Below are 56,921 nucleotides of genomic sequence, written 5' to 3'. Positions count from 1 at the left end.
GCTTCAGTTTCAGCTTCGCCACTGTTAGTACCTTGTTGCCAACGCTCAACTAGCGGATGATTATTATAAAGGGCTAACCAACGTTGACAGACGTCTTTGTTACTCCAACCTAAAGCGGCTTCTTCATCCACATAGACCACAAGATGGTAATGGTTCGACATCACAGCATAAGCGGCCACATCAATGGCAAATATATTGGTTAAGAAACGAATTCTATCGACCATCCATTGGCGACGATGTTCAAAGCTTTGTTTGCTATAAGCATCCTCACCACACAGGTAAGCGCGGCGCACACAACGAGAGATTAGGTGATAGTAACGGGTGTCTTGTAATGAAACTTGCTGACGGCGAGATTGTGTCATAATCAAACTCCTTACGTGTTTACTTTATAAACATAGTCAGGAATTCTTATTTATTCAAGAAAGTATAAAGTATGGGTGTCCTACTCTATCTACTACTCTATCTCTATGGGTGTCCTACTCTATGCTCCTATCTTCTAAAGTATGGGTGTCCTACTCTATCTCCATGGGTGTCTCCTACTCTATCTCCATGGGTGTCCTACTCTATTACTCTCTATCTATACTCTATCTTAGTCTCTTATCAGATATTATGCAGTGCATTAGCATTATTTTTTAATAATGCGGAGGAGGTGGCTCTATTTCTTCTTTACCTGAATTTAGTGCACCTGAATCTTTTAGTCTATTAGCAACTAATTGAATTTGCTCTCTTAGCTCAGAAATTTGTGTTTGATGAGCGGTTAATTCGGCGCTTAGTTGTTCAATAACATCGTCTTGAAAAAGGTTTCGAGTTTCAAGCGCATTGATACGTTCTTCAAGAATTTGGATAGCATTTTCTTCTGATTTGTTAGCTGTCATTTAATTGCTTTCTTTAGGGAGTTGCCAAAGCTCAGCATATCCTGAAGAGCTTTCGGTTAATAAGGTGTTATTATCGCTAAATGCCAGGCTATAAACAACTGCTCCTGTCGGTATTTTTGCTTCTTTTGGCGTAACGTGCCACGAAGCAGTGCGTTCTCCGGTGTCAACATTCCAAACGCTCACCTTACTGCTGGCTGCGCCCGTTACTAAGGTTTTTCCGTCAGGAGAAAATTGTATAGAGCTAAATACTTCTTGGCGTTTAGTGCCTTTGAGTGTTGATATCAATTTACCTGTTTTTAAATCCCAAATATGGGCTGACTTCATACTGTCGGCAGAAAAAGCAAAACGACCTTGTGGATCTAATGCTACTTTCGATACTCGCGATGTATGGTTAAATTGATAAATAACTTGTCCTGATACAGTATCCCAAATGTAAGCCGTAAAATCATTACCGCCAGACATGGCTATTCTTCCGTTAGGTGTCATATCTACAGAATTTATTTTTTCTTTATGGCCTAAAAATTCTAATCGTCTGCCAGTATCAACAGTAACATGAAGAACCGTGCCATTGCCTTTACCTATAAGTAAATAATCACCATTATTACTAATGCTGATATCACGAATAGTAGATTCTCTTACTTTCCAATACCCTTCAGACTTGCCTGTTTTGATATTCCACAGAGCAAAATTTTCTCTGCTTGCAGTTAATGCATGGCTATTATTATCACTAATATCAATGGTCAGGACTAAATTGTCACTACTGTCCTGTTGTTGAGCCCATTGGTAGGTGAGGGCATTTTTTTCTAAATCCCAAACACTAATTCCATGATAAATTGAAGAGGTTACACTCCATTTGCCGTCATTAGAAATATCTGCCGCATAACTTCCCTCAACAGCATGTAGGTATCGAGCTATCGGCTTATCCACAGAAGGTGTACAGCCCTGCATAAATAGAAGAGAAAGTGAGCATGCAGCCAGTACTTTTATCGTCGTTAAGCGATGTTTTATATTTTTTGAAAAGTTAAGCAACATATTAATACTTTTTTATTGGCGCATTTCTCGTTAGTATAAGGCGTTTTTTAAAATTGTTTAACCTTATCTTGGATTTAATTCTTCAATAGATGGTGTAAACAAAAGACAATAGATGGATTGGGGGATTCTCCAATTGTGATGTTTTTACGGAGAAATAAATGAAATTTTTTAAACCCACTTTAGTTGCTGTTGCATTATTAGCTGTAGCTGGTTGTCAAGAAGGCGCTAAAGAAGAAGCTAAAGCACCTGTATTAGAAGCAGAAGTTCAAAAACAAGCCTACGGTTTAGGTGCGTCAATCGGCATGTATATGCAACGTAATCTAGAAGAGCATGAAAGATTAGGTTTAGCTTTAGAGAAAGAATTAATCGTAAGAGGTTTTGTTGATAGCATTAATGATAAATCAGTAATGGAACAAGAAGAAATTACAACATTATTGACTAAGCTAGATGAAACAATGAAAGCTAAGCAGCAAGAAATTGCGGTTCAAGAAGCTGAGGCAAGTTTAGCGACTGGTCAAAAATTCTTAGAAGATAATGCTAAGAAAGAAGGCGTAATGGTAACCGAGTCAGGTATTCAATATGTTGTATTAGTTGAAGGTGAAGGTGATAAGCCTGCTGCTACTGATACTGTTAAAGTACATTACAAAGGTACTTTCTTAAATGGTGAAACATTTGATAGTTCTTATGACCGTGGTGAGCCTGCTGTATTCCCACTGAATCGTGTTATTAGAGGCTGGACTGAAGGCGTACAATTAATGTCAGTTGGTTCTAAATTCAAATTTACTATTCCTTCTGATTTAGCTTACGGCCCGAATGGTAATCCACCACGCATTCCAGGTAACTCAGTATTAGAGTTTGAAATTGAATTGTTAGAAATTCAAAAAAGTGAGCCAGCACCACAAGTAGGCACAGCACCTGCTGATAAATAGAAAATAAATGTTAGTTTCATGGTTACAGGCTTAGCTTAAGTTAGCAGTAACCAGCATAACTACTATTGAATGAAAAGCCACCGATCATTAATTAACGATCAGTGGCTTTTTTTATGTTCGAAGGAAGATAATATCAAGCTGCCATCAATGTTAAACTGCGTGTATACTCCTTTTTATTTAAAGCGCCTAGATTTACATGAACACACTTCTTATTATTGGTTATGTTTGGCCTGAGCCAAATTCTTCTGCGGCAGGTAGTCGTATGCTGCAACTTATCTTCTTTTTTCAGCAGCAAGGCTATCAAGTCGTATTTGCTAGCCCTGCGCAACGTACCGATCATATGGTTGATCTCATGGCACTTAATGTTGAGTGTGTTGATATTAAGCTTAACTGTGCGAGTTTTGATGATTTCATTGGCTCACTTGCGCCTGACGTTGTGATGTTCGACCGCTTTATGATGGAAGAGCAGTTTGGCTGGCGTGTTATCGAACAATGTCCGCAGGCCTTAAGAGTTTTAGACACAGAAGATCTTTTTTGTTTACGCCATGCAAGACACGATGCGCATAAAAAAAATAGCGAGATGACAGACACTGACTTATTAACATCTGATTTAGCTAAGCGAGAAGTTGCGGCTATTTTTCGTTGCGATGTTACCTTAATGATTTCACCGAAAGAAATTGAATTGTTAGGGGATTTATTCAAGGTAGATAAGAGTTTATTGCACTACGTACCTTTTGTTTTTAGTGATGAGCAATTTATGCTGAACAACCCAAGTTACGAACAACGACAAGCTTTTATTTCTATTGGAAACTTTCGTCATCCACCGAATTGGGACTCAGTACTTTGGTTAAAACAACAAATATGGCCATTAATTCGCAAACAGCTACCTAAGGCGGAGCTTCATATATGTGGCGCTTACCCACCTCCTAAAGCGACCGATTTACATGATGTAAAAACAGGTTTTTTGGTTAAAGGTTGGGTTGATGACGCGATAAAATCCATGCAATCAGCGAAGGTCTGTTTAGCGCCTTTGCGTTTTGGTGCTGGTATAAAAGGTAAGTTAGCAGAAGCAATGTTGTGTTCAACGCCTTCAGTTACCACCAATATTGGTATTGAAGGGATGGAAACTCAGTTACCTTGGGCAGGAGCGGTTGCAAACGATGCACAAAGTATTGCTGATGCAGCAGTAAAGCTTTATCAAGAAGCAGACACTTGGCAATGCGCGAGTGAATTAGGCAAACAGAATGCACAATTGTTATTTGACCAAGAACAGCATTTCTCAACACTTTCAGCTTGCTTAACAAACTTGCTACAGAATTTAGAACAACACCGACAACGTAATTTTATTGGTAGTATGCTTAACCATCACCATCATAAAAGCACTAAGTATATGTCTCAATGGATTGAAGAAAAGAACAAGCCTCAATAAACAAAGAAAAGAGCAACTATAATGAAGCCGCCAATACGTTTGTTAAGCGCTGTGCGGCTTGTAGTATTCTTTGCTCCATAATTGGCTGATATTGGCTTAGGTAATCAGGCGATAAGGTTATTTTACCTTGAGGCTTTCGACATACGCTCTGGTTATCTTTGTGGCAATAGTTAAAAGTCGACTTTGTCGTTATTTGAAAAGATTCGTTAGCCCATTGCCAAACTTGTTCCTTTTGCCAATTTGGTTGAGGGCTTTTGTTCCATTGGCTCCTTAATGAGGACAGCCACTTTGTTCTAGTTTCTTTTCCTTTATATAAAATACAATGATCCCAATAACTATGCAGGTTATTGCATTTAGCATCAGTATCAGCAAAGGCGATTTTGTTACCGCCTAAATCATCCTTGAAACTAATATGTAAAGGTTGATGTATATCACCTAACCAATGCCCTAAAAACAATAAAGTTTGTGCTTGCTGCCATGTATAAGGGCTTTGAGTATGTGCTAAGGCTTGTTGGTGTTGTAAAATTGCTTGAGGCAAGCAATTTTGCTGACATTCATCTGTATTAACTTTATTTTGTGAACGAGGGACATTCATATAATGCCAGGAACTATAAGCTTTAAACTTTTTTAAATGTCTAATTGTATCAGCCCAAGTACAAGCATTAGCAAAAGTTATGGCGCTATTCGCTTTTTGCTGATTAAAATTATTAATAAGTTTTTTATGTTTAGCAGGAATAGTCTTGAGTAAGCCGGCTATTTTGTTTTGTTGTGTTTTTGGCAAATGTTCAAATGCTAATTGGCAAACAAGTTGATGGCCAAGTTTACCTAAAGCAAAGCTTGGCTTGCTAAATAAAATAGCGAGAATAACTATAGTGAACGCAATATATTTGGCCATCATTAAATTTGCTTATTACTGAGCTAGTTACTGAGCGAAAATTTGCATTTCACTGCCAATCTGTTTGCGCATATCCATTAATTTTATTGCAGTACTATGCTGTTTTTTATCTTCTTCTGTTTTCGGAATCCACTGTGGTACAGTTTCAGATTGTCCATTTTGATCAACGGCAACCATAATAACAATACAATTGGTCGTTAAGTGTCGGTTTAACGATTTAGGATCACAGGCATTTACCTCTAAGGCAATATGCATAGATGAATTACCTGTGTATATAACTTTAGCTTCTACTTCTACCAAGCTACCCACATGAATTGGTGAAATAAAACGGATGCCACCGGCATAAGCAGTAACACAATAACGACCACTCCAACCTGCTGCACAAGCATAAGCCGCTAAATCTATCCACTTCATTACCGCACCACCATGGACTTTACCACCAAAATTTACATCTTGTGGTTCAGCTAAAAATCTTAAAGTTATATCACGTTGTGGGCTATTCATTATTCTTCTCTAGTTTCGTAAATTAAAGGAAAGTGCTATGAAGGCGATTTTATACTATTGAAAGGAATAATGAATAATTATTTGAACTATAAATTTTCAGCTATACATTTTATAGCACAAATAAAAAAGCCTTTCTCGAAGAGAAAGGCTTGAAATGCTCGCATTATGGTCTTGTTAATCAAGCTTCTTATTAATTATGCTCAGAAGTATTTTTATTATTAATCAGTGCTTCTTTGTTTGCGCAGGTATTTTATAGCAAAGCATTTTCATCACTGCAACAACTTTAATAGAGCATAAACTCGACGATAAATTTCGTATAAAGCATAACTAATGCTTTTTAGTGATTAAGTGATTGATTGTTATTCATATTAATAATGTCTAGCGAAATGTAACTAAATTGAAATATTTTTCATGGGATGAATGTTAAGCGTAAATGAATTGATTTGTCGCATAGATTCAAAATACCACGAGTGCTAGAATACGCGCATAATTTACTTGTTATTCCTATTTTGGGGAGTTCAAGTAAGTAAACAATGAATAAATTAGAGGGTTTATTGGTGACTGAATTAAAAAATGATAATTATTTACGTGCGCTTTTAAAGCAGCCAGTAGATTACACACCTGTTTGGATGATGAGACAAGCAGGACGTTATTTACCTGAATACCGAGCAGTACGTAAAGATGCTGGCGATTTTATGTCAGTTTGTCGCGATGCTGACTTAGCTTGTGAAGTTACTATTCAGCCGTTGCGTCGCTTTCCACTTGATGCAGCTATTTTATTCAGCGACATATTAACAATTCCTGACGCCATGGGTTTGGGCCTATATTTCGAAACAGGCGAAGGACCTAAGTTTGAACGTCCTATTACTTGTAAAGCTGATGTTGAAAAAATCGGCGTACCTGATCCTGAAGGTGAATTACAATACGTAATGAATGCCGTTCGTACTATTAAAAAAGAACTAAATGGTAGCGTGCCGTTAATTGGTTTTTCTGGCAGCCCTTGGACGTTGGCAACTTACATGATTGAAGGTGGTAGCTCAAAAGCTTTTACTAAAATCAAAAAAATGATGTTTTCTGAACCACAAACACTGCATTTATTACTTGATAAGTTAGCCGACTCTGTTATTTCATATTTGAATGCACAAATTGCTGCTGGCGCACAATCAGTAATGGTGTTTGATACATGGGGTGGCGTATTGTCACCACGTGATTACAAAGAATTTTCATTACAATATATGCATAAAATCGTTGACGGTTTAACGCGTTATAATGATGGCCGTCAAGTGCCGGTAACTTTGTTTACTAAAAATGGTGGTATGTGGTTAGAAGATATCGCTGCGACAGGTTGTGATGCGGTAGGACTTGATTGGACTATTGATATAGAAAAAGCAAAAGCACGTGTTGGTGATAAAGTTGCTTTACAAGGCAATATGGACCCTTCTATGTTGTATGCACCATTACCGCGTATTGAACAGGAAGTATCTAAAATATTAGCAGGCTTTGGTGAAGGCGGTACCGGTCATGTATTTAACTTAGGCCATGGTATTCACCCTGATGTGAATCCAGATCATGCAGGACACTTTATTGAGTCGGTGCATCGTTTAAGTAAGCCATACCACGGGTAACTTATCTTGTTGCGAATTTTGTAGCTATATTGGCTACTCTTATATGAAGCACAAAAAATGAAGCACAAAAAAAAGTAGCAAACTCTATCGAGGTTGCTACTTTTTTTATTTTAGATTAGTTATTTACTCAATCGAACTTAGATTGATTCGTCATCATCTATTTCGTAAGCACTAAAGTCGGTAATTCCTTTTTCTTCTAAAATACGACGAACACTAGCGGGTAACTTTTCCTCATTATCTTTAGCGAGATCTTCATCATCAGGTAGAGGCTGCCCAGTAAAAGCATGTAAGAATGCTTCGCACAATAATTCGCTATTAGTCGCATGGCGTAAATTATTTACTTGGCGTCTAGTTCGCTCATCAGTTAATACTTTTAAGACACGCAAAGGAATTGAGACTGTAATTTTTTTTACTTGCTCACTCTTTTTACCATGTTCGGCATAGGGATTAATATATTCGTCATTCCACTCAGCCATGTAAATTCCTCTGTAGCTATTAATGTAAATGGTTAATTATTATTTTTATATGACTATAAAAACGCATTTAACGGTATTATTTAATTAACACTTAATGAAAACTTGATTAAGCTTAATTGAAAGATAGAAGCATATACTTATTTCTTCTTAATCATGCAATTCTACTGGTTGCAGAAATCCAGTCAAGTAGAAGTTTAGATGTCTAAAAATTCTTGACCTAAATAGTCAAAACGTTTAGAGTTATAGACGTCCAAACATCCAAAACATTAAGTATATAAGTTTATGGTGTTAGTTAATGAAAATAAGGAATAAAAATGTCGAATACTAAAATTAAAAACATTACTACTTCGGCAGTGCAGGCGGGTATTAATACCGATAAACAACATGGTGCTGTTGTTGCCCCTATTCACTTATCTAGCACTTATTCATTAAAAAGCTTTAATGAAAAACGTGAATTTGATTATTCTCGCACTGGTAACCCAACCCGAGCAACCTTCGCTCGAGCTATCGCTACATTAGAGCAAGGTAAAGTGGGTATTGCGACAAGTACTGGCATGTCGTCAGTATTATTAATTTGTCAGCTGCTATCTGTTGATGATCTTGTTGTTATTCCTCATGACTGTTACGGAGGAAGCTTTCGACTATTTACCCATTTAGCAAAACGTGGTCAATTTAAGTTAATTGTTGTTGATCAAAATAACCAACAGGCGTTAGCAGAAGCATTAGCACAAAAACCTAAATTAGTACTAATTGAAAGCCCAAGTAATCCACTATTACGTTTAGTTGATATTGAAGAAGTAGCTAAGGCTAGTCACGAAGTAGGTGCTTTAGTTGCTGTCGACAACACTTTTTTATCTCCTGCTTTACAACAACCATTAACATTGGGTGCAGATATTGTTTTTCACTCTACTACTAAGTATATCAACGGGCACAGTGATGTTGTTGGCGGTGTTTTAGTGGCTAAAGAACAGGCTTTAGGTGATGAGTTAGCTTGGTGGGCAAATTGTATTGGTATTACTGGCAGTGCATTTGATAGTTTTCTTGCTGTACGCGGCCTAAAAACTTTACCAATTCGCATAAAGCAGCATCAAGAAAATGCTGAGCAAGTTGCTGAATTTCTAAAAAATCATCCTGCGATAGAGTCAGTTTATTATCCAGGCTTTACAGATCATCCAGGACACGAAATTGCTAAGAAACAGCAAGCAGGCTTTGGCGCTATGCTAAGTTTTGATGTTAAAGGTGGTGTTGAGTCGGTGAAAAAATTATTCGCTAATCTCAAATTGTTCACTTTAGCGCAATCATTAGGTGGTGTTGAAAGTTTAATTTGTCATCCGCCAACAATGACTCATGCCGGTATGGCCGAAAGCGCAAGACTAGCTGCTGGCATTACCGACTCTTTAGTAAGAATTTCCGTTGGTATCGAAGATATTAATGACATTTTGGGCGATTTAGCGCATGGCTTAGCACAAAGCCAAACGCGTTAATAAATAATAATTTTGTAGAAGAATAAATGACAGAATCACAAAGACCTCAAAATAAATTAGCTAAACATGCTGTTAACGTTCATAAGTTTGGTGGTAGCTCTTTAGCTAATGCGCAGTGCATAGAGCGCGTTGTTGATATTATCCGACAAAATTGCCAACTCAATGACATCGTTGTTGTGTCTGCTAACGGTAAAACCACCGATAGTTTGTTTGCCATATTAGCGCACACAGACAGTGCTGACCTGACAGCAGCGTTGAGCGAGTTAGAGCAACAACAACTGTTACTTATCAATGCCTTATTAAATGAAAAAAGTTCCAAGCAGCTTACCCAACTATTATCTACCGATATAGTTCAGTTAAGAACTTGGCTGTCGAATGATATCATTCAGCACAGAAATGATATTTTAGCTTACGGTGAATTGTGGTCTGCACGTTTATTATCAGCGTTATTAAATGAAAAAATTTGCCCAAGTAACTCGGTTGATGCCCGTGATTTTCTCGTGATAGACAACGAACAAAATTGTGCGGTTGATCATGCCTTGAGTAGTGCACAATTTAAAACGCGACTACAGTTTGGCAAGTTAGCCGTAATTACAGGGTATATTAGTCGTGATAGTCGCGGTAAAACTTGTACGCTAGGCCGTAATGGTAGTGATTATTCGGCAACTATTATCGCGTCGTTAGTGGGTGCTCATAATGTCACTTTATGGACCGATGTTGACGGTATTTATAGCGCTGATCCGCGCGTTGTTCCTAATGCGAGAAAATTACATCGCTTACCTAATGGTGTAGCAAAAGAGCTAGGACGTTTAGGTAATCCTGTCTTGCATGCCAAAACGTTAATGCCATTGGTTAATGAAAACTTATCGCATCATTGTCACTTACACGTAGCAAGTAGCTTTGATTCACAAGTTGCCGGTACAGAAATCGGCACTTTTGGCCATATTGCAAAACAAGAACTCTCAGTAACTTATTTAAATGATCTTATCTTAGCGAAATCAACAAGTTTTATTGGGGATTCGGTCGAAGACTTAACAGAGAACTTAGGCGCTAATTTATTCAGAAAAGCGTTAGTTGAATTTACGCCTATTTGTGCTGATGCTAAACAAGGCTTTATTGTTATCAATCAATCTCAGCAAAAAGCGTTAAGTCAATGGTTAGCTAGTCACGATATTGAAGTCACTTTTATCCCAACGGCTATTATTGCAACGGTTGGACATAACGTTGCACAACGCGGCGATATTAAAGCGCGCTTTAAGCGATCTTTAAAGAGTGCTCAACCTCTATTTTTAGTAAACAGTAAAAATAATCATAGTGTTATTGCTGTACTAGCTGAGCCATGTAGTACAGAGTTATTGAATAAAGTTCATCATGATATGACTAAAGACTCTCGCCACATAGGTTTGCTTATTGCAGGGTTAGGTAATATTGGTGAACGTTTCCTTGAGTTATTACCCGCACAGCTAAATAGAATATATGCTTTAGAAAATACTCACCTTGTTGGATTATTATCGTCGAAAAAAGCCTTGATCAATAACGATGGCATTGACGTGAATCAAGCACTGTCATTATTCAAGCAAGCAGCTAAACCGTATAACAACGACGAATTATTATCTTGGTTAAGTAATCATCCTTATGATGAATTAATTGTGGTAGATATTACGCCAAGTGAAGATTTTAGTTTACTTTATCAAGACTTTTTCACGCGCGGTATTCACGTTATTGGTGCGAACAAGTGGGCTGCTTCATCAGATACTGCGCACTACAATAACTTGGTTAATACCGCAGATAGAAACAACAGTTTATGGTTAGGTAATACTACCGTTGGTGCTGGATTACCCATTAATTATGCTATTGCTGATTTGAATAATAGTGGCGATACCATTACGGCCATTGCGGGGATTTTCTCGGGTACACTTTCATGGTTGTTTGAAACCTATGACGGTTCTACCGCATTTTCAACGTTACTTATTAATGCACTTGAGCAAGGGATAACAGAGCCCGACCCACGTGAAGATTTATCAGGCCGTGATGTACAACGTAAGTTATTAATTCTAGCTCGTATGGCTGGTTTTGAGCTGTCACTTGATGATATTGATTGTACCAACCTAGTCCCTGAAAATTTACAACGTATCGGTCGAGAAGAATTTTTAGCAAGGGCGAATGAGTTAGATGATTATTTTGCTGATGCGTTAGCTGATGCTAACAAAAAAGCAAGCTGTATTCGTTATGTGGCGCGCTTAAATGTAGATGAGTCTGGCAATATTCAAGCGAAAGTAAGCTTAGAAGTATTACCACAAACAGATGCTTTTGCTAATTTGACACTGTGCGACAATATTTTTCAAATTAGTAGTCATTGGTATCAAGAAAATCCATTAATTATCCGTGGGCCAGGTGCAGGGCGAGATGTTACTGCAGGTGGTTTACATTCAGATCTTGTGAATATTTGTCAGCAATTAGCGCATAAGCAACATCAAGTAAAAATAAAAGGGCTAAACTAATAGCTTATCGTGCGCTAAGACAGGTTTACCCTCTAAATCAAGTAAAATTAACTATGCTATACTGTTTAAGTTATATGTTAAATATTGCTTAAAAAAACAAGCTAAGTGGTATGTAATAATCGTTATAAGAGTTAGTCTTTGAACTTGTTTCTTTGCTTTTGTTCTGGTTGCTTAGTTATGTATTTTCTAGCATTATTAACTATCATTTATTGATTCAATAATTAAATAATAAAGTAATGCCTAAAGCTCCTAATAATCAAACACATTATACTAATCAAGTGCAGCTCTTAGTTGGGAAGATTTATGGGCGCAGTATATTAAATGATTCTTTGCTTGAACGAGCAATACATTACTTTGATAACAATGAATTTGTAGAATCACATTCGACAACTAGCACTGAAAGTGACACGTTACATAAGCTAGAAAAAATAGAACGTCATAATCATTTGCAATCCATTTGTTGTGAAATTATTGAGTTGGCAGAAGGTGATACGCTACAAGAAAGTAACCGAAAAACAGCACGACTATTGGGGACTATTCAATTGATTAGCCCAACAGAAGGCAGTAAAGTTGCTGTTTGTAACGAACAAAATAAAGTGCTTTATAAAGCCATTTTATCTCTACGATTACTTGATAGATTACTACTCGATAATGAATTAAACGATCCTTATATTGTGAAAGTTTTAACTGAATTTAACGGAAAGTCTTTTGTTGAGTTGGATGAAGCTGAGCGGGAGCGTTTTACTGAGCTTGTTAGAATACCTCTTTTGATGGCCGCGTTATTACAAAACATTGGTCATCATCATCCTGAGGCGCGCGTCATTTTTAGTGGAGAAGATGGTAAAAAAGATCGTTTTCGTATTTTAGATATTACTGATAGAAAAAAGCTGCTAAAAATTAACTACAAAGAAACACTTTCTTATATATCTAATGCTATTGGTGTTTTGAAATATACGGGAAATTCGAAAGAACTACGCGATCAATTTGTGATTGAGGAACAACTTAAGCATCAATTTATCAAAAAGTTAATTAAAAGCAGTTTTAAGCCTGAGCAGGGGATTGGCAACTTACTAAAAGTACCTCAAATTTATGTCTCTATTGTTTTATCCACGAAAGAAGCCTACAACTATAAGGTATTACCTCAAGTTTTTCAGGTATTAAATAAAAATGCTGAATTAGGTAGTTGCTCTCAAAAAGCGGTTGATGCGCTTTATAAAATCACCGGTATGTTCCCTCAAGGCTATGGTATTGTTTATATGCCAGAAGATGAAATGGGTCATTTAGGAGATTGCTATGAGTATGCTATTGTTAATCGACTTTATCCTGAAACCCCCGAAAACCCTCTATGCCGTATTGCAACACGACATTTAACGTTTATTGGTTATGGGCACAATATAACGGTTAAAAAAAGTAATAATTTATATTTTCCACAGATAGCTAAAAAAATAGCGACGTTGAGCAAAGAACGCCTTAATGAAATTCTTGAATTATTAGCTTCAAATTACCATGAAAGACAACAGCTCGATCTATTACCACGATGCTGGCATGCGAATGAATATTTTTCTGTTAAAACCAATCAAAAACTATGGAATAAAGAAGATAGTCGATCGTTCAGTTTGTCTTAATTCTGCTTTGGTACATCATTTATTTGTTAGCGTGACATACTAGTTCATATCAGTATGCGGCTTAGTAAAAACCTTAATAACTCGACCAATTATCTGTTGTTGACTGACAGGACCTAGCTTTTCAATTGTCATACTAGTGGCATTCTCGCCTTTACACCAAATTAAATTGTTTTTATCAATAACTGCGACAGTTTTTATTATTAAGCCATATTTAGGATGGTTAATAAGAATAGCTTGATTGTGCTTTATTCTTTTAAAAATACGCCATTCACCGACAAGCACATAACTGTTTTGTGGGATACGAGGGAACATACTGTGCCCCGTTACTTTCCAAAATTTTAAGCCAAAGAAAGTCATCTACTTAGCACTAAGCACATAACTGTTCACTTCAGCTGTTAGCGGCACATGGTTCACTTTTAAATGCGACCTTTGCTTACCGTTGATAGGTGCATCATTTTTCAAAGGAATAGTGCATAGGGCTGAAACTCTGGCAAAATTAAATCTTTTGTCTAGCTTATTAAGTAGTTGGTAATACATATTTTTATTCCTCCTTTAATTGTTTCTTCGATGGCTTAATTTGGTAATTTTTGGTTAAAAATTTAGTGTATAAAATCGCTAACGTCACAAAAATTGGTGCTAACCATAGTAAATGAATAATATTGGCAAATATGGATGAATGATCATGACCAACATGAGCAAAAACAGGAACAGATATGAATAAGCTAATACAAAATATCCCTAAAGCGTGTGCTGTCATTCAATGGTCCTTTACGTTATTGTTAAATTTAATTGTGATCAGCTAGTTAATGAATAATTTGCTGATTTAATGCTATTTCTGATTGGAATGCCGCTAACGATTGGGTGCAGGTATCGCAAACAGGGTGTCTTTTAGAAAACATTAAAATAGGCATAAACGTTATTTTAAGGGCGTTTTGTGCGATAAGTTTAGTGTCTTCACAATATTCATTACACTGATAAATAGATAGCATCCTCTCGTGAGGAATTTTTAAATATTGCAGTGATAATTCAGCTTTATCTTGTACTTCAAATAAACTCGATAAATTATGAATAGCACAAATCCATGCCATTAATAATTCAACATTTTTTGGATTAGCAGACCATAAAGAGTCTAGATGGGAAGCTGCTTCTTTATAACAGTACTCAGCTTGCTTCCATTGTTTATTATGAAAGTTATCGTTACCTTGGTGTAATAGGTCTTGCCATTGAGGCATAGCTACTCCTCTGAACATATGGGTAATAGTAAAATTGAATTAATCAAATAATAATCATTCTCGTTTGTGTTTGCAAGTTTTATTAATTAAGAGAACAATTTTATACATAGAAAAAATAGCCAAATACAAAGCATTTATTTTAATAACGAGTTGTTCTAATTACTAAATAAATAACGGTGTGGTTGGTGATTTTAGCAAGTAGAAATGATCACCTAGTTAGTGAGATTGGTATAACTATTTCACTAGCTAGCAGGCTGGTAAAATGAAATAGGGATAGTAAGAACAGAGCTATTTAGGCGTGAGCTTATTTATACCTTAATATCTCGAGTGTTAAGCCGTGATTAAGTGCTGTGAAAAATAAGTAAGCTAATGAATACAAGGTGATGATTAAGCTTATTGTTAACGCTTAATCATCAATAGTGGTATACCGGTTGTTATTTGTGAACGGAAATTATCGTTAAATAAAAGTCTAACGCAGGCAGTAATGCTGGATCATTGACATTAATAATTTATCTGTTTTGTCTATTTCACTATGGGCTAAAAACTCATTAGGTTGATGTGCTTGATTTATCGAGCCTGGGCCTAAGACAATGGTTTGACAGCCAAGTTGTTGTATATAAGGCGCTTCAGTAGCGTAATTTACCGCACAGCACGTGTGACCACTGATTTCCTCAGCAATAGATACAATACAATTGTCATCAGTTGGTGATTTATTCTGTTCAAAGCTTGGTGAGCTAGGATGTAATTCATCAAAAGTGATACGCGCAGGGTATTTTTCAGCTAACGGTTTTAACGCGTCGCTTAACCATTGCAGTAATTCATTATCACTCATACCCGGTAAAGAGCGTAAATCAATATCTAAATCACAGTGCCCACAAATACGGTTTGAATTATCACCTCCTCTAATTGCTCCCATGTTTAACGTTGGGGCTGGTACATCAAATGCTTCATTTTTAAAGTTAAGGTTAAACTTTTCTTTTAAATCAATTAATGCACCGATCACTTCATACATGATCTCAATGGCGTTAACCCCAAGTGCTGGTTTACTTGAATGACCTGACTGGCCTTGAACACTAATACGATGTGACATATGACCTTTGTGCATAATTACAGGCACTAAATTAGTCGGTTCACCTATAATGGCAACATCAGGTTTTATGTCTTGGGTTTGTCCAAAAAAGCGCGCACCGGCCATGGTAGTTTCTTCATCTGCAGTTGCTAACACGTATAGTGGTTTTTTTAATTTTTTAACATCAATGCTTTTACAAACTTGTAAAATAAAAGCAAAGAAACCTTTCATGTCACAGGTGCCTAAACCATAGAACTTTTCATCTTTGTCTATAACATTCATAGGATCGCTCTGCCAACGACTTTCATCAAACGGAACTGTATCACTGTGACCTGCTAATAATAAGCCACCTTCACCGCTGCCAAGTTTAGCCAGTAAATTATATTTATTTGTTGTGTTAGGAACTTTTTGAATATTTATATCAAAACCTAACTGTTCGAACCATGTCGCAAGTAATTGAATTACCTCTATATTTCCTTGGTCCCAACTTGGTTGAGTTGAACTAATTGAAGAGCAAGCAATCAATTGAGTCAAAGATTGGGTGAAGTTAGGTAATTGTGACATATAAAAAGATCCGCACTATAAAAGAATAATTTGAATAAAAGCCCAAATAGTTATGCTTAATAGTTGCATAACTACCCATGAGCTGTTAAATTGCTTTTTATAGTGTAAATAACCTGCTGTAATAAGGCCACTTAAAATGCTAATTGTTCAAGAAATACGACGACGATAGAGAATTTTTTTAATATCTCTTGGATACTTTAGTTATAAGAGAATGGTTATTTTATTAAATCCGTATCGTTAATAGTTTTCTGAATAAAAAGGTTTAGATTGTGTCAGAAGTTCAAAAGGTTGCTGTAATTGGCGCTAGTGGTTATGCCGGTGCTGAATTAGTTGGTTTATTAGGCCAACACGATAAAGTTTCAATACAACATCTTGTTGTATCAGAAAACTCTTCTTCCTGTGGAAAACTTTTCAGCGAATTACATGGTCGCTGGCAGGGGATATGTGATGTACCCCTGGAATCTTTTTCTCAGCAATGGTTTGACGATAATATCGTAAATGCTGCTACAGATTTAGATGCGGTTTTCTTTGCCACTCCACATGAGTTTAGTGCCGATTGGGCCCAAGCATTTGTTGATGCAGGTGTAAAAGTGTTTGACCTTTCTGGTGGCTTTAGATTGAAAAATGCTGATGATTATCCAAAGTTCTACGGCTTTGAACATGCAAATATTGATGCGTTAGCACAAGCAAAATATGGTTTAGCTGAATGGCAACATGAAGATATTGTTAATACAGACTTAGTTGCTGTACCTGGCTGTTATCCAACAGCAAGCTTACTTTCTTTAAAACCTATCACGAGTAATAATTTTCATGTAGAAAATTCATTAATTGTCGTCAATGGTATCAGTGGTGTGAGTGGGGCAGGAAGAAATGCGTCATTAGCGACCAACTTTAATGAAGTCAGTTTAAAACCTTATAATATTTTACAGCATAGACATCAGCCAGAAATCTCTCAAGAAGCACATGCTGATGTTATTTTTAATCCACATTTAGCGCCTTATAAAAGAGGCTTGCTAGCTACTGTGACTATGCAGCTAAAAGCGGATGTTACCGCAGAACAAGTTGATATAGCATTTAAACAAGCTTATAACGACAAGCCATTGGTTAGAATCGTTGATGCTTGGCCTCAAATAGATAATGTAGCGCACACTCCTTTTGCAGATATTCATTGGCAAGTTGATCAAGAAAAGCACGTAGTTGTGGTGAGTTGTGCTATTGATAACCTACTTAAAGGTGCTTCTTCACAGGCTGTTCAATGCTTTAATATTCAGCTTGGATTGCCAAGCGAATATAGTTTGCTAGCTCGTAATTGCTAGGTCATAATCACTTGTTAATAATAACCTAGCCAACATATTGAAATTGTTGATTTTGAATGTTTTAGTATTGAACCTAGCATCCAATAAGTAAAAAGATAAGAGAAAAGATAAATGAGCAACCACAACCCTTTAGTTATAAAAATTGGCGGAGCTATTCTGGAGAAATCCGGTGCGTTAGATGCATTGTTAGCGGTGATTGTTAACCTTAAAACTGAGGCTAAAGTGGTATTAGTTCACGGTGGTGGTTGTGTCGTTGATGACATGTTAGCGCAAGCAGGTTTTACCACAGTTAAAAAACATGGCTTACGTGTTACTCCGAAAGAGCAAATTGGATTAATTAGCGGTGCTTTAGCGGGTACGGTAAATAAATCAATTGTTGCCACAGCAAGTAGCATGAACTTATCGGCAGTAGGGTTATCGTTAGCAGATGGCGATATGATTGCTTGTACAAAATCTGAATTAGATCTAGGCGAGGTTGGTTTACCACTGCCTAAATCTAGTTTATTACTAGATGCGCTGCTTAATAGTCATTTTTTACCTGTTGTATCATCAATTGGGTGTTTAGCTAATGGTGATCTAGTCAACGTAAATGCCGATGATGCTGCTGTTGCTATTTGTCAGCTACTTAATGCTGAACTGCTGTTATTAACAGATGTAAATGGCGTAAAAGGTGCTGATGGTGAATATTTATCATCACTTAATAGTACGCAAGCCAAAGATCTTATTGAACAAGGTGTTATTGCTGGTGGTATGACAGCAAAAGTGAATGCCGCACTACAAGCCGCTAATCAATTACGACGAAGTATTACGGTTGCTAGTTGGCAATCGCCAGAGAAAATTCCTAGCCTGCTAAATGGGCAAGGTATGGGTACACAAATATTGTCAGATTAGTGCAGCCGTATTAACTCTTTATTAGAGAAAGTGTTAGATTAATTGAATCGAGAAAAACTTATGTTACAACAAAGCAAGTCACTACAAATTTCTAATTTTTTAGCTGACGATCAGCTAAATAAGAAGCAATTGTTAGCCTTAATTGAGCTAGCAATTCATATCAAAAATAATCCTGCTGATTATAGTCAAGTATTGGCGGGTAAATCTGTTGCGATGATTTTTGAAAAACCGTCATTAAGAACCCATGTAAGTTTTGATATGGGCATTAACAAATTAGGTGGTCATGCCCTTTATTTAGGTCAACAAAATGGTAAATTAGGTGAACGTGAGCGAGTAAGTGATTACGCGAAAAACTTATCTTGTTTTGCCGATGCCATTGTGGCGCGAGTTTTTAGTCATGACTCTATTCAAGGCTTGGCTGAACATGCAACTGTGCCTGTTATTAATGCGTTGTGTGATTTATATCATCCATGCCAAGCGTTAGCTGATTTTGTTACCCTAACAGAGCTTTTTACCGAAGGGAACGCTGCTGATTTGAGCAAGGTTAAATTAGCCTATGTGGGTGATGGTAATAATGTTTCTAATTCATTAATGATTATGGCTGCTATATTAGGTGTAGATTTTACTTTAGTTACGCCTGTTGGCTATGAAGCCGAAGCGGATATGATTGAAAAAACGCGAGTGCTAGCAAATGAATCTGGCGCGAAACTTACTATCACGACAGACATTACTAAAGTGGGTCCACAAGACGTTATTTATACCGATACATGGATTTCTATGGGCGATGAAGATGACAGTAAAAAAGCGCAATTATTAGCGCATTTTGCTCCTTATCAAGTCAATCATGCGTTAATGAAAAATAGCGATGCAAACATTGTGATGCATTGCCAGCCAGCACATTTAGAAGAAGAGATTACGACAGCGTTATTCGATAGCGAAATGTCGGTAGTTTTTCAGCAAGCTGAAAATAGAATGTGGGCGCAAAATGCTGTTTTAGTAAACCTATTTACTAAGTAATTAGTAACACTGTTTGTGTTGGGCTGAAACCCGATAATTTAAGTGTGAGATATTACGCTTAACAATAATTTATGAACTATTTAACCAAATTTAGAGAAAATTAAATGAGTATTCAAAAGAAAAAAATCAAAAAAGTAGTATTAGCTTATTCAGGCGGCTTAGACACATCAGCAATCATTCCATGGTTAAAAGAAAACTATGATAACTGTGAAGTTGTTGCTTTTTGTGCTGATGTTGGTCAAGGTGCAGAAGAATTAGAAGGTATTAAAGAAAAAGCAATCGCTTCAGGTGCTTCAGAATGTTATGTCGCCGATCTTAAAGAAGAATATGTTAAAGACTATATCTACCCAATTCTTAAAACAGGTGCGGTATACGAAGGTCAATACCTATTAGGAACGTCAATGGCACGTCCTATTATTGCTAAAGCGCATATTGAAGTCGCTTTAAAAGTAGGTGCTGATGCGGTATGTCACGGTTGTACTGGTAAAGGTAATGACCAAGTACGTTTTGAAGCTTGTTTTGCTGCCTTAGCACCAGAGCTTACTGTTATTGCGCCATGGCGTGAGTGGGACATGGTTTCTCGTGAAGACTTACTTGATTACTTAGCAGAACGTAATATTCCTTGTGCAGCATCATTAACAAAAATTTATAGTCGAGATGCAAACGCATGGCACATTTCTCACGAAGGTGGAGAATTAGAAGACCCGTGGTGTGAGCCATCAAAAGAAGTTTGGACCATGACTGTTGATCCTATGGATGCACCAGATGAACCAGGCCGTGTAACCTTAAGTTTTGATAAAGGTGAATTAGTTGCTGTAGACGGTAAAGATTTCTCGCCAACAGGCGCTGGTGCTTATGAAGCATTAGTTTACTTAAATGAGAAAGCAGCGGCACATGGTGTTGGTCGTATTGATATCGTAGAAAACCGTTTAGTGGGTATGAAGTCTCGTGGTTGTTATGAAACTCCGGGCGGTACAGTATTAATGGCTGCTTACAAAGGCTTAGAAACACTTATTTTAGATAAAGAATCTCTAAAATATCGTGAATCGGTTGGTCTTGAATTCTCTCATGTAATTTATGATGGCCGTTGGTTTACACCACTTGCTAAAGCGCAATTAGCGTCAGCAGCTTCTTTTGCTGAGCAAGTAACAGGTGATGTTGTTGTTAAAATGTATAAAGGGATGGCACAAGTTACGCAACGTCGTTCTCCTAACTCTTTATATTCTGAAGAATTTGCAACATTTGGTGCTGATGACGTTTATGACCAAAAACATGCAGAAGGTTTTATTCGTTTATTTAGTTTATCAAGCAGAATTACTGCGTTAAGCAAAAAAAATCAGGAGAAGTAGTAATGGCCTTATGGGGTGGACGCTTTAAAGAAAAAGCGAGTGTGCAATTTAAAAAGTTTAATGACTCGTTACCTGTTGATTACCGTATGGCAATACAAGATATTGTCGGTTCAATTGCTTGGGCACAGGCTATTCATGAAGTAGGCGTGTTAAATGATGGTGAGTTAACCCGATTAGTCGCGGCGTTAAATGAACTAAAAGAATCTGTGGAAGAAAATCCGAAGCAGATTCTACTTTCAGATGCTGAAGATATTCATAGCTGGGTTGAAATTCAGTTAATTGAAAAAACAGGTGATTTAGGTAAAAAGCTCCATACAGGTCGTAGTCGTAATGACCAAGTTGCTACTGATTTAAAACTGTGGTGTAAAGAAACTGGTGGCGAATTATTGTTTGCACTGGTTAATTTACAACAAGCAATGATGAATTTAGCTGAACGTGAAAAAGATACGGTATTACCTGGTTATACCCACTTACAGCGCGCTCAGCCGGTAACTTTTGGCCATTGGTGTTTAGCTTACGTTGAAATGTTTAATCGTGATATTGGTCGTTTAAAAGACGCGTTATATCGTTTAGATGTTTCACCACTAGGCTCAGGCGCATTAGCGGGCACTGCTTATCCAATTGATCGTAATGCATTGGCTAGTCGTTTAGGCTTTAGAACAGCAACCATGAATAGCTTAGATGCTGTTTCAGATCGTGATCATGTTATTGAGCTGTTAGCTACTGCTAGTATTTCAATGATGCACTTATCGCGTTTTGCTGAAGATTTAGTTTTCTATAACTCAGGCGAAGCGGGCTTTGTAGAAATGAGCGATTTAGTTAGCTCTGGCTCATCATTAATGCCGCAAAAGAAAAACCCTGATGCATGTGAATTAATTCGTGGTAAAGCCGGGCGTGTGTTTGGTTCATTAACAGGTATGTTAACGACCATGAAAGCTTTGGCTCTTGCGTACAATAAAGATATGCAAGAAGACAAAGAAGGTCTTTTTGACGCACTTGATACTTGGCAAGAATGTATGGAAATGGCTGTATTAGTTGCTGATGGCTTAAAAGTAAATAGAAGCCGTACGTTAGCTGCTGCTCAACAAGGTTACGCTAATGCCACAGAGCTTGCTGATTATTTAGTGGGTAAAGACATTCCATTCCGTGAAGCGCATCATATTGTTGGTGAAGTTGTCTTAGCTGCAATTGAACAAGGTTGTCCACTAGAAGACTTAACTATCTCACGATTACAAGAATTCAGTGATAAAATTGAACAAGATGTTTATCAACACTTATCAATAGAATCAACACTAGATAAACGTGAGGCCCTTGGTGGTACCTCACGCTCACAAGTGGAAAAAGCGTTAGCGACTGGTAACGAAAAAATCTTGAATGAGCAAGTGGTTGGTGCGCCAGGTAAACAGCAAATTAAAGTAGCACTTAAACAAGTAAAACAGCGTTTAAATGCTCAACGAGCTGCTGCTATGTCTGTGCGTAGAGCACGAATGTCAGATGTAGATAAAATACATCAATTAGTGAATGTACAAGCGGATAAAGGTGAAATATTGCCACGAACGCTTGATAATATTATTCATGATGTTCAAAACTTTGTCGTAGCAGAACTTGATGGCGTTGTTGTTGGCTGTGCTTCTCTTTATATCTATCAAACAGGGCTTGCTGAAATTCGCTCAGTTGTGGTTGATGAATCAGCTAAAAATCAAGGACAAGGTGGCGCATTAGTTCAATACTTACTTGAGTTTGCTTATCAAATGGAGTTAAAACAAATTATTGTTTTAACTTATATTCCTGACTATTTTGCGAAGTTAGGTTTTAGTGCCATTGATAAAAGCTCGTTAGCTGAGAATATTATTGAAGATAGTGAACCAACACCAGATAAAGATCCTGCTGATGAGATCGCGATGGAATATATTGTTGGTCAGGGAAAATAGCTAACACGCTTCAATTATGGAAAGGTTAGCGCTTTTAGTTTACTTGAAACACTTAAAGTTAAAGAATGAAACATGAATAATAGCGATCAAAATTACGTTAAATGGTTTAGAAATGCGGCACCTTATATAAATGCTCATCGTGGTAAAACTGTTGTATTAATGTTTGGTGGTGAAGCTGTTTTACACCCTAACTTCGCAAATATTATTCATGATATTTCACTATTAAGAAGCTTAGGTGTCAAACTTGTTGTTGTGCATGGAGCGCGGCCACAAATTGAAGAGCGTATGGCTCAACGTAATATCGAACGAATTATGGAAAATAATATTCGTGTTACGGATGCTGATACGCTTAGCGCAGTAAAAGATGCTACTGGCTCATTACGTTTACATATTGAAGCCTTACTCACCACCGGGCTTGCGAATTCACCAATGCATGGCTCACAAATTAGAGTAAGTACCGGTAATTTTGTTATTGCTAAGCCTATGGGTGTTCGTGATGGTGTTGACTATAAATACACTGGTTCTGTTCGTAGAATAGATTCTGACGGCATAAATATGCAGTTAAATTATGGGTCTATTGTACTGTTATCTCCTATCGGTTATTCACCCACAGGTGAAGTCTTTAATTTAGCCTTAGAAGATGTCGCTGCACAAACGGCAATTAACTTAAATGCTGATAAACTGATCACATTAACCGAAGATGAAGGCTTGCTCGATGAATTTGGTAGTTTGATCAAAAGTTGTAGTGTACGTCGTGTTAAAACCTTACTTGATGACAAAGACTGCCATGTACGTCAGTTATTACTTCGTGCCATTATTCAAAGTGGAGAAAATGGCGTTGAACGTTGTCATTGCGTAAGTTACCAAAGCGATACCGCATTATTACAAGAGTTATTTACGCGTGATGGTGCCGGAACCCTTATTGCGAAAGATCACAAAGAAGAATTATCTACAGCGACTATTGATGATGTTGCTGGAATTTTAGATTTATTGGCTCCACTTGAAGCTGAAGGCGTTTTGGTTAAACGCTCTCGTGAATTACTTGAAGTTGAAATAGACCAATTTATTGTACTTAAAAAAGAAGACATGATTATTGCTTGTGCAGCACTATACCCATACCCTGATGCAAAAATGGGTGAGGTGGCTTGTGTTGCGATACATCCAGATTATCGCAAGGGTAATCGTGGCGGGCGTTTAATCTCGGCTTTAGAAGAAGAAGCTAAACAACAGGAACTTTCTGCAATTTTTGTGTTAACAACGGTAAGTGGTCATTGGTTTCAAGAACAAGGTTTTATTGAGCAACCTATGGATAAACTACCCGAAGGTAAACAAAAATTGTATAACTTTCAGCGTAAGTCTAAAGTCTTCATTAAAGAAATTTAATTTCACCTCGTCCTGAAAAGTAGGTATAAGCTATATACCTACTTCTATTCATTGTACAATACTGCTATCTACTGAACCTGACCTCAGGTTACTCAGCTAACCCTTATAAGAGTTAAATAACCAATGACACCTCATTCAAACCTATCTGAATTAATAAATACCTTAGAGATGGAAATAGCATCATTAACGGAACAAGTAGCGACCCTAAAAAAAGAGCCTGAAAACTTTAATGAACAAGTGATTTTTAAATATATTGAAACGGGAAGTACTGGTAAAACAAAAGATTTTGTTCGATCGTTAGGAGTAAAATCAGAGCGAGGCTCTTTGTTTTCATCTGGGGATGTAACCAAGCTGATAAAAGAGGGAGCTGACGATATTTCACCTGAGTTATTGAGTATTGCACGAACGTTAATTAATACTAAAAATACTGGTAAGCGAAGATAAGTACTATTTCTAAGCTAAGCCGCAGAGGCTATTGGCCAGCGGCTTAGTTCAGCTGCAATAGATTAACAACAAGCTTTACCTTGTTGTTAATCACTATTTAAAATAATTCTTCAGCTTCTTCTTGTTTTATGACGTCGTTATGCTGAAAAATATCAATACTATTGTCTTCACTAACATATTCAGTTGGTACAGTACCTACCTGAAAGTATTCAAATAAACTGCTTTTATTCGTTTTAGTGCTCAGCTTACCTGTCGCTTTATCTATGCGTACAGAAACAATACCAGCAGGTGGTTCAAAAGGTTCAAACTCAATATCTTCTAACGCTACTTTCATAAAGTCTATCCATGCCGGTTGTGCTGATTTAGCACCTGCTTCAGTACCGGTTATTTGATTCTTCCCTAAGTTGCTATTGTATACTGATTTACCTAAATTACGGCTTGGGTCATCAAAACCTATCCAAGAGGTTGTTACTAAGCGTCGCGAAAACCCAGAAAACCAAGCATCTTTGCCTTCGTTAGTGGTACCCGTTTTACCGGCAATATCTTTACGTTTCAGTGCTCTTGCGCGCCAACCAGTTCCTTGCCAAGGATTCTCTGCTGACCAATCTGCTCCCCAAATCCCGCTATTAAGTGCTTCAGTAATCAAAAAGGCATTTTGTTCTGAAATAGCGCGAGGTGCTGATATTAATTGTGGTGCTATCGTACTGTTCTCTATAGCATCTTCTGCAAAAGTATCGCTTGAATTTAAAGACATCAACTCAGCAGTATTCTCGATGGTTTCCTCTACTAGCTCAGCATTCTCTAAATTATTCTGATTCAATTCAGCAAGGGGATTGTCTAACTCGCAAGGGTCACAGGCTAAAGCTGGGTTAGCTTGAAAAATAACTTCGCCTTCAGCGGTTTCAATACGGTCAATTAAATAAGGTTCAACTAAATAGCCGCCATTGGCAAAGGCCGCAAAACCAGTAACCACTTCTATCGGAGTTAATGAAGCCGAGCCTAACGCTAATGACTCATTGCGAGGTAAATCATCAGGGGCAAAGCCGAAAGAAGAAAGATGGTTTATAGCATCATCTAAGCCAATACTTTTTAATAACCTTACCGCAATCACGTTTTTAGATTGCGCTAAAGCCAAACGCATTCTTATTGGACCAACATAAGTTTCAGGTGAGTTTTTCGGACGCCAAACAACACCTGTGCTTCTATCCCACTGATTAATTGGGGCATCGTTAATAAGTGAAGCAAGGGTAAAACCTTGTTCTAAAGCGGCAGAATATATAAAAGGTTTAATATTCGAACCAACTTGGCGTTTCGCTTGAGTTACACGGTTGAATTGGCTTTGTTTATAACTGAAACCACCTACTGCTGCTTTTATTGCCCCGTCATCTGGAGATATTGAAATCATAGCAGCACTTGCGACAGGTAATTGACTTAATCTGTATTCGTTGTCTGCAAGCGCACTTACTAAGATCACATCACCATAGTGAAATATTTCATGGGCATTTTTAGGAGGAATGCCTTGTTTTTGATCATTAATAAACGGACGTGCCCAAGCCATACCACGCCAAGGAATAGTCGCTTTCTTGTTATTACGTAAAGTAATACTAACTTCTAGTTCATCCACCTTGGTGACCACAGCAGGAACAAGTGCTTGATAAGAATGGACACTGGCAAGTGCTGTTGAAATTTCTTCATCAGTTAGTGGGTTTAGTGTTGGCGTTGCGTCAAACTTATCATTCGCTTTATTGTTAGCTAGCTCAGGTCTAAGTGAGCTAATAGCACCACGGTAACCATGACGTTGGTCATAACGTAATAAATTACCTGTTACTGCCTTATGAGCGGCTGTTTGTAATTTATTAGTTACTGTAGTGAAAACTTTAAAGCCACTGGTATATGCTTGTTCTTTACCATAACGCTCTATCATTTCTTGATGTGCCATTTCAGCAATATAAGGCGCATTTAGTTCTATTTCTGCACCATGAGGTTTACCTGTTATTGGCGCAGACTTGGCTTGTTGATATTCCTCATCTGTTATATAGCCACTTACTAACATCCGCTGTAAAACTGTTGTACGACGAATTTTGGCACGATCTGGTCGGCTGATAGGGTTATATGTCGAAGGAGCTTTAGGTAAACCAGCTAGCACAGCTATTTGTGCTAAGGTAAGTTGATTTAACGCTTTACCATAATAGACCTGAGCAGCGGCACCAAAGCCAAAAGAACGATGACCTAAAGGTATCTTGTTAACGTATAAGGTTAATATTTCATTTTTAGTTAATAAACTTTCAATATGAAACGATAAAAATATTTCTCTAATTTTACGAGTATAAGTGACTTCTCGGGTGAGGAAAAAATTACGAGCGACTTGCATCGTTATTGTACTCGCACCGCCTTTATCATTACCGGTAAGCTTTCCTAATATTGCACGGCCCATCCCTATAGGATCTACGCCAAAATGAAAATAAAACCTGTCATCTTCTGTCGCTAGTAGTGCATCTATTAGTTGTTGAGGAATTTCATCGAATGTTAAAGGTATGCGTTTCTTTTCACCAAATTGTGAAATCAATAATCCCTCACTACTATAAATCTGCATTGGAGTTTGCCATTGCACATCTTCTAAAGAATTGATTTCAGGCAACTCACTGCGTAAAGTTAAATACAATATAACGATACTTAAAATACCGATAAATAACAAAGCTAGAACTGATTTAATAATTTTAGATATTGAAAACACTACAATCACTCTATTTATGGGAAAAATTGTCAGATAATACTAGTATATCTTGTAAAACCATGTAATAAATGTATTTATGTGAAAATATGTCTAAAATAATTTCAATAAACAATTTAACGGGTTGTTATGCTAGATAATTTGTGGAAAAAGAAAACAACGATGCTGGTAGGGATCGATATTGGATCTCATGCTGTTAAAGCTGTTTTACTCAGCCAAGCTAGTGACGGTTACGTTTTAGAAGATTTTGCGATAGAGCCAATGTCGCGTGGCTCAGTAGTTGATCGTGAAATACAAGATATTGAAGCCGTTGGTAATGTTATTGCGAAAATACGACAAAACATACCAATGAAAGCCAAAGAAGCCGCTGCTGCTGTTTCAGGTCAAACAGTGATTACTAAAATTATTTATATGGACGTATCACTTAATGAAGAAGAGCTTGCTAGCCAAATTGAAATAGAAGCAGATAGCTTGATCCCTTATCCTTTAGATGAAGTTAGTTTAGATTTTGAAACGTTAGAAGTAAATGAATCCGATCCAAGTAAAGTAAATGTACTACTTAGTGCTGCACGTACTGAGTCTATTGAAGCAAGAGTCGAAGCATTAGAAGCTGGCGGCTTTACTGCTAAAGTGATTGATGTAGAGTCATACGCAATAAGCCGCTCTCAAGACTTATGTTTATCACAGTTACCAGAAGATGCCATGGAAAAAACAGTTGCCATCGTTGATATAGGCGCTACCATGACGCTATTTTCAGTGACTAAAGCGGGCAAGCATTTATACAGTCGCGATCAAAAATTTGGCGGTGAACAATACACTCGTTCAATTGTTTCTTATTACAACAAAACCTTTGAAGAAGCCGAAGAAGCAAAAATAACCAATAATTTACCTACAAGTTACACTTTTGAAGTACTAGCGCCTTTTCAGACTATACTTATGCAACAAATACGTCGGGCAATTCAAATGTTTTTAACGTCTAGTGGCATCAAAAAAGTGGATTATCTACTTGTTTCTGGTGGAACAGCATCTATTGAGGGCATAGAAAGCCTGCTAACTGAAGAGCTTGGGGTGCATACTATCATCGCAAATCCTTTCCATGAAATGGCATTAGGGCAATCGATAGATAAAGAAAAACTTGCTAAAGTAGCACCACAATTAACGGTAGCTACTGGCTTAGCGCTAAGGAGTTTTACACCATGGCATATATAAACCTCCTTCCTTGGCGAGAGGAAGCACTTAAAGTAAAACAAAAAGAATTCTTCACCTTGTTAATTGCCGTCGCTTTATTGGCATTCGCATTAATTTTTGTCGTTAATTTATATTTTCAAGCCCGTGTTGATGGACAATTAACGCGTAATCAGTTTTTAAAGAATGAGATCCAACAACTTGAGATACAAATTGCCGAAATTAGAACACTAAACGATAAAAAAGCTGCATTAAAAAAACGTATTGAAGTGATTGAACAGTTACAGCGCAGCAGAAATGTCGGTACGCAAATTCTTGATGAAATAGCTAAAATAATCCCTAATGGTATTTATATTACTCAGTTAGACAAACAAGGTAATAGTATAGAAATTATAGGGAAAAGTGAGTCGAATAATCACTTGGCCAATATGATTAGAGCGATCGAATTATCGGATTTATTTACGGATGCAACACCAGAATCTATTACCTCAGATGATGACTCATCAAAACTTTTAAGTAGTTTTAAAATGAGGGTAAAAATTCAAGGTTTAGTTAATGATGCTACTCTTGCTAATCAGGCGGGAGGTAATCAGTGAATTTTGATAGAGAACAATTTGAAAACCTTGATCTAGAAAATATTGGTCAATGGCCTTTTGCACCAAAACTTGTGTTGGTTATATTTTTAGCCGCCATGGTGATTTTTTTAGGCTATATTGGTTTAGTAAGTGGTAAAATAGATCAACTTAAACGGGTTGAAGCCGAAGAAATGACGTTAAAAGAGTCATATCAAGCTAAATATCATGTTGCCGCAAACTTAGAATTATTCAGAGCACAAATGATTGAAGCAGAAGGTATTTTTGCTAATCAATTAAGAAGCTTGCCTAATAGTTATGAAATACCAGGGCTATTGGACGATATTACCTTTATAGGAACAACCAGCGGTTTAGAATTTGTTAAATTAGAATGGCAACCAGAAATCAGTAAAGAGATTTATATCGAATTGCCAATTGATATAGAAGTTAATGGTCCGTACCACTCACTGGGGAGCTTTGTTAGTAAGATAGCAGGATTACCTAGAATTGTGACTCTACATAATTTTAAAATTGAAATTATTAAAGATAGTAAGAATGCGGATATGCTGAATTTAACCATGGAAGCTAAAACCTATCGTTATCAAGAACAAGAGGTTAACGAACAATGAAAATATTAATTTTAATTGTTTTAGTCACTCTTGCTGGTTGTTATGATGACACGAGTGATCTTAGTGCTCACATGGCAGAGGTTAGGGCGGCGACAACCAGTCATATAGAACCAATGCCAGAAGTTAAGCCATTTAATCATTATGACTATTCGGCATATGAGTTAAGAAGCCCATTTTCATTACCTGAACCTGAAGCACTTCAACAGAAAGTTCAACAAATGACAGGTTGTTTAAGTCCTGATCCTAGACGTCGTAAACAGCCGTTAGAAAATTTTGCACTAGGTGTACTTAAAATGCGCGGTACCTTGGGTGATAACGGGGTAACTTGGGCCTTGATGGAAGCTTCCGACCTTACTTTACATAGAGTCTCTGTAGGTAATTATTTAGGCTTGTATGACGGCCGTATTACAGAAGTGACTCCGCACAGTGTAAAATTATTAGAATTAACACCAGACGGTGCTGGTTGTTGGGTCGAGCGCGAAACAATAATTAAGATTGCTCAACCTGAATCGAAATAGTAGGGAATAATAATGCTATCGAATAAAATGAAAAATTATAAAATCTTCTCAGAATTAGTTAACTTAAGTCGTAGCTGGTTGTCCTTGTTAACCTTAGTAACATTGGTCATTATCTCCTTCAATACCAGTGCTGAAGAAACTAAGAGCAGTCAATTAGAAGTTATTTCTTACAATACTATTCAAAGTGATCAAATTGAGTTAGTTTTTGAATTTACAACCGCAATATCGGCACTACCTGTTGTTGACACATCAATGACACCGGCTTTTGTAAAAGTTAAATTCTCGGCTGATAATTTTGACCCTAGCTTGCAAGAAACACTGGTTAATCATGCTGGTGTAACAAATATTACCCTAGATAAAACCGCTGAAAATATTGTTGCAACTATCAACCTTGAAAAACTCGCAGTATTTGATGTTGCTTTAAATGGTAACGAGTTTTCTATAACACTTAATTACGGTCAGTCAGCAAATATTGTTGAAACCCTTAACCCTGCTGGTGAACAATTTATTAATCAAATTGAATCACTTGATTTTCGTTTAGGTGAAGACAAAACCGCAGAAGTATTAATTTACCTAAAAGACAGCATTGTCGCTGTTGATGTTCATGATAAGTTAGGCAAAGTACATGTAGAGTTCCATAATACTCGTATCATTGAAGACTTACTTTACAAGCTGGACGTGACCGACTTTGGCACAATTGTTTCCAATATAGAAACCTTTAAAGACGGTCGTAATGCTCGTTTAGTTATCGATGTAGACACGCACTTTACCTTTACCCATAAACAACAAGGTAACTTGTTTGTTTTATCGATTAAAGAAAAAGAAAAGAAGCCATTAGGTTATTTATCTGATGAAGATGAATTTACCGGACGCTCTATTTCCCTTAACTTTCAAGATATTCCGGTAAGAACCGTATTACAAATTATTGCTGATTATAATGATTTTAACTTGATTACCAGTGATACAGTCGCAGGAAATATTACCCTACGTTTAGATGGAGTACCTTGGGATCAAGCTTTAGATATCATCTTAAAAGTGAAAGGCTTAGACAAACGTATGCAAGGTAATATCTTAATGGTAGCGCCTAATGATGAATTAGCAGAACGAGAAGCTAAAAACCTACTCGCGCAGCAACAAGTAGAAGAGTTGGCACCACTGTATTCTGAGTATGTACAAATTAATTATGCAAAAGCAGTAGAGTTTGCAGAGCTAATTAAAAATGAAGATACCAGCATATTATCAGAACGAGGTAGTGTGTCAGTTGATGAACGAACGAATACCTTACTTATTCGAGATACCACCAAAAGCATTGAAGATATTAAACGTATGGTAAACATTTTAGATATACCAGTACGTCAAGTTATCATCGAAGCACGTATGGTTACCGTTAAAGATAATATCAATGAAGAGCTAGGCATACGTTGGGGTGTAACGAATACCGATGGTGAGTTTGGTACATCAGGCTCATTAGAAGGCACATCAGTCTCTAATAATATCGCCACTAATACAGGGGTTGGCAATGTACCTAATTTAACCGATAGGTTAAATGTAAACCTACCTGTAGCGAGCCCAGCAGGTGCTTTAGCGTTTCAAGTAGCGCGTTTAGCTGACGGCACAATACTCGATCTTGAGCTTAGTGCTATGGAGCAAGAAAGCAAAGGTGAAATTATTGCTAGTCCACGTATAACAACGGCTAATCAAAAAGAAGCGTATATTGAACAAGGTGTTGAAATACCTTACCAAGAAGCGGCCTCAAGTGGTGCTACATCAACACAATTTAAAAAAGCGGTGTTAAGTTTAACCGTTACGCCACATATCACACCAGACAATAAAATTATTCTAGATTTAGTTGTTACGCAAGACACAATCTCTACGGTACAAAGTGGTACCGCACCTGCAATTGATACACAGCGTATTGGTACGCAAGTATTAGTTAATAACGGTGAAACTATTGTATTAGGCGGAATATACCAACAATCGATTATAAGTTCAGTCTCTAAGGTACCTGTATTAGGTGATATTCCTTATTTTGGCTGGTTATTTCGAAATACTAGTCAATTTAATGAGAAAAAAGAATTACTCATTTTTGTGACGCCACGCATTGTGACAGAACACTTTTAGGTATATTAATATTAGTAAGTTAGACTTTTTGTCTGACTTACTAATAATGTTACTTGCAATCCTACCCGAACAATTGCGATAATTACGCCCTTGAAATTTCCGAGGGAGACCTCTATGACATCGAAAGGTATATAGCTGTTGCTATATTGTCCTTTTGGTATACCTGTAACAAACGAGTATTAAGTAAATCTAATGGCAGAAAAACGTAACATTTTCCTTATTGGCCCTATGGGTGCAGGTAAAAGCACTATAGGAAGAGAGCTTGCAGACAGGCTACATCTTGAATTTTTCGACTCTGATCAAGAGATTGAACGTCGTACCGGGGCAGATATTGCTTGGGTCTTTGATCTCGAAGGCGAAGAAGGGTTTCGCAAAAGAGAAGAAGGTGTTATTGAGGACTTAAGCGAAAAACAAGGTATTGTTTTAGCGACAGGTGGTGGTTCAGTTATCAGTATGCAAGTACGAAACCGTCTTTCGGCTCGTGGTATTGTTGTATATCTAGAGACTACTATTGATAAACAAGTTGCTCGAACACAAAGAGATCGTCGTCGTCCTTTATTACAAACATCGGAAGAGCCACGTACAGTGCTAGAAAACTTGGCTATTGAGCGTAATCCGTTATATGAAGAAATAGCTGATGTTGTCATTAAAACCGATGATCAAAGTGCTAAAGTTGTTGCTCATAAAATTATTGAGCGTTTAGACTTTTAGTTAATACTACTTTTTTGTTTCAAAGCCACTAATACATAAGTGGCTTTATCCCAGCCAAACACCAGGTAACTCTAATATGCCCACTCTTAATCTTGATCTAGGTGCTCGAAGCTATCCTATCTATATTGACTCTGGTTTATTTGAAAATGAAAAGTTATTTTCAGATCATATTAGAGGAAAACGAGTTTGTATTGTTACCAATACGATTGTTGCCCCTTTATATCTTGAAAAAATCAAAAGTAAACTGACTAACTTTGATGTTGACGAAATTATTTTACCTGATGGTGAAGCTGAAAAAAGTTTAGCAAATTTCGAACGTATCATGTCTCACCTATTAAAAAATGAACATGGTCGTGATACTACCTTGATCGCTTTAGGTGGAGGTGTTATCGGTGATATTACCGGGTTTGCAGCAGCATCTTATCAACGTGGTGTCGATTTTATCCAAGTACCAACAACGGTATTATCTCAAGTAGATTCATCTGTTGGTGGCAAAACCGCGGTTAATCACCCGTTGGGTAAAAATATGATTGGCGCTTTTTATCAACCTAAAGCCGTTATTATTGATATCGACAGTTTAGTTACCTTACCTGTGCGCGAGTTTAATGCTGGCATGGCAGAAGTGATTAAATACGGTATATTAGGTGATTATGATTTCTTTGTTTGGCTAGAAAACAATATTTCGTCAATAAAGGCTGGTGATAAAACATTGTTAGCTGAAATGATCGAAAGATGTTGTCAGTGTAAAGCAGACATTGTCGCTAATGATGAAACGGAAGCAGGTGTTCGTGCTTTACTCAACTTAGGTCATACTTTTGGTCATGCTATAGAAGCAGAGCAAGGTTATGGTAACTGGCTTCACGGTGAAGCAGTTGCTACTGGCATGGTACTTGCTGGTAAGTTAGCAGTAGCAATGAATTTGCTTGAAGTGTCAGAACTTTGTCGAATCGAATCGCTTATTGAAGCGTTTGATTTACCGTTACAAGCGCCAGAAACAATGGGCTGTGATGACTTTACTCGTCATATGCGCCGAGATAAAAAAAATATTGGCGGTAAATTACGTTTTATTGTTCCTACTGCGATAGGAAAGTCAGAAATTCGTGATGACATAACGCAAGAGACACTTCAACAAATTCTATAATTTTAGTTATGCCTAAAGCCGTATAGTTTTAGGCATAGTAATTGTAGCAAGGGTTGAATATGTCGGCAGCAGCACACACTAACATAGATGAAGCTAGTATAGCCTCCATGCCATTAAATACTGAGCCAGCAGTCACATCAATAAGTGTTAGTGCACGTATTGAATATATTCAACGTTTTTCGAAACAAGCTGTTTTGATTGTTGATAACGATAGCGGTGTTTACACGCAAGCTGCGCGTCAATTTTTAATTAGCCTTGCCAAAGATAAACCATCAAAAGCAAACAATTCAGCACAAGAAACCAATGTCGCTTTTGTTTCTGCTTCATCAAAATTAAATGATATTCAAATGCGCTGTCGTTTTATTGAACAGCTTTTTGCTAATACCTTATTTGATCCAGAAAAATCACTCGCCGTTAGCCTTTTAACCCTAAGTAAAAAAAGCAAAGAAAGTATCACCATTGTTGTTGAGCATGCACACGCTTTATCATTACAAATGAAATACGAACTTTGTCAGTTAGTTGACGTAGCAAATAAAACCCAAAGTAAAATCAACGTTGCATTATTTGGTAATGAGCAAGCGGCACAAAATGTTGCAAAGAATAAAAGTATTTTTAAAAATAAATTGGCGATCATTGATGCAAAATCAGGACAATTATTCCCGCTAGATCACGCCAAGTTTACTAGTGACAAGGTAATGTTTAGCAATAAACTGTGGTTGAAGGTAGCAACGGCCGCATTAGTAATTTTTGGACTTATTGGCCTATCTTGGTTTGTACTTATTAATTACAACAACTTTAGTTTATCTCAATTACCAGAATCGAATATTAACGACAGCGTTATAATTGCAAACGCGCAGCAGTCAAATGAACAGCCATTAGCACAAGGTAATAACGCTATTGCGCTACCTGAAGCCGATGAATTTGCGACCACAGTAGATATCCAGGCAGCTTTAATGGGCGAGCAACAAACGGTTGCTAGCACTGAGAATCGTTCAGCTCAAACAGAGGACATTTTACAAGCGTTAGACTTAGCTGAAGTTAAAGAGCCAGCCGTAACCACAGAAAAATTGGTACCGGTTACCGCACCAAAGGCTGCGGCTAAAGCAAAACCCGAATTAGCAACAAAAGAAGCTGTAAGTAAGCCTACAGAAGTTACTCTGCCTTTGGCATTAACGCCGAATTACTATTTAAATGCGCCTAAAGGTTATGTTGTCCAAATTGTAGGATTCACCGACTTAACCTTGTTAAAAAGGTTTATGAAAGCCAATGCTAATTTGCAATACTTTAGTTATCAGAAAAAATTAAATGATCAAACGTTTATTGTATTAACAACAAAGATATTCGAAAATAAAGCCCAAGCTAATGAGGCTATCAGTGCTTTACCTAAAGAAATTATTGATAGAGGGGTATGGATTAAAGATCTCGCACTTGTTAAAGCAGAAATTAATAATCGTTAGGCTTTACTTTAATCACAATATTATAAATAAAAATGAATATCGCTAAAGGGTAAATCAAGATACAATTACCTTTCATTTTTATTGGTTGCCTATTCAAAATAATATGATTCAGGCGAGCATGAGCAACAAACATTGTGCATTTTTAAAGTAGCCTCGATAGTTCTATTTTAAAAAAACTTTGAAAACTGATATACAATCTACTTCTCGGTAAATATCTATGTTAGCTCTAGCTACTATTAACTTATAGGTCTCTTTTGTGACTAAAGCTCAATCACTAGCTGGAATGCGATCTGCCTTAAAATGGGCTGGTGGGAAAAAAAAAGTTGTACATGAAATTGCTAGCTTATTACCTAAAAGAGGTAAAACAAGACTAGTTGAACCTTTCGTGGGCGGTGGTTCTGTATTCCTTAATTTAGATTTTGATGAATATCTTTTAATAGATATGAATAAAGATCTGATCAACCTGTTTAATATCATTAAAAATCAGCCGACAGCATTTATCGCTGATGCACAGCGCTTCTTTACAGGCGGTAATAATGATTCAGAAAAATATTACCAATTACGAACCCAGTTTAATCAATCGACTGATCCATACGAACGTTCACTCTTGTTCTTATACCTAAATAGACACGGGTATAACGGACTATGTCGTTATAATAAAAGCGGTGGCTATAATGTTCCTTTTGGTAGGTATAAGCATCCATATTTTCCAAATGCCGAGCTAGAGTACTTTTCTGAAAAAGCCCAAAGAGCAACATTTATTCAAGGCGACTTTGAAACGGCATTCACTCAGTTAAATGTGAGCGACGTGGTGTATTGTGATCCACCTTATTCACCAATTAACCCAACGTCGAACTTTACTGCCTATGCTGGTAATTCGTTTACCGATGAAGATCAAAAGCGATTAGTAGACTATGCTGAAATAGCCAAGAAAAGAAATATCCCTACATTGATATCAAATCATTATGTTGACTTTACTCGTGAACTTTATAAAGGAGCAACCAAAAAGAAGTTGTTTCAAGTACAGCGTTCAATAAGTCAAAAGGGTAAAAGTAGAGTTAAAGTACAAGAGATTTTAGCGTTATATAAATAACTGAGTGTGGTGATCTATTGCTAACAAAGCTAAGCATCACATCAAGATACAAGATTAATTATAGTGGTATTAGGTCAGAAAAGTTAGTTAGCAGGCATAACCAAATTTACAATTATCAGTAAAGCGGTAATGAAAATAGCAACACTAATAATACCGACAATAATAAAATGGCTTATTTTTCCCTGAGAAAAATCATTTTCTCTATTTTTATTACTTTGCACCCCAAAGAACGCAGCCGCTACACTTTTAAAGGTGTTTTTCATTGATGATGTTTTATCTGACATCGATTACTCGAAGTTAAATGAATGAGTAATGAAAACTATAGTGCAATAAATCAACAAAATCTAGCAAATTCCGTAAATGCGACAATGCTCAGCTTGATAACTAACAATGCTATAACTAAAAAGCGCTAATTGCTTATATCGGCAATTAGCGCTTTCTTGTTTCTTAGTGTTTTTTGTTTTTATTAATGTTTTTTAAGCTTTAGGCTTATAAATCAATATCAATCGCGTAAGCAACGTATACTTTTACATCGCCTGCAGCACCGTCTAAATCAGTTGCAGATGCACCAAAAGTGAAACCTGACTTTGAGATACTTACACCATAGTCAATTGAATCTTCAGCTAACCAATCACCGCTATATGAACCAATGTGTAAATTAACTTCAGCGTCATTTTGTAGTGCAATTGCATAATCGGCACTAGCATAAATAGTATCGCCAGCATCAGCACCTTCACCAGACGTTAATACAGATACACCAAGGGTTAATGCTTGAAATGAAATGCTACCGTATACTTCAGAAAAATCAGCATCACCAGAAGTTTCATCAGGGTAAGCGTAATAGATAAAGCCAACATCGTATGAAACATCTTCAGAAATTGCGCCGCCAAAACCAGCGTAGAAATCTAGTTCATAAGTCATGCCTTCAGCCCAGCTAGCATTTGAAGCCCATGTACCAACATAGAAACCTGAATCAGCAGCATAATCAATACCACCTGAAATAGCTGAGTCACCATTTGTTTGCTCTAAACCACGCCATAAATAATTCGAGGTTGCAGCAACATTAGCGCTTAAGCCTTCAACCGCTGAAGCTGAAGTAGAAATCATAGCTGATGTAGCTAAAATTGTTGTGAGTGCGATATTTAAAATTGATTTTTTCATATTTATCCCTTTATATTTTATATTATTATTAAGTTTAAACTGCTAATGATTTTGCAAAGATGATGCCCGTATGGAAAATAGTACGTTTTTATTATTAAAATTCTTATTTATCCGTTGGTTACATTTTAGTCTTTTATTTTACTCTCGATATTAACTTTCAATAATTGCATTATAATGGTGCACTATAAGTTCGTTTGTACTAATGATGTGCATCATTTCATTTGGCTCACGTTATGGTTGAGACTCGTATTTTTAAGTGGCTTGGGTATAATACTGATAATTTTTCTGATTGAGCATATATTATGTCTTCTTTTCTAATTGCACCTTCTATTTTATCTGCTGATTTTGCTCGCTTGGGTGATGATGTTGCTAAAGTTTTATCTGCGGGTGCTGATGTAGTGCACTTTGATGTTATGGATAATCACTTTGTGCCTAATTTAACGTTCGGGCCAATGATTTGTCAGTCATTGCGTGATTACGGTATCACCGCGCCAATTGATGTACATTTAATGGTAAAGCCAGTTGATGCATTAGTTCCTCAGTTTGCCAAAGCGGGTGCTGATATCATTACTTTCCACCCTGAAGGAAGTGATCATATTGATCGTACCTTACAGCTGATAAAAGATAACGGTTGTAAAGCGGGTTTAGTGTTGAATCCGGCAACGCCTTTACAATGTTTAGATTTTGTTATGGATAAACTTGATGTAATTTTATTGATGTCAGTTAATCCAGGGTTTGGTGGACAATCTTTTATCCCAACAACATTAGACAAATTACGTTTAGTGAAAGAAAAAATTAACGCAAGCGGTAGAGATATTCGTTTACAAGTCGACGGTGGCGTGAAAGCTGATAATATCGCTGATATTGCTAAAGCTGGTGCAGATATGTTTGTTGCGGGTAGTGCCATATTCTCACAACCCGATTACAAAGTAGCTATTGATGCTATGCGTGCTGAACTAGCAAAAGTGTAGATCGAAAACAAAAAATCATACATAACAAAATGGCTAGGGGCGCAACTCTGGCTTTATTTAAGGAACATCATGAGTAAACCTATTGTACTAAGTGGCTGTCAGCCATCTGGCGAATTAACTATTGGTAATTATTTAGGCGCATTAAAACAATGGGTCGATATGCAATCTAGCAACGAATGTTATTATATGTTGGTCAACCAACACGCAATTACTGTTCGACCTAAGGCGGAAGACTTACGTAAAGCGACCTTAGACGGCCTAGCGTTGTACTTAGCTTGTGGAGTAGACCCAGAGCAAAGCACTATTTTTATCCAGTCACATGTACCTGCACATGCGCAATTAAGCTGGGTGTTAAATTGTTATACCCAAATGGGTGAATTAAACCGTATGACGCAATACAAAGATAAGTCACAAAAATCTGAAGCAAATATGAACTCAGGTTTATTTACTTATCCGGTATTAATGGCAGCAGACATTTTATTATATGGCGCTGATAGCGTACCTGTTGGTGATGATCAAAAACAACATTTAGAGTTAGCGCGTGATATTGCGACACGTTTTAACAATATTTATGGTGATATATTCACTGTACCCGATCCGTTCATTCCTCAACATGGTGCACGCGTGATGAGTTTGCTTGAACCAACGAAGAAAATGTCTAAGTCTGATGACAACCCAGGCAACTTTATTGGTTTATTAGAAGACCCGAAAAAAATTGCTAAGAAAATTAAACGTGCGGTAACAGACTCTGACGAGCAAGCCAATATTTACTACAATTTAGAAGAGAAACCAGGTGTTTCAAACTTATTATCTTTACTTTCATGTGCTACAGGTAAGTCGATTGATAGCTTAGTACCTGACTATGAAGATAAAATGTATGGCCATTTAAAAGGTGATGTGGCTGATGCTGTTGTTGCTATGTTAGAGCCAATTCAAACTAAATTTCATCAATATCGTGCAGACCAAGCTTTTCTAGATCAAGTAATGAAAAGTGGCGCTGAAAAAGCATCGCTTCGCGCTGATAAAATATTAACGTCAGTGTATGATGCGGTAGGTTTTATTCCTCGCCCATAATGGGGGATATAATATGGCGTTAATTGTTAACGCTAGCCACTTTTAGTCATATCAAAAGTGGCTAGTCTATTCTAAAGCTTGTACTGCTTAAGCCTGTAATTGTAGGCTTATAATTTTAGGCTTGTACTTTGTAGAGTTAACTGAAAAATCTTAACAGCACTACTCTTTAACTGCTTCCTGCTTCGTTTTATCAAATAGCTTACTGCTATCTTCAATAAAATCATCGACACTAGCGCTTGATGAAATGAGAAAGCTTGGCATCATAATCGTTGCATTATATTGCGGTCTTGGATCAAAATCAGGCTTATTGCTGTATTGCACTAAATAACTACCACCAAACAATAATAAGGTCATGCTTGCCGCAACAACTAGGCGTCGTCTTGCTGACATATGGAAGCCAATATAGCTATTAAGCCAAAATAAACTAAACGCTAAGGCAATAGAAATAAGAACAATCAGTAAAGCGGCTAGTGAATCACTGGTACTGTTAAATTTAACAACCCCTTCTAAGAAATCGCTAAACCACATAAGATTGAAAAAAGCGAAACTTATCCCTATTTGCGCCATTATTCGCGTTTCATTTTTACTTAAGTAAGAAACTAAAGCGACTCCAGCAGGCCATAAAGCAAAACCGAGAGTCATGCCAATGGTTGGCACTAACAGCTGGCTAAAATTAACTTCTTTTGAGGTATTAAGATAAAACACGTTACCAGCAATCAAGGTAAATAAAATCAAACTTGATAGCAGCACAACAGGGTGGCGCATTAAATTAATAAAGCTTTCAAAAGGGCTAAAAGGCAAGGTTGGTTCAACAGGGTGATGATTAAATAATATTCTTAACTGACTTTTCCCTAAGGTAATAATATCGCCGTCATTGATTATGTGCTCATTTGCTGGGCGCTTTTTTTGCGCTTTATTTTCAATATAAGAGCCATTCAATGTTTGATTATCGGTAATTTTCCATTGACCATCTATTTCATCAATACTGATATGGCTAGGGCAAATATGCGGATCATCTAAAATAATGTCGTTATGATAATCACGGCCAATATGTATTTGCGGTTTTGATAACCTATGTCTGTGTAGTAATTTATGATTGCGACTAATTTCTTCAATGATGATTTCACTTGCTGCTATTTTCTCTATCAGCGATTGATTTTCTGCTATTTCATCATTGTCTATTAGTGATTCAGGCATATCTGTTGTGGTTACTTCCATAATACCGCCTCCATAAATTGACGAGTAAAGGCTAACGCATTCGGCTGACTAACCCCTGCTATGGTAAAGTGGCTAACAATAGCTTGCTGATCTTTATCTACCGAAGCAGCTAAATAAAGCACATCGTATAAATCAGGGAATTTTTTATAAGCACGAGTACAAAAGACTGTTTTATTGTTAATCGCTTGATTATCAGGCATTACTAAATCATCGTGACATTGGAATTCAGTTACATTTTCTTTATCAGCTCTATTGCCTGCATTGGCATGAGCAATTTGTTGCTGATATAAGTGATAAAACTTATTAGTGCTAATATCTTTCGCTTGCATCGTTCTAAATTCAATTTCCATGGTGCCGGTAAAGAAGTTAGATGAAATATAAGTATTTTCATCCAAAGAACAATTAGCGACAGCGGTTAAAATCAACGCATCTGCTTTATCTGCATTTGAATTGCCCCAGCAACGAATAAAAGGTACGTCAATAATAGGAATAATCGCGGCTTCACCAAGCTGTTTTTCTTGCCATGTACTGTTTAAAATAGTTTCTATTAATTTATTTTGACTCGCCATTAATTGTGCAGTCATCTGCTGTTCAATGCTATTAGGTGGTGCCTTTAAAAAGCTATCATATAATGCGACTAACTTGTCATGAGGTACAAGAAAACCGATAGAGTTACCCGACGTTGCGACATTAATACCAACAACTTCCGCTTCCTTATTTACCACAGGGCCACCGCTCATCCCTGAATTAATTGAACCCGTAAAATGAATGCGATCATTAAACGACTCTCTTTTCAGGCCATTATAAGTACCGGGCACAACAATCATACCTAAGTCATGAGGGTTGCCTAACGAGAATAGTTGCTCGCCTTTATGTGGCGATGCTTTCGATAATTGAAAATAAGGCGTTTCTTGCACAACATCACGTCTAACTAACGCTAGATCATTGATCACATCTACGCTTTTTAATATTAAGTCACCGGTATTTCCCTGACCATCAAGGTACTCTATTCGGTATTTTTGAGGATGCAAAGCATAGCTGGAAATAACATGATAGTTAGTAGCAATAATACCGTCGTTACTTATTTGAAAACCAGAGCCAATAGACGATTTCTCACCACTGGCTTTGTCTATTAATTTTATTTGAAAAAGCGAAGGTTTAAGTTGGTTAAATAATTGTTCTGCTTGCTCTTCGGCAAAACTAGTCTTGCTTAGTACTGTACCGAGTAAAAAAAGCGCTAAGCTAAAAAAAACTTTCATTCAGATTCCTGTTAAAAAATTGTCGTACCATTGTGCCATTGTCAGCGCATTAGTCACTTAGTATTTTCTATATTATTATTCTACTTGTTTTTTTTGACAAAACACCCTAGTACCTAATACCAGATTCATTAATTAAGTAACGATGTAGTTGGTAATTTTAACAAGTAGAAATGATTACATAGTTAGTGAGATTGGTATAAGTAAATATATCGCTTGAAACTATCACGAAAAGGTCGCTTTATTGATCTAGTACAAGTAAACAGGTTATTGCCTGTGACATTTTGTCGCACATTGGCTATTTCTCTTTGTTCTCTCTTAACTATCCCGTAAGAATACACACCATTGAATAAAAGTTAAAAACCAATTTAACCAACCTTTTAACATTGAGTGAAATTTTATGCGCACTTCTATTACGCGTTTATCTCTTGCCGTAAAACTTGTTTTACTATCAGCAATAACTTCTTCGCCTCTTATCATGTCAAATACAGCTTTAGCTGATGAAGCAAAGGGTATTAGTGACAATTTAGAAGTCATCACTATTACTAACCAACGCCATCACAGTTTAGAAAGTAGTATGGGATATGCACAAGGAAAAACCAGTGTTCCTGATCTAGCTGACTGGCTCATTTCAGTTCCAGGTGCAAACATTAATAGCAATGGCCCAATTACCGGTATTGCACAATATCGGGGCTTGTATGGTGACAGGTTAGCCACGTCACTTGATGGACATCCTGTTATTGGTGCCGGGCCTAATGCGATGGATACGCCACTGAGTTATTCAACACCATTAATTGTTGATTCAATGACCGTATATCGTGGCATTGCACCGGTATCAGCAGGCATTAATACCCTTGGTGGTGCGATTGAAGTGAAAATGCGTAAAGCTGAAACAATGAATAACACAATCACAAACGTAAATGGCGATATTCAAGTTGGCTACCGTAATAACAACAGCGCTAAAACTTTATCAGCGGTGACCAATATTGCTAAAGATAATATTGCCGTTTTACTCTACGGTAATAGCCAAGTAGGCGATAGTATGGAAAGCAGCAACGACGTTGTTATTCAACCTACCGATTTTGACAAAGTACAAGTCGGTGGTGACATTCGTTATAGCAAAAACGCTAACGAAGTCGGGCTAAGCTACCATTACACCGACACTAATGACTCAGGTACGCCAGCGTTACCGATGGACATTGAATATATTGAAAGTCACCGAGTGACGTTAGATGGTGTTTTTAGTTTACATGAATGGCAAGGTGAATGGCAGCTAGGCTATACCGATGCTGATCATGGCATGACAAACTTTTTAATGCGTACAAACGATGATCCTTCCGCCTATCGCCGTAATAACGCGACAGCAGAAACGTCAGACTTCAGCTTTGCATTAGCGAAAGAATTTGATTTTGGTGAGCTATCTTTTGGTATAGATGGCTATTTAGCAACCCATGATTCAGTGATCACTAATCCAAATAATATGATGTTTGAAATTATTAATTTTAATAACGTTGAAGACAATCGTTATGGCTTATTCGTAGAATGGCAAAAGCAGTTTAACCAAACCACAGTGCAGTTGGGTGCTAGGTTAAAACGAGCTGAGTCTAACGCCGGAAACGTAAGTACTTCAATGGCAATGATGGACATGGGCTCAAATATGGACATGAGTGACGATATGGATATGAGCGATGGCATGGATTCTGATATGGAAATGCCAAGTATGGCAAGCTTAGCAAGCGAGCTACAAAATGGTTTTAATGAGACTAATCGTCAAGTATCCGACAACAACCTTGATATTGCGTTAAATACACAAACAATCCTTTCTAATAATTTATCGATTTCTGCAGGCATTGGTGTAAAAAATCGTGCGCCATCATACCAAGAGCTGTACCTATGGACGCCAATGGAATCAACCGGCGGCTTAGCTGATGGCCATACTTATATTGGCGACATTAACTTGAAGTCAGAAACGGCGTATCAACTCGATTTAGGTTTAAATTATCAAGATGATACGTTGATGATCGCGCCTCATATTTTCTATCAATCAATTGATGACTATATTCAGGGTACCTCAATAGGCATGGATGATATGGCCGCTAAACAAATGGCGACTATGATGGCTGGCGACACGAATCCTCTGAAATTCTCTAATGTTGATGCAAAGCTTTACGGCTTTGATCTGAACGGTTATTACAACATTACCAACGAAGTACAGCTATTCACCATTATTAACTATGTACAAGGTGAACGTCGTGACATTAATGACAACCTATATCGTATTGCACCGCTTAATGGTCAAGTTCAATTAAGCTACACAGGGCAAAACTGGATGGTAAAAACAAGCTTAGTGATGGCAGCAAAACAAACGAAAGTCTCGTCAACTAACGATGAGCAAGAAACGGCAGGTTATGGCGTACTTAATGTTGATGCTCAATATTATGTCAATAACGACCTTACTTTACGTTTTGGTGTCGATAACTTGTTAGATAAAAGCTATCAAAAGCATTTAGGTGGTTATAATCGCGTAAAAGGCACCGATATTGCTGTAATGTCGAGACTACCACAAGAAGGTGTTAGTGCATGGGCTGAAGCGACCTATAGTTTTTAATAGCTTTTTAATAGTAATGTAGTTCAGGTTAGCTAGTATTTAAAAAAACCAATAGAAGCCCTGAGATGTCAGGGCTTTTTTTATGGTGCTTTTTCAGCTACTTTAATGGGTTAATATCGACAGCTTTGATAACAGGCAGTTTTGATAGCAGGGAACGATGATGACAGATAACTTAATTGCTCAACAGGTAGAAGGTTACTTGCTTTCAAAGCCTGACACCTCTGTGTATTACCCTTTTGGTGATGATATAAAAGTATTTCGTGTGAAAGATAAAATGTTTGCCACACTTTCTTTAGGCAAGGGTAATGAAAAAAACACGAATGATAAAATGAAGGGGAGTTTTTGCATTAATTTAAAATGTGATCCTGATGAAGCTATTATGTTACGTGATATATTTCCTGCAGTAATCCCCGGTTATCATATGAATAAAAGACTTTGGAATACCATTATTCTTGATGGCTCAATACCGCAAGGAGAAATTGAGCGCATGATCGATAATTCATTTAACCTTGTGGTGAGTAAAATGACCAAGAAAGATCAGGCATCTATCTTGGTTCATTTATGAAGTACATATAGTGTTTATAATATTCGCTGGCCACGGTGAATTAGCCCTGAAACTATCACCCATAGTATTGTCTGACGAGATAAGATTATTGGGAAAGATACTTAGGAAAGGTACTTGGGAAAGATAAGTAAGACACTCACTCAAAAACCTATGTAATAGCATCTCTTATTCGTAATAATGCACATCATTTACAAACTCTGATGTCCAGGCTGTACGCTAATTTCAGGATAACTCTTAACTAACTTAATGAGTTTATTTAAACTTGCTCTACTACGAATTTGATCAGTTGAAAAACTGCCCGGTTCAACACTATGATTCCAGCCCCACGACGTATGACTTGCATCACCAGTAAAAAGCACCGGGCCTTCAATGCTATTGACTAAATAGGCGGTAGAACCCGCGGTGTGGCCTGGTGAATGAATGGCAAATACACTACCGTCACCAAATACATCAATATAGTCTGCAGCCCACTCTTGTAATGCGGGTCTACCTTCAAGCATTATATCGGTTATACCTTGCGTTGCCGCATATAAGAAATACCTTTCTTGCGTTTCACCTTGCCCTACATACAAAGGCACCTGTTTATTTATTGCTGACATACCACTGATATGATCAAGGTGTAAATGAGTTAAAAACACACCTTTTAAAGCCAAGTTTTGTGCGTTGATATAATCTTCCGTTGTAGTAAGTGCTGTCATTTTTTCTAATCCATATAACGATCCCAACCAACTAGGAATTCCTAACGACTGCGGATCATTATAAAACTGACTGCTAATACCGGTATCAATCAAAAAATCGCCATGTATAGGATGTGTTAAATGGAAAGTATAAATTTGAATGTTTTCATCATGGTCTTCCAACCCTGCATGTTGTGCTGCTTCTGCATTAAGGTTAAGTAAGCCACTAAGAGGCACTTTCCAATTGGCAGAGTTAACTTTTTTCACCAATATTTTTTTACCTGTGCTCAGGCTATTAATGAGAGACTGGTAATTACTTTTTTGCCCTAATACTGAGGTAATAACGGGGTGACTAGTTGGCGTTGCTTGGTTAATCCATATAATGAAAAATACGAATAATAAGCTAAGAACGCCAATTACCATCTTTATAGTTCGCTTACTTTTATGCATGTTATTTACCTCGTTATTGGGTGATGTAAGTATTCTCCTTTAGTAGTAAAAGAAGATGTGGCATAGTTTAGCTATTCCATAAAAGATGTAAATCTACTAAATAACCATTGGTATATCCAAAAATGAATAGCGATGAATTGAATTGGCAAGATATTAGACTCTTTTTAGCCGTAGCAGAAACTGGTAGTTTTAGTGCAGCCGCACGAAATTTAAAGCTTGGTCAACCAACTTTAAGCCGGCGTATTGCAGAGCTAGAGCTAGAGCAAGAGCTTGGTCAGCCTTTATTTTCTCGCTTTAGTCAGGGCTGTCAACTGACTGCATTAGGTCAAAAACTGTTACCCGCTGCAAAACAAATGGCTATTTGGTCGGTTGAAACCATGACGTTAGCGCAAGCACCCAATAAAGTGGAAGGTAGAGTTCGGATCACTGCGCCTCCTGGCGTTTGTTTTGCTTTTCTCCCACAAGTGGGACAAAAACTAAAAGAAAGCTATCCCGGTATTCAGCTTGAAGTGTTAAGTGGTACCAACACCTTTAATTTAACGCGCGGTGAGGCTGATATATCACTTCGTACAGAAAAACCAAAAGATAACGATTTAATTTGTTTGGCGTCTTTTTATTGTGGCATAAACGTGTATGTCGCGGAAGATGTCGCTAACACGTTAAGTGATGAGGTGACCTTGCAAGAGTTAAAATGGATCTGTTGGTCTGAAGATCATGATCATTTATTGACGAATCAAATTTTAAAGAGAGAAATACAGAACTTCAAACCCGCCTTTAGCGCGAATGATTATAACGTGCAAATCGCAGCTTGTTGTGCAGGACTAGGGGCACTAGCTTTACCGAATGGCTTTGCAGAAAGCCCATTAGTTAAAGGGCTTACAGTGTTAAATATTGACCTAAGTGAATTGGCAGCCGGTGAGTTACATATCGTTATCCATAAACGCTACCAACACGTTGAAAGAGTAGTGATAGTGGCTGAGTTACTAAAAACATATTTTAGCGAGATTTGGGCACATTAATTTAAATTATAAATCGTTTTTACAACCTTAAAAAAATTAGGAGTATTTTGATTTGTAAATTATTAATAATTTACAAATCAAGTATTAATGCGCTGAACGAAATATTTCAAAAATATACTGCAGCTTTAATAATTTTCTATTCCAAAACGACTGTTTTTTAATGTCTTGATTTTTACCATCAGCAATTTTATCAATTAACAATTCGGGTGTTACCCATAAACCCGTGTCCCAATCAATATAAAGCGGATATTGCACCAAGGTAGTAAATACTAGCTCGGGTAAGGTGATGGTTTTAAATCGTCTTTTAGGCGGATAATAATCTGTAGTGAGCCCCCAGCCAGCGTAAAAAGGCTGTCCCCACGTATGAACAACAACATTATTTAATAACGCTTCAAAGCCGCTTAACGACGTCATGGTATGTAATTCATCAATATGTGCATACAAACTCGTTAAAGACTGGTGGGTAATTTGTTCATCAACGCACTGTGATAGGCATTCTAACGATACATTTCCTTCACGATTACCCGACACTACATCAGGATGAGGTTTATAAATAATATAACAATCTGGGTGCTTTTCTTTTACTGCATAAAGTAACGCTTCATTACTTTTTATATTCAAACTACCGGTCACAATCGACGCATCACCATCAACTTGGCCAATAACCAGTAATATCTTTTTATGCTCATTATTAATCGTAATCGCGTCGTGCTCGCCGACATTATATTTACTAACACCAGTGTCGTTAATCTTCTCAATTAATGCTTGGCCTCGTTTTAACTCATTTACCGTTAATACATTTTCATTTAAGGCGTGTTCAAGGTCACTTGGCGTGCGATTATCAAAATAGATGCCTGCTTGATCAATAGACAATGAAGAAGGGCGGCACAAATTAGCGCCCAAACCATTTGAGCGAATAAAACCATCTTCCACACGAAAACAGTGAGTTAATTCAGGGTATTTAGCGCCCCAAACCAGCAGCATGTCATTATCAGTAATTGTTACGGGTGGTTGCTTGGTAAAGACAAGTTCATCGGCTAAATGTCGACAAAAATGTTTCATAAAGGCGCGCTTCCATAGCGAAAAGCCAATTAAATAAAGGCGACGGTATTGTGGCTTGCCTTTTTGTTGCAAACTAATAAGGTTAATAACCTCTTCAAGTTCACATTTTACTTGCAATACGGGGTTGTAATAATGGCAGTACTTAACCAAAGCAGCATAGGTAAGCTGCTGCAGCGAGATTTTTTCACGTCGGTCGCAATGAAGTTGGTCGTGCGTTAATCCCCAACCCGCATAAAATGGCAACCCAAAACAATAAACTGGCTTATTAAGTAATAATGCTTCAAACCCCATTTGCGACGACACCGTATATACCGCATTAACAGCGTTGATTAATGCATGAGGATGACAATGTTCATTAATAACTTCAACATTGGTTAATTCCCCATTAGCAATAAGTTTAGCTAATACACCTTTCTTCTTACCAAGGCGAGTATCTGGGTGCGTACGAATTAACAAGGTAGCATTAGGGTGATTTGCTTTCGCTTGCGCGATCATGGCAACAAAACTACTTTCATCAGCCATCGCACCGGTGATAGATAAATCCCCTGAAACTTGGTCAACAATTAATATTTTTTGTTGCTTAAGGTTCGACAATTTTACCTTTAACAATTCAGGCAACTCAGCTGCATCATAAACATTATATTTAGTGATGCCTTTGTTAGTGATTAGCTTTATTAAGGCATTTGTACGGGCTAACTGTGCTTCACTTAATGGTTCTTTTATTAGTGATTCTAAATTGCAGGGCTGGCGGGCATCATAATAAATACCTTGCGAGTCTGAAATCAATGAAACAGCATGACCTTGCTTTGCAGGGTGGCCAATATAACCAATAAAACCATCTTCTAGGTGTAAATAAGGCACGCCAAAATCACTAGCCTGTTGTTTGATTTTATTGGTACTAGCTTTAAGTCCCCAGCCAGCAAAGCTATCATGACTTGCAACAACCTTTCTTTTTTTAAGTAAGGCTAAAGAGTGTGGAAGGCAGCTCTCAATTTGCTTTTTGCGAGCAAGTATTCCTTTTGACTTAACCAAAATAGCCATTAATTAAACAAGACTCCTAATGCATATGAAAATAATAAATCACCTTTATTTCTTGGTTGTTAGTAGTTATAAAAAGCTTTGCCTTAAATGCTATTTTATCAATTATGGGGTTTAAACGTCTAAGATACGCTCAACAAAAAAGGCTTCTGCTTTTTCAAAACCATGAGTTGCCCCTCTTAATATAGCCAAAGCTTCCACGCATTGATAACTGCGACTGTGTGGGAAATCTCTCATTTCATCTTCGTAACATTTTAATGCAGCAAGCTTTTTATTCCAGTAATTAGATATATCAACAATATAATGAGGTTGAAAAGCATTAATTGATGGTGAGTTCCACTCGGTACTCGATAACACTTCAAAAGATAATATTTTTTTTACTGAAGACCAGGATTGTGGACGACAAGCAGTCATAACGGCCTTGTGTGTAATCCTATGATCTATGTTTAAGTCATGCCCAAAGTGAGTATAAATTGTATCTGGTTTACATGCTGAAATGACCGATTCTATCGCTTGGGTTACTTCCAATAAAGCTACGGTATCCATTTTATTATCAGGGAAATCAAATTGGTGAAAGTTAGACACTCCTAAAGCTTTCAAGGCCAGTTGAGCTGCACTTTCTCTTTTAGTAGCATTAGTATTATGCTCAGGAGTATCTAGTCTGGAGGCGACGCCGTTTGTCATAAAGGCGACTGTCACTTGATCACCTTGTGCAATATGTTTAGCGATAGTACCACCACAACCCAGAGCTTCATCATCTGAATGAGCAGCAACAACTAGAACTGATTTCATATTATACTCTTTCTAAATTAACGATATCTTGTACTAACTTTAAAGACCTTGAAACTACTAAGCCATTCTCTTTTACAAAAGAGCCTGTTAACACTATTTTTTTACCTGTTAAGTCGGTAACAAAGCCATTCAACTCTTCAATAATTCGGATTACAGGGGCAATATCCCAATCTCTAATCACGACATCTTTAACAAAGAGATCAGCAATACCTGCTGCAACCATACAGGATTTTAGACCTAGAGAGCCACATTCAATATATTTATCAACAACGAGTTGTTCGGTAATTATTTTCGCTATCCTTTTAGGTTCAGGATAATTATCGATCAAGTTCAACCTATTACTTTCTTGAAAAGGCTGAAGTTGTTTCCCGTTTAAAAATGCACCTTCACCTATTACGGCTGTCCATAGTTTATTCATTGCAGGAGCATAAACAATCCCATAGATAGGGACATCGTTTTCAATATAGGCAGCTTGTGTTACAAAGCCATCAAAGCCATCATACCAGCTAGCTGTCCCATCTATTGGATCAATCAACCAATATTTATTAGGGCGTTCAATTTCTATTATATCTTCTTCTTCAGATAAAATGGTTACATCGCCAAATGTTTCCTTAATCAAGTTACAAATTGAATCATGTGCCTTTTTATCTGCAACCGTTTTGAACTCTTTTGGTTCTAAAACTTCACGTATTGTCTCATCATTTCGCCAACTTAGAATAGCATCGCCTATTTTGGTAAATTCATTTTCAAATAAGGGTAACTTTTTGTTTTCTAGCATATTTGGCCTTTATATTTTTTAATCGCTGAAAAGAGTCCTATATTAGGCATAGCTCCAATTTTTTTTAATTTAGTTAAATCAAATTGAAATACAGGATGTTCAATGGTGTATTGAATAGGATAATTAAATAATTCACGATAAATATTGACCAAAGCATTTAAAGAATAGCAATCTTGATACCCAATATTTATCACTTCAAAACCACTAAACGAATGTTTTTTAGCGATTTTCACAATGCTGTTAGCTGCATCTTCAACATTCATGGCAGCCCACAATAAAGGCTCTGTAGGTAAGCTCGGTGTTATGCCTTGATTTAACTGACTAATATTATTATATATCAATCCATTTTTTCTACTGCCACCAAAAAGCCCCGGTATTCTAATGGCAAGACTATCGCGCTGATGCTCTTGAAGTGTTGTTTCACCTAAAAGTTTACTCCGCCCGTATTCTGATTCAGGGTTGGAAGGCTCGCATTCACGACGAATAACTTTTAAGCTGGAACCATAAACTGTCATTGAGGAAATGTACATAATGGGGCATGTCGAAGCATCCATTACGTTGCGAAGCAACAATGTATTATTTTTTGATAAAGAACTATCGTGATACTCATGTAAAGATGAAGGAACAAAAGCAGCACAATGAATAATTAAATGGGGTGTAATACTCGAAAAAAATACACTTGTTTCTTTAGCTGACAACAAGTCACAATGCTGTCTTGTAATTCCTATTACATCAACATTTTCCTGTGTGAGTATGTTCACAATACAAGCGCCCAAAAAACCTTGGGCGCCAGTTACAACTATAGTCATAAATTATATCATGCTCCAATCAATCCAATGATCTTTTGCGATATCTACACGTGCCTTAGCGCCAATAATCTCTGATTTCCTATAAGGTTCAATACCAAATCCAGGTCTCTTAGTCGTAAGCATATCTTCAGTGATTATATCACCAGCTTGAACATTTACGGTCACGTGAAGAGAGCGTCTGACTTTATCGTACATGTCCAACTCCTCTTCGCGTGGGCCTTTTTTAGAACCATCGCCAATTGCTGTTTCAACTTCTCGTATTTTGTTGACCATAACCGCTAATTCTTCTGGCTCCATCGCAAATGAATGATCTGGCCCGGGCAGGCTTCTATCAAGAGTAAAGTGCTTTTCAATAATTGCAGATCCCATTGCAACAGAGGCGATAGGAATTAAATCACCTAAAGTATGATCAGAATACCCAACGACCACATTAAACATATCTCTCATTTTTTTCATTGATTTAAGGTTCGACAGTTTAGTAGGGGCAGGATAAAGGGAAGTACATTGAAACAAAATAATTTGTTCATTCCCTTCTTCTCTGCAAACATCAACCGCTCTTTGAATTTCCATCCAATCAGCCATACCTGTAGATAATAAAACCGGTTTACCTGTTTTTGCGATATATCGCACTAAATCTAAATCTGGTAAATCAAATGATGCTATTTTATGTGCAGGTACATTAAGCGCCTCTAGACTGTCAACTGCTTCATAATCACAAGGTGAAGAAAAGAATTGTAATCCCTTACTCTCTGCGTATTCTTTAAGTGGTTTCTGCCAGTCTCTCTCAAGTTCTAAGGTTTTAATAAGATCATGAATATTATCATAGTCTGTTAAATATTCAGGCATTTCAGCAAATTTTGATACATGTTTATCCGCTCTAAATGTTTGAAACTTAACCGCATCGACACCTGATTTTGCTGCAGCATCAATGTGAGCTAACGCTAAAGCGTAGTCTTGATTATGGTTAGAACCAACTTCTGCAATGATAAATGTAGGGTTATCATCACCTACTAATTGATTACCAATTTTTACTTTCATATTTACTTCACTTCCGTAATATTATTATGCCAGTTTCTTTTTAATGTAAAAGTGGACTTAGGATAAAAAATTTCGCTATTATTCTTGTCATCAAACAATATATCAAAAGGATCAAAACCAGCAGCTATCCCTAAACAAAATGTTGTAGATATACGAGGATTAATCTCGAAAGGTATTACTTGACCATTTTCAGTAAGAATACATTGTAAGTTATATACTCCTGTAGCTTTGAATTTATTTTGAAACTCTCTACAATACGCAATTACTTTACTCTCTTGTTCTGTTTTTGCCCTAATGGTAATCCCTTTTTTTTGCTCAATTTTAACAGGGACTATAGCCTTCAATTCTGAATTCATATTGGCAGCAATTAGTACTGTATATTCTACCCCTGTAGCAAGTTCTTGCGAAATTATTTCATCTGGTTCAGCTTGATTCAGGACCATATAAGCTTGAACTTCTTGAGAGTTATTTAGTATAGAAACACCTCTTGACCCTCTACCTGTTCTTGGCTTAATGATTTGTGGAAAACTAATAAGCTTGGAGTTATTTACTAAAAATGTTTTAGGGTGAACTAGTCCTTTTCCAGCTATAGCTTCAATCGAAGTAAGCTTATCTAACATACTTCTAATAAATTCAACTTCTGGTAAAAGTACTTTTGCAGTAAATTTATTTAAGTTTTCACCTACAATAATCAACTCTTCATCTACAGAAGGAATAAGAATATCTATAGCTAGCTCAGTAACTTGTTGAGCAAGAACTTCAATAAAATCATTTTGGTTTGCAAAAGGTATTTTGACTTTATTTTCTTCTGGGATTTTATCATCAATGGCATTTAAATCTGCATCAGCAAAGTATACTTCATAGCGAGAAGATAAATATCTCCATAAAAATTCAGTTGCAGCTCCGCCGCCGCCAGTAAATAAAATTTTCTTTTTCATATTCTTTTAACCTTAATAATTACTTAGGAATTTAATAAATATTTATTGAATTCCTTATCTATAATATGCATTATTCGCATGTACTGATCTTTATTTTGTACTTGGTGTCATTAATTATAAAATATGCGGGATAATTTTCATTATCTACAACTCTTAATAAATTAAATTGCTCAGCAATGGTTTTATTTATATCTAACTTACTATCTCGTGCTGTTCTTCTTTTATAAAAAGAAGGTTCTCCTTCTTGTTTAATCGGTTTGAGATTTTCGTGATTTAAAATGAATTGCATACTTAGGTTTACACTACATTCACCCTGAAGATGCCTCCATTCATCATGTAATTCAGTGCCATTTAATTTAATTGTATCTTGTAGCCAAATGTTTCCTGCATCTACCCCATCAATTGCTTCAATCAAGGATACAACAATATTTTTTTCACCAGAAATGATCTGCCAACTCATTGGCGCAAAACCTTTTCCTTTAGGTAGATCACTTTCATGTATAACAAGATTAATAGTGTTCTTTTCTAAATTTTTCGTAGAAACTAACTTAGTGCAGCCTAAAAAAAAGCAAACATCACCTTCTAATATTTTATTTTGATCTCGACATAAATGCGCAGTGAAATTATGTGATTTAAGTTGACTTACTAACTTTTTAGCATACGGTAATATCCATGATTCGTTATCAACTAAAATGGTTATATTTTTTATCATTTTAACAATACCTTTATAACTCGACTAATACCAAGCCCATCACAAATATTAAAACATTGCTTTACTGATGAGTAATACTCTTCCTTATCATTTAGCCAGTTTAATAATGTTTGTTTTAATTTATTATGAAGTTGATTAAGCTCTAATACTTTCACAACCCCTGCATTTTCCAATACTTCAGATATTTCTCTTTGATTTTCAGATAAAACAATCACTATACTAGGTAGACCTTGTGTGCACCTTTCCCAGGAAGCACTTCCAGCTGCTCCAATAGCTATATCTGATTCTTGCATTATTTCTGCTATATTGTTAGGTGATATATGTAATACAGCATTTTTATGATTAAAACAAAGGGCTTTAATGTCAGATAAATATTCTACTTTTTCATTAACAATAATGTTTATTTTTTTAACGATTGTCATTTGAGATATTAAATATATTATTTTATTCACAATATTATCTGGATTAGTGCCACCTAACATTACTAATACAGTATTCAAATTGCTTCGTTTTCTTACTTTCAATAATTTGACTTCGTCAGAGTTATTAAACTCTTCTCGTAATAAGCAATATTCAGTGCCTAATAGTAATTGTGTATGGCTTGGTACTAAATTTAAATATTTGCTCTTATTGCAGTTAAATGTTTGATCTATTAAGTAGTCAGAAAAGTGGGCTCGATCGCCTAGATCATCTATAGCTAAAATTTTTTTTGTATAGCCAGCTACCAATCGATGCCATACATCCCCTATAGCATAGTGATCTGTAATAATTAGTTCAATAAATCCTTTATAAACAAGAGTTTTATCTACAAACTCTTTTACATCCTCTTCTTGTGGTAAAGCCAGTCGATATGAGTATGCGTATGGTCCTTTACTTAGATTTATAGTACTTTTGGAACGCATATGTTGATTTAGTAATATAACTTGAAAGTCACAACTTTCAATTAGGTGATGAATTGAACCTTCAAAATCCCGGCATACAAAAATAATCTTAACATTATTGCTTACAGCTAATGCTTTAGCTAAAGCTAAGCATCTCATTACATGCCCGTAGCCTATTTCTTTAGATGAATCAACTCTAAAGAGTACAACCTTTTTTTGAAGGGTTTTATTTGAAGGATTAATTTTCATTGGCTTTAAATATTAGCTCCGCTCTTTTCCAGTCTAATGGAGTATCTATATCTTGAACTTTCGAAGGATCTAATATTATCGGCATTGTATTTTTCGAAAAGAATGGTATGCCCTTTTTGTATGCTTCATAGCTCCCCCAATAGAGTTGTCCAGCATCATGGTATGCTTTAGTTAGATCTTGTGAGCGAGTATTAAAGTGTTCCGGTTGAAACATTGCAACTTTTCCATCTTGCTGTAAATAAAAAGCTCTCTGTATAGGAAAAGAGTATTCAGTTGCACAATATGCATAATCTAAGGAGTTATTCTTTATTAACTCTAACCCCTTTAAGATCGAACTTATTTCTATAAATGGTGCGGTTGCATAAATACAGCAGATATAGTTCATAGTAACATTATGATTTTCAAGCCAAAGAATGGCATGCTGAATAACATCAATCGTTGTTGCATAATCATCTGAAATATCTGAAGGTCTTATAAATGGTACTTCTGCACCATATTCTAATGCAACATTTGCAATTTCTTGATCATCTGTTGAAACGATTATTTTATCAAAACATCCAGATGCTTTTGCTGCTTCAATAGAATAAGCAATCATCGGTTTTCCAAAAAACTCTTTAATGTTTTTTCGTGGGATGCGTTTACTGCCACCCCTTGCTGGAATTATTGCAATATTCATTTGTTAACCACCAATAATTTTATGTAAAACTTGTACCACTTTATCTTGTTGTTCAGTAGACATAGTATGAAACATTGGCAAAGAAATAGCTTCTTTATAGTATTGTTCAGCTAATGGAAAGTCGCCTTCTTTAAAACCAAACTGGCAATAATAAGGCTGCAAATGAACGGGTATATAATGTAAGTTAACACCTATCCCATTCTCACGTAATTGTTCAAAT

52 protein-coding genes and 1 pseudogene (1 of these 53 only partly in view) are annotated in these 56,921 nt (G+C 36.8%); 27 read left to right on the top strand and 26 right to left on the bottom strand.

Annotated features, from left to right (window positions below; all coding sequences use genetic code 11):
• From Q4496_RS09850 to Q4496_RS09840, 3 genes and pseudogenes are all read right to left on the bottom strand, one after another.
• Positions 1-362, bottom strand: a pseudogene (locus Q4496_RS09850) (hypothetical protein); the annotation flags it as partial.
• A 270-nt stretch (positions 363-632) separates the two neighbouring features.
• Positions 633-875 carry a SlyX family protein gene (locus Q4496_RS09845; protein WP_303610380.1) on the bottom strand — a complete coding sequence of 81 codons (243 nt, stop codon included), beginning with the start codon at positions 873-875 and terminating at the stop codon, positions 633-635.
• Positions 876-1,907, bottom strand: a complete 1,032-nt coding sequence (locus tag Q4496_RS09840; RefSeq protein WP_252727500.1) for a WD40 repeat domain-containing protein — start codon at positions 1,905-1,907, stop codon at positions 876-878.
• Positions 1,908-2,065: 158 nt separating this feature from the next.
• On the opposite strand from Q4496_RS09840, the gene Q4496_RS09835 reads away from it, so the two are divergent.
• Positions 2,066-2,836: an FKBP-type peptidyl-prolyl cis-trans isomerase gene (locus tag Q4496_RS09835; RefSeq protein ID WP_215973220.1), complete on the top strand. Its 771-nt coding sequence runs from the start codon at positions 2,066-2,068 to the stop codon at positions 2,834-2,836.
• Between the two features lie 196 nt (positions 2,837-3,032).
• Positions 3,033-4,265, top strand: a complete 1,233-nt coding sequence (locus tag Q4496_RS09830) for a glycosyltransferase (protein ID WP_303602250.1) — start codon at positions 3,033-3,035, stop codon at positions 4,263-4,265.
• Positions 4,266-4,281: 16 nt separating this feature from the next.
• Here Q4496_RS09830 and Q4496_RS09825 read toward each other — a convergent pair whose 3' ends face one another.
• Together Q4496_RS09825 and Q4496_RS09820 are read right to left on the bottom strand one after the other, a co-directional pair.
• Positions 4,282-5,163: a S1/P1 nuclease gene (locus tag Q4496_RS09825; protein WP_215973218.1), complete on the bottom strand. Its 882-nt coding sequence runs from the start codon at positions 5,161-5,163 to the stop codon at positions 4,282-4,284.
• 24 nt (positions 5,164-5,187) lie between these two features.
• A complete protein-coding gene (locus tag Q4496_RS09820; RefSeq protein ID WP_215973217.1) occupies positions 5,188-5,664 on the bottom strand; it encodes an acyl-CoA thioesterase in 477 nt (158 codons plus the stop codon).
• 557 nt (positions 5,665-6,221) lie between these two features.
• Here Q4496_RS09820 and hemE point away from each other — a divergent pair.
• Positions 6,222-7,289, top strand: coding sequence for a uroporphyrinogen decarboxylase (gene hemE / locus Q4496_RS09815; protein WP_215973228.1), 1,068 nt, complete (start codon positions 6,222-6,224; stop codon positions 7,287-7,289).
• A gap of 137 nt (positions 7,290-7,426) precedes the next feature.
• Here hemE and metJ read toward each other — a convergent pair whose 3' ends face one another.
• Entirely contained in the window at positions 7,427-7,765 is a 339-nt protein-coding gene (gene metJ / locus Q4496_RS09810; RefSeq protein ID WP_215973216.1) for a met regulon transcriptional regulator MetJ, read from the bottom strand.
• A gap of 314 nt (positions 7,766-8,079) precedes the next feature.
• On the opposite strand from metJ, the gene metB reads away from it, so the two are divergent.
• The 3 genes from metB to Q4496_RS09795 all read left to right on the top strand — a co-directional run bounded on the left by metB (position 8,080) and on the right by Q4496_RS09795 (position 13,375).
• Positions 8,080-9,249, top strand: coding sequence for a cystathionine gamma-synthase (gene metB / locus Q4496_RS09805; protein ID WP_215973215.1), 1,170 nt, complete (start codon positions 8,080-8,082; stop codon positions 9,247-9,249).
• 26 nt (positions 9,250-9,275) lie between these two features.
• Positions 9,276-11,750, top strand: coding sequence for a bifunctional aspartate kinase/homoserine dehydrogenase II (gene metL / locus Q4496_RS09800; RefSeq protein WP_303610379.1), 2,475 nt, complete (start codon positions 9,276-9,278; stop codon positions 11,748-11,750).
• Positions 11,751-11,986: 236 nt separating this feature from the next.
• Complete coding sequence (locus Q4496_RS09795) at positions 11,987-13,375, top strand: hypothetical protein (RefSeq protein WP_215973213.1); 1,389 nt, start codon at positions 11,987-11,989, stop codon at positions 13,373-13,375.
• A 39-nt stretch (positions 13,376-13,414) separates the two neighbouring features.
• Here Q4496_RS09795 and sodX read toward each other — a convergent pair whose 3' ends face one another.
• The 4 genes from sodX to argE form a co-directional block, all read right to left on the bottom strand.
• Complete coding sequence (sodX, locus tag Q4496_RS09790) at positions 13,415-13,732, bottom strand: nickel-type superoxide dismutase maturation protease (RefSeq protein ID WP_289847542.1); 318 nt, start codon at positions 13,730-13,732, stop codon at positions 13,415-13,417.
• A 184-nt stretch (positions 13,733-13,916) separates the two neighbouring features.
• Entirely contained in the window at positions 13,917-14,132 is a 216-nt protein-coding gene (locus Q4496_RS09785; protein ID WP_303610378.1) for a hypothetical protein, read from the bottom strand.
• Between the two features lie 46 nt (positions 14,133-14,178).
• Positions 14,179-14,607: a hypothetical protein gene (locus Q4496_RS09780; protein ID WP_303610377.1), complete on the bottom strand. Its 429-nt coding sequence runs from the start codon at positions 14,605-14,607 to the stop codon at positions 14,179-14,181.
• 469 nt (positions 14,608-15,076) lie between these two features.
• Positions 15,077-16,240: an acetylornithine deacetylase gene (gene argE, locus Q4496_RS09775; RefSeq protein ID WP_303610376.1), complete on the bottom strand. Its 1,164-nt coding sequence runs from the start codon at positions 16,238-16,240 to the stop codon at positions 15,077-15,079.
• A 269-nt stretch (positions 16,241-16,509) separates the two neighbouring features.
• Here argE and argC point away from each other — a divergent pair, with 269 nt between their 5' ends.
• The 7 genes from argC to Q4496_RS09740 all read left to right on the top strand — a co-directional run bounded on the left by argC (position 16,510) and on the right by Q4496_RS09740 (position 24,571).
• Positions 16,510-17,556: an N-acetyl-gamma-glutamyl-phosphate reductase gene (gene argC, locus Q4496_RS09770; protein WP_303610375.1), complete on the top strand. Its 1,047-nt coding sequence runs from the start codon at positions 16,510-16,512 to the stop codon at positions 17,554-17,556.
• 111 nt (positions 17,557-17,667) lie between these two features.
• The gene (gene argB / locus Q4496_RS09765; protein ID WP_215973207.1) at positions 17,668-18,447 is read left to right on the top strand and encodes an acetylglutamate kinase; all 780 of its coding nucleotides are present in this window, start codon (positions 17,668-17,670) and stop codon (positions 18,445-18,447) included.
• An 87-nt stretch (positions 18,448-18,534) separates the two neighbouring features.
• Positions 18,535-19,464, top strand: coding sequence for an ornithine carbamoyltransferase (locus tag Q4496_RS09760; RefSeq protein WP_303602252.1), 930 nt, complete (start codon positions 18,535-18,537; stop codon positions 19,462-19,464).
• Between the two features lie 104 nt (positions 19,465-19,568).
• Complete coding sequence (locus tag Q4496_RS09755; protein ID WP_215973206.1) at positions 19,569-20,813, top strand: argininosuccinate synthase; 1,245 nt, start codon at positions 19,569-19,571, stop codon at positions 20,811-20,813.
• Between the two features lie 2 nt (positions 20,814-20,815).
• Complete coding sequence (gene argH, locus Q4496_RS09750) at positions 20,816-22,744, top strand: argininosuccinate lyase (protein WP_215973205.1); 1,929 nt, start codon at positions 20,816-20,818, stop codon at positions 22,742-22,744.
• A 72-nt stretch (positions 22,745-22,816) separates the two neighbouring features.
• Positions 22,817-24,127: an amino-acid N-acetyltransferase gene (gene argA / locus Q4496_RS09745; RefSeq protein ID WP_215973204.1), complete on the top strand. Its 1,311-nt coding sequence runs from the start codon at positions 22,817-22,819 to the stop codon at positions 24,125-24,127.
• 123 nt (positions 24,128-24,250) lie between these two features.
• A complete protein-coding gene (locus tag Q4496_RS09740; RefSeq protein ID WP_215973203.1) occupies positions 24,251-24,571 on the top strand; it encodes a hypothetical protein in 321 nt (106 codons plus the stop codon).
• Positions 24,572-24,668: 97 nt separating this feature from the next.
• On the opposite strand, the gene Q4496_RS09735 is transcribed toward Q4496_RS09740, so the two are convergent.
• Complete coding sequence (locus Q4496_RS09735) at positions 24,669-27,305, bottom strand: penicillin-binding protein 1A (RefSeq protein ID WP_303610374.1); 2,637 nt, start codon at positions 27,303-27,305, stop codon at positions 24,669-24,671.
• 126 nt (positions 27,306-27,431) lie between these two features.
• Here Q4496_RS09735 and Q4496_RS09730 point away from each other — a divergent pair, with 126 nt between their 5' ends.
• The 9 genes from Q4496_RS09730 (at position 27,432) to Q4496_RS09690 (ending at position 36,729) form a co-directional block, all read left to right on the top strand.
• Positions 27,432-28,511 carry a pilus assembly protein PilM gene (locus Q4496_RS09730; protein WP_215973201.1) on the top strand — a complete coding sequence of 360 codons (1,080 nt, stop codon included), beginning with the start codon at positions 27,432-27,434 and terminating at the stop codon, positions 28,509-28,511.
• The gene (locus tag Q4496_RS09725) at positions 28,499-29,083 is read left to right on the top strand and encodes a PilN domain-containing protein (RefSeq protein ID WP_215973200.1); all 585 of its coding nucleotides are present in this window, start codon (positions 28,499-28,501) and stop codon (positions 29,081-29,083) included. The genes Q4496_RS09730 and Q4496_RS09725 overlap by 13 nt, the downstream gene beginning before the upstream one ends.
• Positions 29,080-29,688, top strand: coding sequence for a type 4a pilus biogenesis protein PilO (locus tag Q4496_RS09720; protein WP_215973199.1), 609 nt, complete (start codon positions 29,080-29,082; stop codon positions 29,686-29,688). Before Q4496_RS09725 ends, Q4496_RS09720 begins: the two co-directional genes overlap by 4 nt.
• Entirely contained in the window at positions 29,685-30,206 is a 522-nt protein-coding gene (locus tag Q4496_RS09715; RefSeq protein ID WP_215973198.1) for a pilus assembly protein PilP, read from the top strand. Before Q4496_RS09720 ends, Q4496_RS09715 begins: the two co-directional genes overlap by 4 nt.
• Before the next feature lie 12 nt (positions 30,207-30,218).
• Positions 30,219-32,327, top strand: a complete 2,109-nt coding sequence (locus Q4496_RS09710) for a type IV pilus secretin PilQ (RefSeq protein ID WP_303610373.1) — start codon at positions 30,219-30,221, stop codon at positions 32,325-32,327.
• Between the two features lie 192 nt (positions 32,328-32,519).
• Entirely contained in the window at positions 32,520-33,038 is a 519-nt protein-coding gene (gene aroK, locus Q4496_RS09705; RefSeq protein ID WP_215973196.1) for a shikimate kinase AroK, read from the top strand.
• Positions 33,039-33,114: 76 nt separating this feature from the next.
• Positions 33,115-34,179: a 3-dehydroquinate synthase gene (gene aroB, locus Q4496_RS09700; RefSeq protein WP_215973195.1), complete on the top strand. Its 1,065-nt coding sequence runs from the start codon at positions 33,115-33,117 to the stop codon at positions 34,177-34,179.
• A 59-nt stretch (positions 34,180-34,238) separates the two neighbouring features.
• Positions 34,239-35,636, top strand: coding sequence for an SPOR domain-containing protein (locus Q4496_RS09695; RefSeq protein ID WP_303610372.1), 1,398 nt, complete (start codon positions 34,239-34,241; stop codon positions 35,634-35,636).
• A 283-nt stretch (positions 35,637-35,919) separates the two neighbouring features.
• Entirely contained in the window at positions 35,920-36,729 is an 810-nt protein-coding gene (locus tag Q4496_RS09690; protein ID WP_215973226.1) for a Dam family site-specific DNA-(adenine-N6)-methyltransferase, read from the top strand.
• Positions 36,730-36,812: 83 nt separating this feature from the next.
• Here the strand turns inward: Q4496_RS09690 and Q4496_RS09685 are convergent, their stop codons facing one another.
• Entirely contained in the window at positions 36,813-37,013 is a 201-nt protein-coding gene (locus Q4496_RS09685) for a DUF2970 domain-containing protein (protein ID WP_252727495.1), read from the bottom strand.
• Positions 37,014-37,218: 205 nt separating this feature from the next.
• Complete coding sequence (locus Q4496_RS09680; RefSeq protein ID WP_303610371.1) at positions 37,219-37,890, bottom strand: TorF family putative porin; 672 nt, start codon at positions 37,888-37,890, stop codon at positions 37,219-37,221.
• Positions 37,891-38,192: 302 nt separating this feature from the next.
• On the opposite strand from Q4496_RS09680, the gene rpe reads away from it, so the two are divergent.
• On the top strand, positions 38,193-38,861 hold the full coding sequence (rpe, locus tag Q4496_RS09675) for a ribulose-phosphate 3-epimerase (protein ID WP_215973192.1): 669 nt from the start codon (positions 38,193-38,195) through the stop codon (positions 38,859-38,861).
• Between the two features lie 69 nt (positions 38,862-38,930).
• Positions 38,931-39,935: a tryptophan--tRNA ligase gene (gene trpS / locus Q4496_RS09670; RefSeq protein ID WP_215973191.1), complete on the top strand. Its 1,005-nt coding sequence runs from the start codon at positions 38,931-38,933 to the stop codon at positions 39,933-39,935.
• A 159-nt stretch (positions 39,936-40,094) separates the two neighbouring features.
• On the opposite strand, the gene Q4496_RS09665 is transcribed toward trpS, so the two are convergent.
• On the bottom strand, positions 40,095-41,153 hold the full coding sequence (locus Q4496_RS09665) for an FHA domain-containing protein (RefSeq protein ID WP_215973190.1): 1,059 nt from the start codon (positions 41,151-41,153) through the stop codon (positions 40,095-40,097).
• Positions 41,144-42,412 (bottom strand): serine protease, encoded by a 1,269-nt coding sequence (locus tag Q4496_RS09660; RefSeq protein ID WP_215973189.1) that lies wholly within the window; start codon positions 42,410-42,412, stop codon positions 41,144-41,146. The genes Q4496_RS09665 and Q4496_RS09660 overlap by 10 nt, the downstream gene beginning before the upstream one ends.
• Positions 42,413-42,809: 397 nt before the next feature.
• Between Q4496_RS09660 and Q4496_RS09655 the strand changes: the two genes are divergently transcribed.
• Both Q4496_RS09655 and Q4496_RS09650 read left to right on the top strand, forming a co-directional pair.
• Complete coding sequence (locus tag Q4496_RS09655) at positions 42,810-45,017, top strand: TonB-dependent receptor (protein WP_303610370.1); 2,208 nt, start codon at positions 42,810-42,812, stop codon at positions 45,015-45,017.
• A 160-nt stretch (positions 45,018-45,177) separates the two neighbouring features.
• Positions 45,178-45,582, top strand: coding sequence for an MmcQ/YjbR family DNA-binding protein (locus tag Q4496_RS09650; RefSeq protein WP_303610369.1), 405 nt, complete (start codon positions 45,178-45,180; stop codon positions 45,580-45,582).
• Between the two features lie 188 nt (positions 45,583-45,770).
• On the opposite strand, the gene Q4496_RS09645 is transcribed toward Q4496_RS09650, so the two are convergent.
• Entirely contained in the window at positions 45,771-46,709 is a 939-nt protein-coding gene (locus tag Q4496_RS09645; RefSeq protein ID WP_303610368.1) for an MBL fold metallo-hydrolase, read from the bottom strand.
• Positions 46,710-46,831: 122 nt separating this feature from the next.
• Here Q4496_RS09645 and Q4496_RS09640 point away from each other — a divergent pair, with 122 nt between their 5' ends.
• Positions 46,832-47,728, top strand: a complete 897-nt coding sequence (locus Q4496_RS09640; RefSeq protein WP_303610367.1) for a LysR family transcriptional regulator — start codon at positions 46,832-46,834, stop codon at positions 47,726-47,728.
• A gap of 84 nt (positions 47,729-47,812) precedes the next feature.
• Here the strand turns inward: Q4496_RS09640 and Q4496_RS09635 are convergent, their stop codons facing one another.
• From Q4496_RS09635 to pseC, 10 genes are all read right to left on the bottom strand, one after another.
• Positions 47,813-49,831 (bottom strand): capsular polysaccharide biosynthesis protein, encoded by a 2,019-nt coding sequence (locus Q4496_RS09635; RefSeq protein WP_303610366.1) that lies wholly within the window; start codon positions 49,829-49,831, stop codon positions 47,813-47,815.
• Positions 49,832-49,942: 111 nt separating this feature from the next.
• A complete protein-coding gene (locus Q4496_RS09630; RefSeq protein WP_303610365.1) occupies positions 49,943-50,620 on the bottom strand; it encodes a PIG-L deacetylase family protein in 678 nt (225 codons plus the stop codon).
• Between the two features lies 1 nt (position 50,621).
• A complete protein-coding gene (locus Q4496_RS09625) occupies positions 50,622-51,398 on the bottom strand; it encodes an inositol monophosphatase family protein (protein WP_303610364.1) in 777 nt (258 codons plus the stop codon).
• Positions 51,392-52,207 (bottom strand): NAD(P)-dependent oxidoreductase, encoded by an 816-nt coding sequence (locus Q4496_RS09620; protein ID WP_303610363.1) that lies wholly within the window; start codon positions 52,205-52,207, stop codon positions 51,392-51,394. Before Q4496_RS09620 ends, Q4496_RS09625 begins: the two co-directional genes overlap by 7 nt.
• Before the next feature lie 3 nt (positions 52,208-52,210).
• The gene (locus Q4496_RS09615) at positions 52,211-53,245 is read right to left on the bottom strand and encodes an N-acetylneuraminate synthase family protein (RefSeq protein ID WP_303610362.1); all 1,035 of its coding nucleotides are present in this window, start codon (positions 53,243-53,245) and stop codon (positions 52,211-52,213) included.
• A gap of 2 nt (positions 53,246-53,247) precedes the next feature.
• Positions 53,248-54,183: an ATP-grasp domain-containing protein gene (locus Q4496_RS09610; RefSeq protein ID WP_303610361.1), complete on the bottom strand. Its 936-nt coding sequence runs from the start codon at positions 54,181-54,183 to the stop codon at positions 53,248-53,250.
• 70 nt (positions 54,184-54,253) lie between these two features.
• Positions 54,254-54,895, bottom strand: a complete 642-nt coding sequence (locus Q4496_RS09605; RefSeq protein ID WP_303610360.1) for a formyltransferase family protein — start codon at positions 54,893-54,895, stop codon at positions 54,254-54,256.
• Positions 54,892-56,025, bottom strand: coding sequence for a UDP-2,4-diacetamido-2,4,6-trideoxy-beta-L-altropyranose hydrolase (gene pseG, locus Q4496_RS09600; RefSeq protein WP_303610359.1), 1,134 nt, complete (start codon positions 56,023-56,025; stop codon positions 54,892-54,894). The genes Q4496_RS09605 and pseG overlap by 4 nt, the downstream gene beginning before the upstream one ends.
• Positions 56,015-56,701, bottom strand: a complete 687-nt coding sequence (gene pseF / locus Q4496_RS09595; protein WP_303610358.1) for a pseudaminic acid cytidylyltransferase — start codon at positions 56,699-56,701, stop codon at positions 56,015-56,017. Before pseF ends, pseG begins: the two co-directional genes overlap by 11 nt.
• Positions 56,702-56,704: 3 nt before the next feature.
• Positions 56,705-56,921: the end of a UDP-4-amino-4,6-dideoxy-N-acetyl-beta-L-altrosamine transaminase gene (pseC, locus tag Q4496_RS09590; protein WP_303610357.1), read on the bottom strand. It continues 944 nt past the right edge of the window; only the last 217 of its 1,161 coding nucleotides appear in the window; the start codon falls outside the window, past its right edge; the stop codon is at positions 56,705-56,707.

It is taken from the genome of Colwellia sp. 5_MG-2023 (assembly GCF_030547795.1).
Classification (GTDB): Bacteria; Pseudomonadota; Gammaproteobacteria; order Enterobacterales; family Alteromonadaceae; genus Colwellia.
This window is presented reverse-complemented; position numbering and strand designations above follow the sequence as displayed.

Excerpts from the sequence above, each read along its gene's own strand:
- Q4496_RS09780 (WP_303610377.1), bottom strand. The coding sequence starts at position 14,607 with ATGCCTCAATGGCAAGACCTATTACACCAAGGTAACGATAACTTTCAT.
- Q4496_RS09730 (WP_215973201.1), top strand. The coding sequence starts at position 27,432 with ATGCTAGATAATTTGTGGAAAAAGAAAACAACGATGCTGGTAGGGATC.
- metJ (WP_215973216.1), bottom strand. The coding sequence starts at position 7,765 with ATGGCTGAGTGGAATGACGAATATATTAATCCCTATGCCGAACATGGT.
- pseG (WP_303610359.1), bottom strand. The coding sequence starts at position 56,025 with ATGAAAATTAATCCTTCAAATAAAACCCTTCAAAAAAAGGTTGTACTC.
- Q4496_RS09830 (WP_303602250.1), top strand. The coding sequence starts at position 3,033 with ATGAACACACTTCTTATTATTGGTTATGTTTGGCCTGAGCCAAATTCT.
- Q4496_RS09625 (WP_303610364.1), bottom strand. The coding sequence starts at position 51,398 with ATGCTAGAAAACAAAAAGTTACCCTTATTTGAAAATGAATTTACCAAA.
- Q4496_RS09615 (WP_303610362.1), bottom strand. The coding sequence starts at position 53,245 with ATGAAAGTAAAAATTGGTAATCAATTAGTAGGTGATGATAACCCTACA.
- Q4496_RS09710 (WP_303610373.1), top strand. The coding sequence starts at position 30,219 with ATGCTATCGAATAAAATGAAAAATTATAAAATCTTCTCAGAATTAGTT.
- Q4496_RS09635 (WP_303610366.1), bottom strand. The coding sequence starts at position 49,831 with ATGGCTATTTTGGTTAAGTCAAAAGGAATACTTGCTCGCAAAAAGCAA.
- Q4496_RS09655 (WP_303610370.1), top strand. The coding sequence starts at position 42,810 with ATGCGCACTTCTATTACGCGTTTATCTCTTGCCGTAAAACTTGTTTTA.
- Q4496_RS09825 (WP_215973218.1), bottom strand. The coding sequence starts at position 5,163 with ATGATGGCCAAATATATTGCGTTCACTATAGTTATTCTCGCTATTTTA.
- Q4496_RS09630 (WP_303610365.1), bottom strand. The coding sequence starts at position 50,620 with ATGAAATCAGTTCTAGTTGTTGCTGCTCATTCAGATGATGAAGCTCTG.
- argB (WP_215973207.1), top strand. The coding sequence starts at position 17,668 with ATGAGCAACCACAACCCTTTAGTTATAAAAATTGGCGGAGCTATTCTG.
- Q4496_RS09690 (WP_215973226.1), top strand. The coding sequence starts at position 35,920 with ATGCGATCTGCCTTAAAATGGGCTGGTGGGAAAAAAAAAGTTGTACAT.
- Q4496_RS09685 (WP_252727495.1), bottom strand. The coding sequence starts at position 37,013 with ATGTCAGATAAAACATCATCAATGAAAAACACCTTTAAAAGTGTAGCG.
- metL (WP_303610379.1), top strand. The coding sequence starts at position 9,276 with ATGACAGAATCACAAAGACCTCAAAATAAATTAGCTAAACATGCTGTT.
- Q4496_RS09610 (WP_303610361.1), bottom strand. The coding sequence starts at position 54,183 with ATGAAAAAGAAAATTTTATTTACTGGCGGCGGCGGAGCTGCAACTGAA.
- Q4496_RS09755 (WP_215973206.1), top strand. The coding sequence starts at position 19,569 with ATGAGTATTCAAAAGAAAAAAATCAAAAAAGTAGTATTAGCTTATTCA.
- Q4496_RS09660 (WP_215973189.1), bottom strand. The coding sequence starts at position 42,412 with ATGAAAGTTTTTTTTAGCTTAGCGCTTTTTTTACTCGGTACAGTACTA.
- aroK (WP_215973196.1), top strand. The coding sequence starts at position 32,520 with ATGGCAGAAAAACGTAACATTTTCCTTATTGGCCCTATGGGTGCAGGT.
- Q4496_RS09645 (WP_303610368.1), bottom strand. The coding sequence starts at position 46,709 with ATGCATAAAAGTAAGCGAACTATAAAGATGGTAATTGGCGTTCTTAGC.
- Q4496_RS09795 (WP_215973213.1), top strand. The coding sequence starts at position 11,987 with ATGCCTAAAGCTCCTAATAATCAAACACATTATACTAATCAAGTGCAG.
- Q4496_RS09695 (WP_303610372.1), top strand. The coding sequence starts at position 34,239 with ATGTCGGCAGCAGCACACACTAACATAGATGAAGCTAGTATAGCCTCC.
- Q4496_RS09650 (WP_303610369.1), top strand. The coding sequence starts at position 45,178 with ATGACAGATAACTTAATTGCTCAACAGGTAGAAGGTTACTTGCTTTCA.
- Q4496_RS09820 (WP_215973217.1), bottom strand. The coding sequence starts at position 5,664 with ATGAATAGCCCACAACGTGATATAACTTTAAGATTTTTAGCTGAACCA.
- Q4496_RS09740 (WP_215973203.1), top strand. The coding sequence starts at position 24,251 with ATGACACCTCATTCAAACCTATCTGAATTAATAAATACCTTAGAGATG.
- Q4496_RS09605 (WP_303610360.1), bottom strand. The coding sequence starts at position 54,895 with ATGATAAAAAATATAACCATTTTAGTTGATAACGAATCATGGATATTA.
- Q4496_RS09680 (WP_303610371.1), bottom strand. The coding sequence starts at position 37,890 with ATGAAAAAATCAATTTTAAATATCGCACTCACAACAATTTTAGCTACA.
- argA (WP_215973204.1), top strand. The coding sequence starts at position 22,817 with ATGAATAATAGCGATCAAAATTACGTTAAATGGTTTAGAAATGCGGCA.
- Q4496_RS09725 (WP_215973200.1), top strand. The coding sequence starts at position 28,499 with ATGGCATATATAAACCTCCTTCCTTGGCGAGAGGAAGCACTTAAAGTA.
- argH (WP_215973205.1), top strand. The coding sequence starts at position 20,816 with ATGGCCTTATGGGGTGGACGCTTTAAAGAAAAAGCGAGTGTGCAATTT.
- aroB (WP_215973195.1), top strand. The coding sequence starts at position 33,115 with ATGCCCACTCTTAATCTTGATCTAGGTGCTCGAAGCTATCCTATCTAT.
- sodX (WP_289847542.1), bottom strand. The coding sequence starts at position 13,732 with ATGACTTTCTTTGGCTTAAAATTTTGGAAAGTAACGGGGCACAGTATG.
- Q4496_RS09620 (WP_303610363.1), bottom strand. The coding sequence starts at position 52,207 with ATGACTATAGTTGTAACTGGCGCCCAAGGTTTTTTGGGCGCTTGTATT.
- Q4496_RS09640 (WP_303610367.1), top strand. The coding sequence starts at position 46,832 with ATGAATAGCGATGAATTGAATTGGCAAGATATTAGACTCTTTTTAGCC.
- pseF (WP_303610358.1), bottom strand. The coding sequence starts at position 56,701 with ATGAATATTGCAATAATTCCAGCAAGGGGTGGCAGTAAACGCATCCCA.
- Q4496_RS09785 (WP_303610378.1), bottom strand. The coding sequence starts at position 14,132 with ATGACAGCACACGCTTTAGGGATATTTTGTATTAGCTTATTCATATCT.
- Q4496_RS09715 (WP_215973198.1), top strand. The coding sequence starts at position 29,685 with ATGAAAATATTAATTTTAATTGTTTTAGTCACTCTTGCTGGTTGTTAT.
- Q4496_RS09845 (WP_303610380.1), bottom strand. The coding sequence starts at position 875 with ATGACAGCTAACAAATCAGAAGAAAATGCTATCCAAATTCTTGAAGAA.
- Q4496_RS09840 (WP_252727500.1), bottom strand. The coding sequence starts at position 1,907 with ATGTTGCTTAACTTTTCAAAAAATATAAAACATCGCTTAACGACGATA.
- argE (WP_303610376.1), bottom strand. The coding sequence starts at position 16,240 with ATGTCACAATTACCTAACTTCACCCAATCTTTGACTCAATTGATTGCT.
- Q4496_RS09835 (WP_215973220.1), top strand. The coding sequence starts at position 2,066 with ATGAAATTTTTTAAACCCACTTTAGTTGCTGTTGCATTATTAGCTGTA.
- Q4496_RS09665 (WP_215973190.1), bottom strand. The coding sequence starts at position 41,153 with ATGGAAGTAACCACAACAGATATGCCTGAATCACTAATAGACAATGAT.
- rpe (WP_215973192.1), top strand. The coding sequence starts at position 38,193 with ATGTCTTCTTTTCTAATTGCACCTTCTATTTTATCTGCTGATTTTGCT.
- metB (WP_215973215.1), top strand. The coding sequence starts at position 8,080 with ATGTCGAATACTAAAATTAAAAACATTACTACTTCGGCAGTGCAGGCG.
- trpS (WP_215973191.1), top strand. The coding sequence starts at position 38,931 with ATGAGTAAACCTATTGTACTAAGTGGCTGTCAGCCATCTGGCGAATTA.